This is a genomic window from Nakamurella leprariae (assembly GCF_016918035.1).
Classification (GTDB): Bacteria; Actinomycetota; Actinomycetes; order Mycobacteriales; family Nakamurellaceae; genus Nakamurella; species Nakamurella leprariae.
Genome location: NZ_JAERWK010000010.1, coordinates 171035 through 228705 on the forward strand (window position 1 = coordinate 171035; position 57671 = coordinate 228705).

Sequence of the window (57671 nt, forward strand, 5' to 3'; positions counted from 1 at the left end):
CGGCCGACCGAACGGTGGCTGGGCCACAATGGACCCATGGCCGACATCCCGCGGAACGCGCTGAGCCGGACGGCGCGGTTGGCCGGACTGCCGTTGTCGGCGGCCGGACGTGCGACGGTCGGGCTCGGACAACGCCTGGCCGGCGGCGACCGCGACGCGATCACCGCCCGGATGCAGCAGCGGACCGCTGAGCAACTGTTCCAGGTGCTCGGCACGCTCAAGGGTGGGGCGATGAAGTTCGGCCAGGCGCTGAGCGTCTACGAGGCCGGCATCCCCGAGGAGTACGCCGCTCCGTACCGCGAGGCGTTGACCAGGCTGCAGAACGCGGCCCCACCGATGGCGCCGCGGGTGGTCGACAAGGTGATGGTCGAGCAGCTGGGTCGCGGCTGGCGGAGCCGGTTCGCCGAGTTCGACGACACGGCCGCTGCCGCCGCCAGCATCGGGCAGGTCCACCGCGCGGTGTGGAAGGACGGTCGCGAGGTCGCCGTCAAGATCCAGTACCCGGGCGCCGGCGCCGCCCTCAAGGCCGACCTGGACCAGGTGGCGCGGATGGCCCCGCTGCTCGGGTTGGTCATGCCGGGCGTGGAGTTCCGGCCGCTGCTCACCGAGCTGCGGGCGCGGATCATGGAGGAGATCGACTACGTCGCCGAGGCCGACAACCAACGGGCGTTCGCGCTCGGCTACGCCGAGGATCCCGAGATCCTGGTGCCACGCGTGGTGGCCAGTGCGCCGAAGGTGATCGTCTCGGAATGGGTGTCGGGCACCCCGCTGTCCGCCGTCATCCGGTCCGGCAGCCGGGAGCAGCGTGATCTGGCAGGACGCCTGATGACCGAGCTGCACTTCTCAGCCCCGCAGCGGATCGGGCTGCTGCACGCCGATCCGCATCCGGGCAACTACCAGCTGACCGACGACGGTCGCCTGGCCGTCATCGACTTCGGTGCCGTGGCCCGCGTCGCCGACGGCACGCCCCGCATCCTCGGTCAGGCCAGCCGGTTGGCGTTGGCGGGCCGGCACGACGAGGTGCTGGCCGCCCTGCGGCACGAGGGGTTCATCCCGGCCGGATTCGATCCGGATCCCCGGATGCTGGTCGAGTACCTGATCCCGTTCATCGAGCCGTTGCGGACGCCGACGTTCCATTTCTCTCGCGAGTGGATGCAGCGGCAGGCGAACCGGATGGGCGACTTCTCCAGCGACGAGTTCAAGATCGCCCGCCGGCTCAACCTCCCGCCGTCGTACCTGATGATCCACCGGGTCACGTTCGGCTCGATCGGCGTGCTGTGCCAGTTGGACGCCACCGCTCCGTTCCGCGGCATCGTGGATCGATGGCTGCCCGGCTTCGCGACGGACGACGACGAGGTCGGGGACGGCCGTAGCGCCTGACCGGACCTGCCGCCCGGATTGCCACCCCACCGGGCCGGCGGAACGGATCGCTACCAGGAGCCGCCGGGCAGCCGGGACTCGATGTCCCGCAGGTGCGCTCGGGAGCAGGACGGGCACCACCGGTTCCCGGTGGCCGGCTCCATGGTCCAGCCGAGCACCGTCCCGGCCGGATCGCCGGCGCCGCACGCGGCGCACCGGGTCAGGAGTTCGTGTCGCGGCGCTGCACGCCCCTGCTCGGGCAGGGGGACCGGACCGTCGACGGGCGAGACGTGGCGCCGTTCGGAGGTCGTCATGTCAGGAGCGTAGGAGGCGGACCGGACGAACGGGGCTGCCACGCCGTGAACAATTGTTGCCGCTTCGTGACCGGCCCCCGCGGCGGAGCGGCCGGGCGTCTCCGGTCCCGGGACGGGACCGGAGACCGTTCAGGCGGCCACCTTGCGCGGCCGGCCGCGGGCGCGCTTGCGCGCGATGATCACACCCTGGTCGAAGATCTCGCCGCCCCACACGCCCCACGGCTCGCTCCGGTCCAACGCGGCGGCCAGGCAGGCGGCGCGGGCCGGGCACGGACCGCAGACCGCCTTGGCCCGCTCCAGGTCGTCCGGACGCTCGGCGAAGAACAGGTCGGGATCGGCCTGCGCACACGGCAGCGCCGATCCGACGTCGATCGACGAGTTCGAGACATGCTGCGGCGCACCAGCGATGAATTCCGTGGTCGGTGCCGCGGCGCCGGCCACGGACGGGACGGTGGACATCGACGCGGTGCGATGCGTCGAGACGGTCGACTGCATGAGGAGTTGCCTCCGATGTCGGGTCACCCGGACCTGCCGGCGACACGGGCGCCGACCTCGAAGCCCGACGGGGGCGGGCGCGGTCGACGGCGTCGGACTCAGCGGGAAGGGATGGGCGAGCGGGAGATCCGGTCACGTGACCGGGTCGGGGACGAGCGCTGCGGTGTGCGGCTGGGCCTCACGGCTGACCGGACGTCCGTCCGGTCGGAGCACGCCGTCCGAGCGGCGATCGTCCTGCTGGACCGATCGACCGCCGGTGACCTCCGGTGGGAGATCAGACGGTGGTGCCCTCGCCGTCGTGCCCGGCCGGTTCCTGTGGTCGCAACCGCCGCGCCGCCGGAATGGCGACGTCCGTGGCGGTGCCGACCGGGAACGCAGCGGTCCACAGGTGCCCCAGGACCAGCTGCCGGCCGCAGAATGCGTTCGCCGTCAGCTTCATCGGGCACCTCCCTGCACTCGGCACCCATCAGGGCGCCGTCCTCGACACACTCCGGATCCACCGGCACGAACGGCCCGGCGGCGCTGCCGGTGATCGGACCGACCACACAGACAGCTGAGCCACCGTACGACCCGGCGCGATCGGGTCGCAACGGAATATCCGAAGATGTTCCGACGGGTGGTTCCCGAGTCGTTCCGGCGCGCACCGCCGCGCGCCCGGTCAGCCGCTGGCGGGAGCTGCCCCGGACGGCACGGGCGCATCGGCGTCCGCCGCGCCCACGAGGTCGAACACGTCCTGGCCGTAGGTGTCCAACTTGCTCCGACCGATGCCCGGGATGGCCAGGAGCGCGGCCGCGTCGGTGGGCCGGCGCTCGGCGATGGCCAGCAGGGTGGCGTCGGAGAAGACCACGAACGCCGGGACCGACGCCGCCGTCGACCGCTCCTTGCGCCAGGCCCGCAGCGCCTCGACCAATCCCGGGTCGGCGGTGGTCGGGCAGGACGCGCAGCGTCCGGCCTTCTGCTCGGCCGGCTCCTGTAGACGGCCGCCGCAGATCCGGCACCGAGCGGCCGGAGCGGTGCGGGCCGCGCGCGGTGACTCGGGCGCCAGGCCGGTGAGGAACCGGCTGCGGCGGCGGGAACGCCGACCGTGCTCGGTCCGGGAGAGGGCCCAGGACAGGGTCAGCCGGCGGCGGGCCCGGGTGACGCCGACGTAGAACAGCCGCCGCTCCTCCTCGATCTCGTCGGCCGACTCCGCGTGCTGGATCGGCAGCGTGCCGTCGGCCAGCCCGACCAGGCACACGGCGTCCCACTCCAGACCCTTGGCGGCGTGCAGGGAGGCCAGGGTGACGCCCTCCGCGGTCGGCGCGTGCTGCTCCTCGGCGCGCCGCTCCAACTCGGCGACGAACGCCGGCAGGGTCGCGGGCGCGCCGCCGGTGGTGGCCGCAGCGGCCAGTTCCTCGGCCATCCCGACCAGCAGGAGCAGGGCGTCCCAGCGCTCGCGCAGCGCTCCGGCCGGCGGCGGCTCCGCCGACAGCCCCTGCGGAGCCAGCAGCGCCCGCACCGTCGGCACCAGGTCGGTGCTTCCCGCTGCGTCGCCGTCGCCATCTGGGTCGCCCCCGCGGTCGCCGTCGGACTGCCGACCGGCCGCAGTGCGCAGCGCCCCGATCGCGGCCCGGACCTCGGCGCGGGCGAAGAACCGTTCGCCGCCCCGGACCACGTACGGCACACCGGCCTTGGTGAGCGCCTGCTCGTAGGCCTCGGCCTGCGCGTTGATCCGGTAGAGCACGGCGATCTCGGAGACCGGATGCCCGGCGCCGACCCAGCCGGCGATCTGCTCGGCCACCGCCCGGGCCTCGGTCGGCTCGTCCGGGTACTCGGTGAAGGTGGCCGGCGGCCCGTCGGGCAGCACGGCCTGCAGGGTCAACCGCAGCCGGCTGGCCTCGCCCTGAGCGCCGGCCATGATGCGATTGGCCAGGGTGACCACCTGCGGGGTGGAGCGGTAGTCCCGCTGCAGCCGGACCACCTCGGCGTTCGGGAAGCGGTCGGTGAACTGCAACAGGTAGCGCGGCGAGGCGCCGGCGAAGGAGTAGATCGTCTGGTTGGCGTCGCCCACGACGGTGAGCTGGTCCCGTTCCCCCAGCCAGGCGTCGAGCAGCCGCTGCTGCAGCGGGGTGACGTCCTGGTACTCGTCGACCACGAAACAGCGGTACCGACTGCGGAACTCGCGGGCCACCGCGTCGTCGTCCTCGAGGATCGCGCTGGTGTGCAGCAGCAGGTCGTCGAAGTCGAGCTGCTCGGCCTGCCGCTTGCCCTGCTCGTAGGCGTCGAACACCTTGGCCACGGTCTCGGCCGCGGTGGGGGTGTCGCGCCGGGCCTTCGCCACCGCGGCGACGTAGTCGCCGGGAGCGATGAGGGAGCCCTTGGCCCACTCGATCTCGCTGGCCAGGTCACGGAGCATGGCCGTGTCGGTGAGCGAGGCGCCGGGCGCCCGGTCGTGGTTCCCGACGCGCCGGGCGGCCAGGGTGACCAGGCGCATCTTGTGCTCGACCAGGGGCCAGAGCTGACCGCCCACCGACCGCGGCCAGAAGTACCGCAGCTGCCGGAGCGCCGCGGAATGGAACGTCCTCGCCTGGATGGACGGCACTCCCAGGGCGCGCAGCCGCAGCCGCATCTCCCCGGCCGCACGGGTGGTGAAGGTGACGGCCAGGATCTCCGAGGCCGTGTGGCGGTCGGTGGCGACCAGGTGCGCGATGCGATGGGTGATGGTGCGGGTCTTGCCCGTCCCGGCGCCGGCCAGCACGCAGACCGGACCGCTGGGGGCCTCGACCGCCGCCCGCTGACCGTCGTCCAAGCCTGCCAGCAGATCCACGCCCATACCGGCCATGGTCGCACGTGTGTCCACGTGCTCGGGCCGATGTCCACAGCCGTGTCGTACCGCAGCGACACGGCTGTGGACAGCGGGCTACTCAGTCCAGGGCTGCCCAGCCCTCGATCAACTTGCGGGCGATGGAGACGGCGCCGGGCAGCATCTTGCGCTGGGTCGACCCGGCCGGCTGCGCGGTCATGTCCATGGCTTCCTCGCCGAGCATGCGCCGCACCTCCTCGCGCGTCACCCAGTGCGCCTGCTCGATCTCACCCTCGCGGGGGTGCAGCGGCTGGTCCGGATCAGCGCGGGCGGCGAAGCCGAGCATGAGCGACCGCGGCGCCGGCCACGGCTGGGAGGTCAGGTAGGTGATCTGGTCGACGTCGAGGCCGACCTCCTCCTTGATCTCCCGGGCCACCGTCATCTCCAGCGACTCACCGGCCTCGACGAAGCCGGCCAGCACCGACACCCACCCCGGCGGCCAGATCGGTTGCCGGGCCAGCACCATCCGGTCGGCACCGTCGTGGACCAGCACGATGACCGCGGGATCGGTGCGCGGGAACTCCTCGTGACCCTGCTCGCACACCCTCGCCCAACCGGCCGGGCTGGCCGTGCTCGGGGTGCCGCACCGTGGGCAGAAGGCACCGCGCTGATGCCAGTTGAGCAGCGCGGTCGCGGTGGCCAACAGCCCGGCGTCGTCGTCGGACAGCAGCGCACCGATCTGCAGCAGGTGCATGCGGGTGACACCGGAGGTCTCCCCCGGCACCAGCACGCCGTCCGGCGCGCCGCTCTGCTCCGGAGCGGGCACCGGAACCGCCCAGTGATCCACCCCGCCGACCGCGCCGAGCAGGATGGCGTCGGCCGGCGGCTCCGCCCCGAATCTGTCGGTGGGCACGGTGACCAGACGCGGCCGCGACCCGGTGGCGTCGTACTCGACGCGACCCATCGGGTCGACGGTGATCACCCGGGCGGTCGGCCAGCCGGCCCTCATCCGCTCGGGCGCCCGCAGGTCCTCGGACCGGTCGATCTCGCCGCGGGCGAGGGTCGGCCGTTCGACCGGGAACCAACCGGCCGGGGTGGGCGCCGGGACGGCCGACGGCGCCGGGTGCAGCGTCGGCGTGGTCGGCGCCGAGCCCGTGCTGGGGATGGTCATGGCAGCATCACACCACCCAGGCTCTGCATCCCTGCAGCCAGCACCTCCAGATCGCCGACCACCACGCCGGTGACGGCCGTGGGGGCGAACAGCGTCGCCGCCGCCTCGGCGACCTGATCGACCGTCACCTCGGCCAGACGTCGCGGGTGCTCGCGCAACCAGGACGGGTCCAGCCCGGACTCGGCGATCCAGGACAACGTCGAGGCGTACCCGCGCTGCGTGGCCAGCGAGTTGGCCAGCGTCCCCAGCGCGTAGTTGCGCGCCGACTCGACCTCGTTCGCAGCCGGAGCGACCAGACTGATCCGGCCGAGCTCGTACCGGGTCTCCAGCAGGGCCGCCGCGGTGACCGCGGTGGCCGTGTCGAACGCGATGGTGGTGGCCGCACGCCCGGGCCAGAACTCCAGCGACGAGTGGGCGCTGTACGTGTAGCCCTTGCTCTCCCGGATGTTCTCCACCAGCCGCGACGAGAAGTAGCCGCCGAACACCAGGTTGGCCAACTGGGCCGCCGGGTACCCGGGATCGGCCCGCTCCAGGGCCGCGGTGGACAACCGGACCTGCGACTGCACGGCCCCCGGGCGCTGGTGCGCGGTCAGGGCCGAGCCGATCACCGGCGGCGGCGGGGCGAGCAGCCGGCCGACCGGCCCACCCGGACTGCCCCAGCCGGACAGTGCATCGGTGACCGCGGCCAGCGCGCGCGCCGGGGACAGGTCGCCGACCAGGACGAGGGTGGCCCCGCCGGGGATCACCGCGCGTTGGTGCAGGGTGCGCACCGACGCCGGGGTGACGGCGGCGACCTCGCCGGCGTCGGGCATCTCGTGCGCCGCCGGGTGGTCGCCGAACCGCTGCTGCTGCAAGAGCATCCGGGCCACGGTGGACGGCTGCGCCGAGGAGATGGCCAGCAGTTCCACCAACCGGTCCCGTTCGCCGGTCACGTCCCGGGCGCGGTAGGCGGCGTCGGTCAGCGAGTCCGCCAGCACCTCCAGCAGCACCGGCAGTCCGGTCGAGAGCACCGACCCGGACACCGAGAGCCGCTGCGGATCGACCGCCGCGTCGAGTACGCCACCCACGGTGGCCAGATCGGCGTCGACGTCCTCGCGGGTTCGCCGCCCGGTGCCCAGCATGATGGTCGCGGCCAGCAACTCCGCCCGCGCCGCGAAGCGGGACCCGGCGGCGGCGAACGGGATCCGGAGCCGCAGCTCGATCACCGGGGCCCCGGGCTTGCGGGCAGCCAGCACCCGCAGTCCGTTGTCCAGCACGGCGGCGGAGACGGTGGGCTCGCGCAGTCGGCCGACCGGATGCAGCTCGGGCACCGGCCGCGGCCCACGCTGGGTGCGGCCGATCTGCTCCGCTGTGCGTCTGGCCGGGACGGCGCTGCGCCGGGACGCCGCCCGCGCCGACGTCGTGGCCGAAGCCTGGCGCGGCGCGGACCGCCGGGTCGCGGGCTTCCGGGACGCGGCCTGCTCGGTCGCAGGCTGCTCCGTCGCGGCCTTGCGAGGCGCGACCTTACCGGTCGCGGCCTGGCCGGTCGCCGATGTCCGGGTCGACCGACGCCGGCGCGGCGGCGCATCGGACGGGTCCTGCGTCACGGTCGCCGCCGTGTCCGCGTCCGACCGGTCGTCCTCGGCGACGCGGGGCGTCGCCGTCCTCCTGGTGCGGCCCGTCATCGGGTCCCCTCCCCGTCCTGCGCGCCCGGTGTCCGACCGTCCTGGCCCTCGTCGCCGCCCGGCACCACGCGCAGCACGGCGCACCGATCCGGATCGAGAGAGCGCGCCGCGGCGGCGATGTCGTCCGGCGTCACGGCAGCGAGCAGCGCGGGGAGCTCACCGAGCAGCTCGGCCCGCCCGTGCAGCAGCTCGAAGGCGCCGAGCGAGCGGGTGCGGGACGAGATGCTGTCGTTGTCGCGGTAGAGCCCGGCGATGTACCGGGCGACGGCGCGCTCCAGCTCCGCCGGCGCCGGCGGTCCGTCGACCAGCCGGGCGATCTGCTCCACCGAGGCGTCGATCACCGTGTCCGCGTCGACCTGGGCGTGGTGGATCGCGCCGAGCACGAACACGTCCGGGTCACGGGCGTCGAGCGGGCCGCCGACCAGGCCTGGCCCGGCCCAGATCTCGGTGGCCAGACCGGCGTCGGCGACGACCGTCGACTGCAGCCGGGACGCCTCGCCGTCGGAGAGCACGCTGCCCAGCAGCATCGAGGCGAGGTACCCGTGCAGGTCGTCCACCGGGTCCGGCACCCGCCAACCGACGGCCACGGCCGGGGTGGGCGCGTGCGCGTCGACGTGCTCCTGCTCGGCCCGGGCGGTCGGCCACGGCTCGGCGAACGACGGCCGGACCGGCGCGGGACGGCCGGGCACGTCACCGAAGTGGGCAGCGACGAGGTCGGCGGCGATGTCCGGATCGAAGCCGCCACACACGGTCAGCACGGCGTTGGCCGGCGTGTAGTAGGTCTCGAAGAAGTCGGCGCAGTCCTCCACCGTGGCCGCCTGCAGGTCGACGAAGTCGCCGTACCCGTTGTGCGCGTTGGCGAACGTCGAGAACAGCACCGGCGGCAACAGGATCCACGGGAACCCGCCGTACGGCCGGTTCAGCACGTTGAGCCGGATCTCCTCGCTCACCACATCGACCTGGTTGGCCAGGTTCTCGGCGGTGATCATGGGCGCGCGCATGCGGTCGGCCTCGAGGAACAGCCCGCGCTCGAGCGCAGCCGACGGCAGCACCTCGTAGTAGTCGGTGTAGTCGGTGTGCGTGGAGCCGTTGAACACCCCACCCGAGGACTGCACCAGGCGGAAGTGCTCCAGCTTGGGCAACGACTCGCTGCCCTGGAACATCAGGTGCTCGAACAGATGCGCGAACCCGGTCCGCCCCTTGGGTTCTGATCTGAAGCCGACGTCGTAGTGCACCGAGACGCCCACCACCGGGGTGCTGCGATCCGGGGCCAGCACCACCCGCAGGCCGTTGTCCAACGTCATCCGGGTGACCGGGTAGTCGGCGGTGGGCAGGGGCCGACGCCGACCGCGAGCCGGAGCTGTGCCCGGCGAGGAGGGTTCCGCGGTGGCCGGCGCTCGTCCGCGCCGACGCGCGGTGGCTCGTTCGCTCACCGGCCCACCCTATCCGCGCGCCGGAACCACCTCGGTCGACCCGCCGGACCGGCCCGGACGGGGGTGAGGACGGCGGTGAGGACGGGGACGCGTTCGGGCATGCGGACCGCGGGCACCCGGCACCACCGCGGCGCCGGCGGCGACGGCCAGGACGGCGGCGCCCGCGGCGGTCAACGGCAGCGCCATGCTCCACGCCGCGGTGCCGCCGACCGAGGTGCCGGCCACCCGGACCCGGGTCGGCTCGTCGCGGCGGTGTTCCACCGCCAGCCGGTCACCGACCTGGTGACCGCAGGCGCTCAACTCGGCACGGACCGGGCCGGACGCGGTGGTGACCTGCACGGTGGTCGACCCGCCGGCCTGGGTGCAGGGCGCGGACGCCAGCACGACCGCGAAGGCGGGGACCGGGTCGTCGCCGACCGGATCGGCCGAGGTCGACCACCGCCCGGTCACCAGCAGCAGTACACCGATCAGGACGACGACGCCGCCGAGTGCGCCGAGCACGGCCGGCCACGAGACCCGGCGCTGCGACGGCCGGCGGTGCTTGCCCACGGGCTGCACCCTGGCACGACGCCGTCACCGGGCCCGGCACGCCGCGCCGTCCGGGTCGGGTGATCAGCGTGGTCGGCACCTGGTCGGCACGCGTGATCGGTCGTGATGATCAGTCGAAGCCGAGACGGCGCAACTGTTTCGGGTCGCGTTGCCACTCCTTGGCCACCGTGACGTGCAGGTCGAGGTACACCTTGGTCCCGACGAGCGCCTCGATGCCCGGGCGGGCGCGGGTGCCGATCCGGGACAGCCGGGAGCCCTTGCTGCCGAGGATGATCGCCTTCTGCGAGTCCCGCTCGACGAAGATGGTGGCGTAGACGTCGGTGAGCGGTGGCCGGCCCGGTTCCCGCTCCCGCGGTCCCATCTCGTCGACGACCACGGCCACCGAATGGGGCAGCTCCTCGCGCACGCCGTCCAGCGCCGCCTCGCGGACGAGCTCGGCGATGAGCGTCTCGACGGGTTCGTCGGTGAGCTCGGCGTCGGGGTAGAACCGCGGACCCGGCGGCAGGCAGTCGATGAGCAGGTCGGTCACCACGTCGACCTGGGTGCCGGCGGTGGCCGACACCGGCACCACGTGGGCGAACTCGCGCAGCTGCGCGAGCGCCTGCAGCTGGGCGGCCACCTGCTCGGGGCGGGCCCGATCGGTCTTGGTCACGATGCCGACGACCGGGCTGCGCGGCGCCTCCTTGGTCAGGTCGGCCGCGATGCGCCGGTCCCCCGGGCCGATCGGCTCGTCCGCCGGGACGCAGAAGCCGACCACGTCGACGTCGCTCCACACCGAGCGGATCAGATCGCCGAGGCGCTCGCCGAGCAGGGTCCGCGGCTTGTGCATGCCCGGCGTGTCCACGATGACCAGCTGGGCGTCGGGGCGAGTGACGATGCCGCGGATGGCCCGCCGGGTGGTCTGCGGCTTGTCCGAGGTGATGGCGATCTTGCTGCCCACCACCGCGTTCAGCAGCGTCGACTTGCCCACGTTCGGCCGGCCGACGAAACACGCGAAGCCGGAGCGGTGCTCGGGGCCGGGCGGGGGCAGCGGCTGTCGCGGAGCCGGGCTCTCGGGGCCGGTGGTCACGGGGTCACCTGCCGCAGCACGGACCCGGACGGATCCACCGTGATCAGCAGCGCGGCGCCGAGTTCGGCCACCGCGGCCCGCCCGATCGGCACGTCCCCAGCCTGGGCACCACGGTCGGCGTCGGTGTCGTCCGACCCGTCGGTGACCACGACGGCCGCCTCCAACCGACGGGCGCCGGAGGACACGGCCGCGGCCACGGCCGCCTGCAGCGCGGACAGTCCCAGCGAAGCGAGCCGGACGTCGCCGGCGGCGTAGGTCCGGCCGTCGTCGTCGCGCACCGCCGCCCCGGTCGGGGTCCCGGCGCGGCCCCGGGCGCCACGGGCCAGCACGACCAGCTTGGCGTCCTCGGGATCGGTCACGGCCTCGTCGGACGGGCCGGCGGACGGCGTGGCTGGGTCGGTCATCGCTGCACCTGTTCCTCGGAGCTGGGTCGGGTCGTGCCAGGGCCGGTCGCGCCGGCTCGGGTCGCAGTGGGTCCGGTCGCAGTGGGTCCGGTCGCAGTGGGTCCGGTCGCAGTGGGTCCGGTCGCAGTGCCGTCCGGATCGGCCGAACGTGGCCGGTCGACACCGACGGTCGGGAGGACGGTCGGGGGGACGGTCAGGTTCGGCCGAACGGTTCCGTCCGGCCGATCGTCGGTCGACCCGCCGCCGGGCGCTGGGGCTGCCGCATCCACTGGTGCTGCCACATCCGCTGCAGCTGGCTCATCCGGAGCGGCGTCCGACGCGGCCGTCCGGTCGGTGGCGGCCCGTTCCGCCGCCCGGCGGGCGGCCTTGCGGGCGGCCTTGGCCGCCTTGCGGGCGCGGCGCCGTTCGTCGTCGTCGGACGAGGCACTGTCCGGGGCCGGGTCCGACCCGGTGGACTCCGGCCGGGCGGAGGCCTCGTCCACGGTGTCGACGGACCCGTCCGGCTCGTCGGTGGTGTCGGCCGTCCGGTCGGTGTCGGCCCGGTCGGCCGGCTCGTCACGGAGCAGCGCCTCCTCGCGCTCGCGGCGTTCGCGCTCCTGCCGTTCCCGGTCCTCGTCCTGCTGACGGCGCCGCTCCGCGAGTTCGGCCGGGGTGAGTCGGCGCACGGTCACGGCCAGAACCCGTGGGCGACCGCGTCGGTCCCGTCCGTCCTCGCCGACCAGCTGCAGGCCCTCGATCTCGGCCACCGATCCGGGCAGCGGCACCCGGCCCAGCAGCTGGGCGAGCAGGCCGCCGACGGTCTCGACCTCCTCGGCCGGCAGGTCGATGCCGAACAGGTCGCCGAGATCCTCGACGGCCAGTCGGGCGGACACCCGCACCCGGCCGTCGTCCAGGTGCTCGATCGGTGGCGGCGCGTCCGCGTCGTACTCGTCGGTGATCTCACCGACGATCTCCTCGAGCACGTCCTCGATGGTGACGATGCCGGCCACGCCGCCGTACTCGTCGATCACGACGGTGAAGTGGCTGTGGCTGAGCTGCATCTCGCGCAGCAACTCGTCCGCCCGCTTGGAGTCCGGCACGAAGACCGCCGGTCGCATCACGGCCGAGACCGACGGTCCGCTGACGTCGACCGGACCTCGCCCGGCGTCCGGGCCGTCCGGCGCCGGGTCGTCGATCTCGACCAGCAGCGCGGCGATCAGGTCCTTGACGTAGGCGACCCCGACCACATCGTCGATGTCCTCGCCGATCACCGGGATGCGGGACATGCCGGAGCGACTGGCCAACTGCAGCGCCTGACGGGTCGAGCGGTCCGCCTCGATCCAGATCATCTCGGTGCGCGGCACCATCACCTCGCGGGCGATGGTGTCGCCCAGCTCGAACACGCTCTGCAGCATCTCGCGCTCGGTCTCCTCGACCAGGCCGCGGCGGCCGGCGATGTCGACCAGCTCACGCAGCTCGATGTCGGAGGTGAACGGGCCCTCGCGGAACCCCTTGCCCGGGGTGATGGCGTTGCCCAGCAGGATGAGCAGGGACGCGACCGGCGAGAGCACCTTGGCCAGACCGCGGGTCGCGGTGGCCAGGGCCAGACCGACCCGGTACGGGTGCTGGCGACCGATGGTCCGCGGCAGCACGCCGACCACCACGTAACAGACGACGATCATGACCAGGACGGCGATGAGGCCGATCCACCACCGGAAGCCCCAGGTGCTGAAGACGACCGCGGACAGCACCACGGTCGCGGTCAGTTCGGTGCTGAGCCGGAGCAACAGCAACAGGTTCGTGTACCGCGGTCGGTCCGAGACGATCCGCAGCAGCGACGCCGCCCCGCGGCGTCCCTCGCGGTGCAACTCCTCGACCCGCGCCGGGGAGGCCATCGCGATGGCCGCGTCGGCGGCGGCCAGCAGCCCGGCCACCGGCAGCAGCACGGCCGCGGCCACGACCAGCAGGACGTCGAGGGCGTCGAAGGGGGTCATCGGCCGTCCCACCCGTCATCGACGCGGCCGGCGCCGGAGTGCAGGGACCCGCCCCGGCCGGCGCGCAGCGGGTCCACCGCCGGCGGGTGGGGCGGGCCGGGTCTGTCGCCGCCCGCGGTCACCGCGGGTTCCCGGCGCGCTGGTCCCACCAGCCGTCGAGCAGTTCGTTCTGCAGCCGGAACATCTCGCGTTCCTCGTCCGGTTCGGCGTGGTCGAAACCCAGCAGGTGCAGGATGCCGTGCACGGTCAGCAGTTGCAGCTCGTCGTCCAGCGAGTGCCCGCCGGTGCGGGCCTGCTCGGTGGCCACCTCCGGGCACAGGACGACGTCCCCGAGCAGGGCGGGACCGGGGCCGGTCTCGTTGGGCCGGCGCGCGGTGTCCAGCTCGTCCATCGGGAAGCTCATCACGTCGGTCGGACCGGGCTCGTCCATCCACTTGACGTGCAGCTCGGTCATCGCCTCGACGTCCACGAGCAGCACCGACAGCTCGGCGAGCTCGTCGATGCCCATCTGCCCGAGCACGAAGCGGGAGACCTCGACGAGCGCCGGCTCATCGACACCGACCCCGGACTCGTTGGCCACCTCAACGGTCATCGGTCCCGGTCCCATCGCTGCTCGCCGGCGGGCCGGCCGCCCTGCTCACGACCGTGCTGGGCGGGGCCGGTGTGCGCGCGTCCGGTGTGCCGGCTCCGCGCCGGGTTGCGGTCCTGCCGGTCGGGGGAAGGATCGGTGTTCGCCGCGTCCCACCGCTCGTAGGCGTCGACGATGTCGCCGACCAGGCGGTGCCGGACCACGTCCGACGAGGTCAGCGTGGGGAACTCGACGTCGTCGACGTGCCGCAGGATGTCCCGCACGACGGACAGGCCGGAGCGCTGCCCCCCGGGCAGGTCGACCTGGGTGACGTCGCCGGTGACCACGATCTTCGAGCCGAACCCGAGCCGGGTCAGGAACATCTTCATCTGCTCGGGCGTGGTGTTCTGCGCCTCGTCGAGGATGATGAACGCGTCGTTCAGCGTCCGTCCCCGCATGTACGCCAGCGGCGCCACCTCGATCGTCCCGGCCGCCATGAGGCGCGGGATCGACTCCGGGTCGAGCATGTCGTGCAGCGCGTCGTACAGCGGGCGCAGGTACGGGTCGATCTTGTCCGACAGGGTGCCGGGCAGGAAGCCGAGCCGTTCGCCGGCCTCCACCGCCGGCCGGGTCAGGATGATCCGGTTGACCTGCTTGGCCTGCAGCGCCTGCACCGCCTTGGCCATGGCCAGGTAGGTCTTGCCGGTCCCGGCCGGGCCGATGCCGAAGACGATGGTGTTGGCGTCGATGGCATCGACGTACCGCTTCTGGTTCAGCGTCTTGGGCCGGATGGTGCGGCCCCGGCGGGAGATGATGTTCAGCCCCAGCACCGCCGCGGGGCTCTCCGGACCGCCGGCGGCGGTCGGGCCCGCGTCCGGTGACGCGGCCGTCGCGGCGTCGGTCAGCATCCCCACCGTGCGGCGCACGGTGTCCGGAGTGATGACCGATCCCTGCTCCTGCAGCGTCAACAGTTCGCGGACGGACCGCTCGGCCAGGGCGACGTCCTCGGGCGCGCCGCGCAGGGTGATCCGGTTGCCCCGCACGTGGATGTCGGCTGCCAGGGACTGCTCGAGCTGGCGCAGCAGCACGTCACCCGAGCCGAGCAGGCCGACCATCGCCCGTTCGTCCGCGACCACCAGCACCGAGGTGGCGCTGCGGTCGGCATCCGGACCGGCCGCGGCCCGGGCCGACGCAACCGCCGAGGTCGGGACCGGATGGACCCGGTCCGGCTCGGCGCCTCGAAGGACCGGATCGGGGTCCGCGTCCCGCCCGGCTGACTGACCGGTGGTCCGTGCGGCGGGGTCGCTGGGGGGAACGCGCCGCCCGGTCGGAGGAGTGTTCCGATCGGAGGCCGAGGTGGGGTCCGGCACCGGCTGAGTTTCGCCTACTTCCGCTGAGTGGGGGACTGGCTGCCTGACGAGCTGCTGGTGGCGACGGGCGACGGCCGCACCTGGGTCTCGATGCTACCGTCGCCGACCCGGTTGATCGACGACCGACCGGACGCACCCGGCCTCCCGGCCGGGCCACCCGTTCCGGTCACCGGGCGGCCACCCGCTGGTACTTGCGGATGGAGAGCGGGACGAAGACCAGCAGCAGCCCGAGCATCCACAGCCCGCTGTAGAGCACGGGGTGCTGCAGCGGCCAGACGTCCGGCGGCGGCAGTTGCGGGCTGGTGTTGCCCCACAGCTCGCGGACCGCCTGGACCAGCGCGGAGATGGGGTTCCACTCCGCGACCACCTTGAGGACGGTCGGGAAGTTGTTGGTCGGCACGAAGGTGTTGGCGATGAAGGTGATCGGGAAGATGACGATGAACGAGGCGTTGTTGAACACCTCCGGCGACCGGACGCTGAGACCGATCAGCGCCATCAGCCAGGACACCGAGTAGGCGAACAGCAGCAGCAGCCCGAATCCGGCCAGGGCCTCCAGCACCGTGCCGTTGATCCGCCACCCGACCAGCAGCCCGGTGATGACCATGACCACCATGCTCACCACGTTGATGCCGACGTCGGCGAAGGTGCGCCCGACCAGGACCGCCGACCGGGCCATCGGCAGCGAGCGGAACCGGTCGATGAGGCCCTTGGTCATGTCCTCGGCCAGCGAGGTCCCGGTGAAGCTGCTGCCGAACACCACCGTCTGCGCGAAGATCCCGGCCATGAGGAAGTCGACGTAGTCGACGCCCGGCAGCGGGATCGCGCTGCCGAAGATGTACGTGAAGAGCAGCACGAACATGATCGGCGACAACGTCGAGAAGACCAGCACGTCCGGCACACGCCTGATCTTGAGCAGGTTGCGCTTGGTGACCACCAGGCCGTCCGCGACGGCCATGCCCACGGAGCTCATCGGGTGACCTCCGCCCGGTCCCGGGCCGGCCGCTCGTCGGGCTTCCCGTCCGGCTGGACCTCGGCGGCCCGGCCGGTCAGGGTCAGGAAGACATCGTCCAGATCCGGACGGCGCAGACCGACGTCGATCACGGTGACCCGGTCGGCCACCCGGTCCAGCGCCTCGCGCAGCACGCCGGCACCGCCGCTGACCGGCATGCTGAACGTGCGGTTGGCCTCGTCCAGGTTGGGCCGGTCGAGTCCGAGCCCGGAGAGTGCGTCGGCCAGCACCGGCAGGTCGGCGGCGTCGGTGACGGTGAACTCGAGCCGCTCCCCACCGACCTGGGCCTTGAGCTCGTCGGCGGTGCCCCGGGCGATGATCCGCCCGTGATCCACCACGGCGATGCCGTCGGCCAGCCGGTCGGCCTCCTCCAGGTACTGGGTGGTCAGCAGGATGGTGGTGCCCTCGCCGACCAGCGCGGCGATGAACTCCCACATCGTGATGCGGCTGCGCGGATCCAGCCCGGTCGTCGGCTCGTCCAGGAACAGCACCCGTGGCCGGGCGATGAGCGATGCGGCGATGTCCAGCCGCCGACGCATCCCGCCCGAGTAGGTCTTGCTGATCCGGTCGCCCGCGTCGGCCAGGTCGAACTGCTCGAGCAGGGAGCGGGCCCGGCTCCGGACCTCGGCGCGCGGCAGGTGGTAGAGCCGTCCGGCCATCTCCAGGTTCTCGAAGCCGGTGAGGTACTCGTCGACCGCCGCGTACTGCCCCGTCACACCGATCACCGCGCGGACCCGGTCGGCGTCCCGCAGCACGTCCAGACCCAGCACCGTGGCCCGCCCGGCGTCCGGCTTGAGCAGCGTGGTCATGATGCGCACCGCGGTGGTCTTGCCGGCGCCGTTCGGGCCGAGCAGGCCGAGCACGGTGCCCTCGGGGACCTCCAGATCGATGCCGTCCAGCGCGGTCGTCCGCTTGAACCGCTTGACCAGGCCGGACACCTCGATCGCGACGGTCATCGGGACCGTCCCGGGTGTCGTCGACCGCGCTCGACGGTCGAGTCCGGTGCTGTGCCGACTGCTGTGGTCATGTCGCTCCCGTCGCCGGTCCGGCCCGCCTGGTGGCGGAGTGCCGGCGGTGCCCGGCCGGGCCGGGACCGCCTCACCACCGACCGCAGCCGGAGCGCCGATTCATCGCGGACGCACCCGACCGTGCCCGGGCGCCGGACGCCCGCGGAGCACCGCCGGTGGATGCGGCCAGGAGTACCAGCCGACACCGACAACCGGATCCGGGGATCCCCCGGGGCCGGGAGATCAGACCATGCGCAGCAGCTGGTCCCGGCAGATCTGCCAGGCCGGCTGGTCGGGATCGATCAGCTCCATGTGTCCGACGCCGGGCAGCACGATGAGCCGGACCGGGTCGCCGGCCGAGGACGCCGCGGTCACGTAGCGCTCGGACTGGCTCAGCGGGACGACGTCGTCGGCGTCGCCGTGCACACAGACGATCCGCGCGCCGTCCCCGACGTGCGCGATCGGCGAGGCGTGGTGGTACCGCTGCGGCATGGACAGCGCCGGGCCCTCCATCAGGGCGTCGACCGCACCGTTGCCCAGCCGTTGCTGGCTGGCCAGCACCAGGTCCAGCAGGCCGGCCTGGGAGACCGCACCCAGCAGGTTGATGCCCGGCTCGCCCGGCTGCATCGAGCCGGCCGTGCCCGCGCGCAGCGAGTGCCGGTGGGCCAACCAGGCGGCCAGGTGACCGCCGGCCGAATGGCCGACGGCGGCCACCCGGCTCAACAGCAACCGGCCCTCCGCCGCCCGCTGACCGATGGTGACCAGGGAGTCCGCCGCCCGCGCCACGTCGGCCAGGGTGGTCGGCCAGCCGCCGCCGTCGCCGACCCGGCGGTACTCGACGGCCGCCGCGGCCACACCGAACCGGGCCAGGTCGCGGGCCAACGGCTCGGCCAGCTCGATGCCGTACCGCAACCGCCAGTAGCCGCCGTGCAGCACCAGGACGACGGGCAGGTTCGACCCGGCCGGCAGGTACAGCCGGACCATCTGACTGCTGTGCGGTCCGTACCGGTAGTCGACGGTGTCGATCTTCACGCGTAGTTCCTTCTCGGGCGGCCGGGTCCGGCCGGCGCGGGGCTCGGCTGAGCGCGGTGTGGGGGGGCGGCCCAGGAGGCCGGGTGGATCGATGGGCACGGCAGCGCCCGGGACAGCACTCGGGTCGGTCGTCGGACGACCGCGGCCACCGTACCGACCGCACGGCCGTCCCCCGGGCCGCCGTTGCCGCCTGACGGGTGTCGAGTCCGGATCGGCCGGCTCACCGATCCGACCAGCGGCCGGTGAGGGCGGCGACCGCACCGAGCGCGACGGCGGCCGCGGTGGACGAGCGGAGCACCTCCGGACCGAGTCGTGCCGGCGTCGCACCGGCCTGCTCGAACGCGGCCAGCTCCTCCGGCGCGACCCCGCCCTCGGGGCCGACGATCAGCACCAACCGGCCGGCCCGGGGCAGGGGCAGCTCGGTGAGCGGCGCCGTCGCGGCCTCGTGCAGCACGACCGCGGTCCCCTGACCGGCCGCCTCCGCGACCAGCCGGACCACCGTGGCCGTGTCGGCCAGCTCGCCGACCGTCGGCAGGTGCGGACGCCGGGCCTGCTTGGCCGCCGACCGCGCCGTGCTGCGCCACTTCTCCACGCCGCGCCGGGCTTTGTCGGTCCCGGTCCAGCGGGCCACGCAGCGGGCGGCCGCCCACGGCACGATCGCGTCCACGCCCGCCTCGGTGGCCAGGTCGACGGCGAGCTCGCCGCGCTCCCCCTTGGGCAGCGCCTGCACGACGGTGACCAACAGCGGCGCCAGCGGCACCGTCACCTGGTCCAGCACGTCGACCTCGACGCTGTCGCGGCCGGCGCCGACGACCCGTGCCGTCCAGCGGGATCCCCGGCCGTCGGCCAACAGCAGCAGCTCGCCGGCGCGCAACCGTTGCACGGTCGCCGCGTGCCGCCCCTCCGGACCGGTCAGCGTCCAGGACCGCCCGACCTCGGGCCGCGGAGCGGTCACGCTGCGGTCGTCGGCCGACGGGTCGATCAGGAACAGCGGCTCGCCGCTCACCGCCCGGCGAGCGAGTCGCGCAGCCGCGAGAAGAAGCCGCCGTGGCCGCGCGCGGCCAGCTCCGGCTGCTCCTCGCCGCGCAGCACGGCCAGCTCGCGCAACAGCTCGGTCTGCCGGCTGTCAAGCCGGGTCGGGGTGACCACCTCGATGTGCACGTGCAGGTTGCCGGAGCCACTGCCCCGCAGCCGGGGCATGCCCTGTCCGCGCAGGGTCAGCACGGTGCCGGACTGGGTCCCGGACTGGATGACCAGGTCCTGGGCGCCGTGCAGGGTCGCCAGCGACATGGTGGTGCCCAGCGCGGCCGTGGTCATCGGCACGTGGACCGTGCAGTGCAGGTCGATGCCGTCGCGGGTGAACCGCTCGTGCACGGCCTCGCGCACCTCGACGTACAGGTCGCCGGGGGCCCCACCGCCGGGTCCGACCTCGCCCTGGCCGGCCAGCCGGACCCGGATGCCGTCGCCCACGCCGGCCGGGATGTTGGCCCGGACCACCCGCCGGGCGCGCACCCGGCCCTCGCCGTGGCACTGCTGGCAGGGCTCGGGGACGACCTCACCGAAGCCGCGGCAGACCGGGCACGGCCGGGTGGTGATGACCTGGCCGAGCAGCGAGCGCTGCACCTGCTGCAGCTCGCCGCTGCCGCCACACGTGTCGCACGTGCTCGGCGACGTGCCCGGCGCACAGCCGTTCCCGTGACAGGTCGAGCACAGCGTCGCGGTGTCGACGGTGATGTCCTTGGCCACCCCGGTCGAGCACTCCTGGAGGGTCAGCTCGACCTGGATGAGCGCGTCCTCGCCCTGCCGGGTGCGTGACCGCGGACCGCGCCGCGGGCCACCCTGCCCGCCGCCGAAGAAGGCGTCCATGATGTCGCCGAGACCCATGCCGCCGAACGGGTCGCCGGCCGCACCGCCACCCCCGCCGGCCGGGGCCAGCGGATCCCCGCCGAGGTCGACGACCTGACGCTTGGCCGGGTCGGAGAGCACCTCGTAGGCCGCGGTCACGTCCTTGAACCGTTGCTGGGCGGCGGGATCCGGATTGACGTCCGGGTGCAGTTCCCGGGCGAGCTTGCGGTACGCCCGCTTGATCTCGTCGGCCGAGGCGCCCCGCCCCACACCCAGGAGCCCGTAGTAGTCGCGTGCCACCCTCTGCACCAGTCGCCCTTCCGGCGGGATCTCCCCGCGTCACCCTCGATCCCGGCACCGCTGCAGAGCGGCGCCGGACACTGTCCTACGGTTCGGCCGGCGGTCCGGCCTCCGGGGTCACCCCCGGCGGTGCTCCGGTCAGCGACCGGCCACGATCTCCCCGACGTACCGCGCCACGGCCCGCACGGCGGCCATGGTGCCGGGATAGTCCATCCGGGTCGGCCCGACCACGGCGACGCCGCCCATCACCATCGTCCCGGTCCCGTACCCGGCCGACACCAACGCCGAGCTGGCCAGGTTCTCGTCGGCGATCTCCTGGCCGATCGAGACGCGCACGGCGTCCGGCGACTCGAGCGCAGCCATCAGCTTGAGCAGGGTGACCTGCTCGTCCAGCGCCTCGAGCACGCCGCGGAGCGTCTCGGGCTGGTCCGCCCAGGCCCCGGTGATGTGCGAGGTGCCGGAGAGCACCAGCCGTTCCTCGTGCTGCTCGACCAGCGAGCCGAGCAGGGCGGCCACGGCCGGCTCGACGACCGGGCGCAGCGACGGGTCGGTGGTGCGGGCCAACTCGGCCACGGCGTCGGCGGCCTCGGGCAGCCGACGGCCGACGGCGTGGGCGGCGAACAGCGCGCGCAGCCGGGTGACCATCTCGTCGTCCACCTCGACGTCGTCACCCAGGTCGACGGTGCGCTGCTCGACCCGCCCGGTGTCGGTGATGACGACCAGCAGCAACCGGCGCCGGTCGAGGGTCACCACCTCGACGTGCCGGACGTGCGAGCGGGTCAGCGTCGGGTACTGCACGACCGCGACCTGATGGGTCAGCTGGGCCAGCGACCGCACCGCCCGCCGCAGCACGTCGTCGAGGTCGACCGCCTGGGACAGGAAGGCGTGGATGGCCCGTCGCTCGCCCACCGACATCGGCTTGACCTGCGAGAGGCGGTCGACGAAGAGCCGGTACCCCTTGTCGGTGGGGATGCGACCGGCCGAGGTGTGCGGCTGGGCGATGTAGCCCTCGTCCTCGAGCGCGGCCATGTCGTTGCGGATGGTGGCCGGGGACACGCCCAGCTGGTGTCGCTCCGCCAGGGACTTGGAGCCCACCGGCTCCCGGGTCGCGACGTAGTCGGACACGATGGCCCGGAGCACCTCGAAGCGGCGGTCGTCCGCTGACATGGGTGCACCTCCCGCCCGATCGTCCGCACTCCGCCCGGGGCCGCCGTCCCACCGGCGGCCCGCCGATCCCGACTGGCACTCTCCGGGTCCTTGTGCCAAGTGTAGTCGCGGCGCCCCCACCGACAGGCTGATCCGCACTCCGGGCCGCGCGCGGCGGCGTCTACCCTGCTCATGGCACCGGGTGGTCCACCGGCGGCACCCGCCGGGACCGGGACCGGGCGCGCTCGGGGATGGTTCGGGACGGTTCGGGGTGGTGCGGTCATGATCTTCAAGGACGTGCGGGGCGACCGCCCGTACCCGGAGCACGGCCTGTCCTCCCGCGAGTGGGCGCGCATCCCGCCGCGCCAGGTCCGGCTGGCCGAGCTGGTCACCACCAAGCGCGAGCTGATGCTGGACACCCTGCTCGACGAGACCTCGACGTTCTACGGCGACCTGTTCCCGCACGCCGTCCGCTGGCAGGGCGACCTCTACCTCGAGGACGGCCTGCACCGGGCGCTGCGCGCGGCACTGCGGCAGCGCACGATCATGCACGTCCGCATCCTCGACCTGGACGCCCCGGCCGGCCGGCCGCCCGGCGGCTGAGGCGCCGGGCACCGTTGCGGTGGCCCGATCAGTCGAGCAGGTCGATGGCGATGCCGTCGGCCAGCAACCGCCCGGACAGCGTGAGCACCGCCCGTCCGGCCGCGAAGGCAGCGGCGTCCAGGGTGCCGGCGTCCACCTGCCGCCGGGCCCGGTCCCGCCCCGCCCCGCTGAGCGCGGTCAGCGGCAACCCGTCGACCAGGCGCAGCCGCAGCAGCACGTCCTCGGTGCGCCGGGCCCGCTCGTCGAGCACCTCCCGGGCCTGACCGGGTGAGCGGCCGGCGGCCAGCGCCGCGGCGTACGCGGCCGGGTGCCGGACGTTCCACCAGCGCACCCCACCGACGTGCGAGTGCGCGCCGGGCCCCACGCCCCACCAGTCGCCGCCGGTCCAGTAGGCCAGGTTGTGCCGGCACCGGCCCTGCCGCGTGCGCGCCCAGTTGGACACCTCGTACCAGGCGAACCCGGCGTCGGACAGCGCCTGCTCGGCCAGCAGGTACCGATCGGCCAGCACGTCCTCGTCCGGCATCGGCAGCGCCCCGGTGCGCACCGCGCGGGCCATCCGGGTCCCGGGTTCCACGATGAGCGAGTAGGCCGAGACGTGGTCCACCCCGGACGCGATCGCGGCGGCCAGCGAGTCGGCGAAGTCCTGGTCGCGCTCCCCCGGCGTGCCGTAGATCAGGTCGAGGTTGACGTGCTCGAAGCCCGCCGCGCGGGCGTGGGCGACCACCTCCAGCGGCCGGCCTGGGGTGTGCCGGCGGTCCAGGACCTGCAGCACCCGGGACGAGGTGGACTGCATGCCCAGCGACAGCCGCGTGTAGCCGCCCGCCCGCAGCGCGTCCAGCAGGGCCGGGTCGGTCGACTCCGGGTTGGCCTCGGTGGTCACCTCGACGTCGGGCGCCAGCGGGAACCGGTCGGCGATGGCACGCAGCAGTCCGGTCAGCGGTCCCGCTCCGACCAGCGAGGGCGTCCCGCCGCCGACGAACACGGTGGACACCGGACGGGTGCCGCCGGTCGGGCCGGACCCGAGCACCTTGGCGGCCAGGTCGATCTCGGCCAGGCACGCGTCCAACCAGGACTGCGCGGAGGCGTCCGAGCCCAGCTCGCCGGCGGTGTAGGTGTTGAAGTCGCAGTAGCCGCACCGCGTCGCGCAGAACGGCACGTGCAGGTAGAACGACAGGCTGCGGTCGGCCTCGCCGACGGACGCCTGGTCGGGCAGGGATCCGTCGGCCGGGACCGGATCGCCCTCGGGCGGGGTGGACGGCACGGCGTCCAGTGTGCCCGGGTTCCGGCGTGGGAGCCGCCTCCTCAGCGGGTGAGCGCGACCACCACTGCCACCGCGACCAGGACCACCAGCGCGATGCTCATCCAGCGCCGGCTCACCGCGGGCAGCGGCCGGCGGCTCACCGCGGGTCCCCTGGCACGGACTCCCCCGGGGCACGCCGGGACCCGGCGCCCGCACCGGAGCGCCGCAGGCCCAGCACCCCGTCCACCAGTCGGTCGATCAGGCCGGCCAGCAGCCAGAGCACCGGGACCAGGACGGCCAGCAGGATCAGCACCTGCAGCCAGTAAGGCGACTCGACCAGCCACGACTCGACCGCGTCGACCGCGCGCCAGAGGTCCATCACCACGCTCCCGGACGATCGGGCCGGCTGGAGCGGATCACTTCTTGGCGTCCTTGCCGGCGGTGGCGGCGGGCGCGTCGGTGGACAGTGCGGCGATGAAGGCTTCCTGGGGCACCTCGACCCGGCCGACCATCTTCATCCGCTTCTTGCCCTCCTTCTGCTTCTCCAGCAGCTTGCGCTTGCGGGTGATGTCGCCGCCGTAGCACTTGGCCAGCACGTCCTTGCGCATGGCGCGGATGGTCTCGCGGGCGATGACCCGGGAGCCGACCGCGGCCTGGATCGGCACCTCGAACTGCTGCCGCGGGATCAGCTCGCGCAGCTTGGCCGTCATCGAGACCCCGTACGAGTAGGCCGCTTCCCGATGCACGATGGCCGAGAACGCATCGACCGCCTCGCCCTGCAGCAGGATGTCGACCTTGACCAGGTCGGCGTCCTCCATGCCGATCTCCTCGTAGTCCAGCGACGCGTACCCGCGGGTGCGGGACTTCAACGCGTCGAAGAAGTCGAAGATGATCTCGGCGAGCGGCATGGTGTACCGCATCTCGACCCGGGACTCACTGAGGTAGTCCATCCCGCCGAGGGTTCCGCGGCGCGACTGGCACAGTTCCATGATGGCGCCGATGTACTCGCTCGGCGCGATGACGGTGCAGCGCACCATCGGCTCCTGGATCTGCTTGATCTTGCCGGCCGGCCAGTCCGACGGGTTGGTGACGACGTGCTCGGTGCCATCCTCCATCGTCACCTGGTAGACGACCGTCGGCGCCGTGGAGATCAGGTCCAGCCCGAACTCGCGCTCCAGCCGGTCCCGGGTGATCTCCAGGTGCAGCAGCCCGAGATAGCCGCAGCGGTATCCGAACCCGAGGGCGGCGGAGGACTCCGGCTCGTAGGTCAGCGCGGCGTCGTTGAGCCGCAGCTTGTCCAGCGCGTCGCGCAGCAGCGGGTAGTCGCTGCCGTCGAGCGGGAACAGCCCGGAGTAGACCATCGGCCGCGGGTCGCGGTACCCGCCGAGCGCCTGGGTGGCCCCCTTGACCTGGGAGGTGACGGTGTCGCCGACCTTGGACTGCCGGACGTCCTTGACCCCGGTGATCAGGTAGCCGACCTCGCCGACGCCGAGCCCCTTGGTCGGCACCGGCTCGGGCGAGATGATGCCGACCTCGAGCAGCTCGTGGGTGGCCTTGGACGACATCATCTGGATGCGTTCACGCGGGGTGATCTTCCCGTCCACCACCCGGATGTAGGTGATGACGCCGCGGTAGATGTCGTAGACCGAGTCGAAGATCATCGCCCGGGCCGGTGCGTCCGGATCGCCGACCGGGGCCGGGATCTGGTCCACCACCAGGTCGAGCAGCTCGGCCACCCCGGCACCGGTCTTGCCGGACACCCGCAGCACGTCCTCCGGCGACCCGCCCAGGATGTGCGCGATCTCCTCGGCGTACCGCTCCGGCTGGGCGGCCGGCAGGTCGATCTTGTTCAGCACCGGGATGACCGTCAGGTCGTTCTCCAGGGCCAGGTACAGGTTGGCCAGGGTCTGCGCCTCGATGCCCTGGGCGGCGTCGACCAGCAGCACCGCCCCCTCGCACGCGGCCAACGACCGGGACACCTCGTAGGTGAAGTCCACGTGCCCCGGGGTGTCGATCATCTGCAGCACGTGCTCGGTGCCGGCGCGGCTCCCGCTGCGCGGAGTCCACGGCAGCCGCACGTTCTGGGCCTTGATGGTGATGCCGCGTTCCCGCTCGATGTCCATCCGGTCCAGGTACTGCGCGCGCATGGAGCGGTCGTCGACGACGCCGGTGAGCTGCAGCATGCGGTCGGCCAGCGTCGACTTGCCGTGGTCGATGTGCGCGATGATGCAGAAGTTGCGGATCAGCTCGGGCGCCGTGAACGTCGTCCGGTGCGCGATCGATGCATTGGGGGCCAAGGCGGGACTTTCGGCTGGTCGGGCAGCTGGTCGGGAACTCGGGTCCATCACTGTCGGGATCCATCGTCCCACGTGACGTCGCCGGCCCCGCCCGTCAGCTCACCGGTCCCGGGTCCGCTCGGCCAGCAGCTCGATGGCTCGCAGGATCCGGCCCAGCTGCGCCTCGAAGGTGGCCGCGGGGTCCTGCCGGAACGCCCCGCCGTACCAGAGGGCCTTGGTGGCGGGCAGGTCCGCGGTCGGCAGGTGCTCGGCCCAGAACGACCGCTCACCGGCCTCCCCCGGTGCCGCCGATCCGCGACCGAGTTCCTCCGCGTTCGGCACCCGGCCCAGCCGCCGGGCCCGCAGCGGCGCCGTGGCCGCCCGCCCGGCGGCACCGAAGACGAAGGACTCCAGCAGTTCCCGGGTGGTGGTGACGTCGAAGGTGTCGAGGCCGGCGTCGAGCAGGGCCTGCAGCATCTCCTCGGTGGCCGCCAGCACGTTCGGGCCGAACGGCCGGGCCCACAGGTCGGTGGTGAGCAGCCACGGATCGTCGAGATACGTCTGCCGGGTCTGCTGCACGTGCGACCGGATCCGTTCCTGCCACGGCGCCTCCCGGTCGACCCGCTGCCGGCGGCCGTAGGCCGCGTCGATCATCAGCTCGACCAGGTCGCCGCGTCCGGGCACGTACGTGTAGAGCGTCATCGCCCCGACGCCCAGCCGCTTGGCCACGGCCCGCATGGTCAGGTCCTGCAGGCCGTGCAGGCCGCCGTCCCGAGCCAGGTCGGTACCGGCGCCGACGATGTCGTCGAGAGTGAGCCGCGGCTTGGGGCCGCGGCGGCCACTGCGCACGTCCCGCCAGAGCAGGGCGAGCAGCCGCTCGGGGTCGGTGACCTGGTCGGGGTCGGCGGCCTCGACCGGACCCGTGTCACCGGGCGGCTCCGTGTCACCGGCCGGTTCGGCGGCGGGGACGTCGCTCGCGGACAGGTCGGCGTCCGACTCGTCCGCCCCGGCGTCGCCGCCGGGCTCCCTCGATCCAGTCACCGCGTCACTCCCTCGTCCGCTCGGGTCTGCCGGTCCATCGTCACCCCGGCGCCGGCACGCGCCGCGGACCGGCTCACGTGATCAGGTCCAGCCGGTCGGGCGCCGGTCGTTCCACGGTCAACCCGGCCCGCCGGGCCACCCGCACCATGGTCGCCACGTCGCCCACCTCGGCCCGGGTGGCCAGCAACGCGCGAGCCAGCCGTCCCTTGGCCGCCTTGCTGAAGTGGCTCACCACGGTGCGCGATCCGTCGGGCCGTTCGCTGAGCACCCGGACCCCCACCGCGCCCGGGACGGGCGCGAAGGCGGCGTACGCGCCGGAGCGCAGATCGAGCACGAGGCCGTGCGTGTCGGCTGCCGCAGCCAGGACCGGCGTCAGCACCGGACGCCAGCCGGCCGGGACGGCCGGACCGCCGGGCAGCACGGAGCCGGCCGACAGCCGGTAGGCCGGGATCCTGTCGGCCCCCGCGACCACGCCGAACAGCGCCGAGCTGATCAGCAGCAACCGTCCGGCCCGTTCACGCGCCGCCGGTGGCAGCGACGGCACGTCCAGGTGGTCGAACAGCACGCCGGTGTAGCGGGCGACGGCCGGCAGCGTGGGTGCGGTGCGGACCGCGGCGGTGGCCAGCACCTCGTCGTCCTTCCCGGCGGAGACGCCCAGCGCCGCCCGCGCTGCGGGCAGGTCGGCGCACAGGGCCACGACCCGGTCGAGCTGTCGTTCCCGGGCGGCCGTCAGACCGGGTGCATCGGCCCACACCAGTCCGGCCGGATCGACGGGTGCCCCGTCGCCGCCGGTGGCCTTGGTCTCCGAGGGCGGGAGCAGGATGAGCACGACGGCGGACCTTAGTCGCCGGACCGATGCACCATGGTCCCGCGGGCATCCCCGTCGCCTGTGCGCCCGTCCCGCCGGTCCTGGAGGCTGCCGTGTCGTTCTCCGTCGGGACTCCCCCGTCGTCTGGGTCCGCTCCCTCGACTCCGGTCGCACCGTCCGGCCTGTGGATGCCCGGCCGCGCCGCCGCTGTGGGCCTGGGGCTGGCCGCGGTCGCCCTCACCCTCGGCGTGGCCGAGCTGGTCGCGGCCGGCGGCCAGGCGGTCGGGCTGTTCGGTCCGGCGGCCGCGCCGCTGTCCGCGCTGGGCGCCGGATTCATCGACCTCACCCCGGGCTGGCTCAAGGACCTGGCCGTCTCGTGGTTCGGAGTGCACGACAAGACGGCGCTGCGGGTCGGCATGGGCGTGGTGCTGGTGCTGGCGGCCGCGGTGATCGGGCTCATCGGGCGGCGATCGCCCAGGATCGCCGCCGCGGTCGCCGCCGGGCTGCTGGTCGTGGCCGCCGTCGCCGTGCTGACCCGGGCGGACGCCGCGGCGTTCGACCTGGCGCCGCTCATCGTCGGGGGCACGGCCGGGCTCTGGCTGCTGCTCAGCGCGTGGCGCCGGACGGCGCTGCCGCCGGACGTGTTGGCCGCGGCCCGGAGACGGTCGGCGGACGACGGACCGGTCTGGTCCGACGATCCCGACGGCAGCACCGCGGCCGGGCCGCCCGCCGGGCCGGGCCCTCGCGACCGCGGCGGTCGGGTCGTGCTGACCGGCGACCGGCACCCGATGGGTCCGGTCGCGGGCGCGGGCGGCGGCACCGGTGTCGACCGGCGCCAATTCCTGCGGCTGGCCGGCAGTGGCGCGGTGGTGGCGGTGCTGGCCGGCGCGGTGTCGCGGCTCATCCCCAGCGGCGCCGACGTCGCCGCCAGCCGGGCCGCGTTCGGCCTCCCGGTCGCGGGTGACCTGCTCCCGGTGCCCGGCACTCCGCTCGACGTCCCGGGACTGGCCTCGTTCATCACCCCGAACGCCGACTTCTACCGCATCGACACCGCATTCACCGTCCCCCGGATGACCACCGCGGACTGGCGGCTGAACGTGCACGGGCTGGTCGACAGCCCGTTCGAGCTGACCTTCGACGAGCTGGTGGTCATGCCGTCGGTGGAACGAACCATCACCCTGACCTGTGTCTCGAACGAGGTCGGCGGCGACCTGATCGGCACCGCCCGCTGGCAGGGTGTGCGGATCGCCGACGTGCTGGCCCGGGCCGGGGTGCGGACCGCGGACGGACCCCAGGGCGGCCCGGACTGCGTGCTGTCCACCAGTGTCGACGGGTTCACCGTCACCACCCCCCTGCAGGCGCTGACCGACGGACGGGACGCGTTGCTGGCCTACGGCATGAACGGCGAGCCGCTGCCCCAGGAGCACGGCTTCCCGGTCCGCATGGTGGTCCCCGGCCTGTACGGCTACGTCTCGGCGACCAAGTGGGTGGTCGACCTCGCGGTGACCCGCTTCGAGCGGGTGTCGGCGTTCTGGTCCGATCGGGGTTGGGCCGAGGAAGGACCCATCAAGCTGTCGTCCCGGATCGACGTCCCACGTCCGCTGGAACCGGTGCCGGCCGGCGAGGTGACCATCGCCGGGGTGGCCTGGGCCCAGCACATCGGAGTCGCCGCCGTCCAGGTGCAGATCGACGGGGGCGACTGGCAGGACGCCGAGCTGTCCGACGCCGGCACCGCGGACACCTGGCGGCAGTGGGTGTACCGCTGGGTGGACGCTCCGGCGGGTGAGCACTGGCTGCGATGCCGGGCGACCGACGCCGCCGGGACGGTGCAGACCGCCGACGTCGCCCCGCCGGCCCCGGACGGGTCGACCGGGTTGGACGCGGTCAAGCTCATCGTCTCGCCGTGAGCCCTCCCGGGTGACCGGACCCGGGTGATCGGCTTCGGCGCCCATCCAGGACGAGCACGGCGACGAAGCCCGGGCATGACCCAGCGCTCCGCGCCCGCCGCCACCGCCGTGCCGCCGCCCCCCGCCGTCCGCGTCTGGCGGCCCGGGGTGGGCGTGTCCGCGCTGCTGGGCGTGGTCGCGGTCGGCCTGACCCTGGGCCTGGCCGAGCTGCTCGCCGCGCTGGGTTGGTGGTCCGGACTGCTCGATCCGGCCGCGTCGCCGGTGGCCTCGCTGGGCGCGGGCTTCATCGAGCTGACCCCGGAGTGGCTCAAGCGGTTCGCCATCGACACCTTCGGGGAGCACGACAAGACGGCGCTGCGCATCGGCATGGGCGTCACCCTGGTCGTGGTGGCCGTGGCGGTCGGGCTGCTCGGCCGCCGCAGCCCCCGCAGCGCCGCGACGGTCGCCGGTGCGCTCACCGCGGTGGCCGTCGCCGCCGTGGTGACCCGGCCGTCGGCGTCAGCGGTCGACGCGGTGCCCACCGTGGCCGGCGGACTGGCCGGGATCGCGCTGCTGATCGGCGCGCTGCGCCGGACCGTGCTGACCCGCGACCAGGTGACGGAGATCGAGCGGACTCGTCGCGGGGTCCCGCCCACCGGGACGACCCCTGAGCCGGCGGCGGGACGGTCGCCGGACCCCGCCGACCGGGCCGTGTTCACCGGGGCGCGGCACCCGATGTCGCGGGCCGGATCGGGCGCCGCGCAGGTCCGGCCCGGCGTGGACCGGCGGAGGTTCCTGCTGCTGGCCGGGACGGGTGCGCTGGTGGCCACGGCCGCGGGCGGACTGGCGCGATGGGTTCCCAGTGGCGCCGACGTGATGGCCAGCCGGGCGGCGCTGGCCCTGCCACCCGTGGTCGACGCTCTCCCGGTGCCGGGCACGCCGGTGGTGGTGGACGGCGTGACGCCGTTCGTGACGCCGGCCGACGCGTTCTACCGGGTCGACACCGCCTTCACGGTGCCCCAGCTCACCGCCGAGGACTGGCGGCTGCGGGTGCACGGCCGGGTCGGCCGCACCGTGGAGCTCTCCTTCGCCGACCTGCTGGCCATGCCCGCGGTGGAACGCACCATCACGCTGACGTGTGTCTCGAACGAGGTCGGCGGCAACCTGGTCGGCACCGCCCGCTGGCAGGGCGTCCGGCTCGCCGACGTGCTGGCCCTGGCCGGCGTCGGCGGCGGCCCGGGCGGGGAACCGGACGCGCCCGATTGCGTGCTGTCCACCAGCGTCGACGGCTTCACTGTCACCACGCCGCTGGACGCCCTGCTCGACGGACGGGACGCGTTGCTGGCCTACGGCATGAACGGCGACCCGCTGCCCCAGGAGCACGGCTTCCCGGTCCGCATGGTGGTCCCCGGCCTGTACGGCTACGTCTCGGCCACCAAGTGGGTGGTCGACCTGGAACTGACCCGGTTCCAGGACGTCTCGGCCTACTGGACCGACCGCGGTTGGGCCGCGCAGGCACCGATCAAGACCTCCTCGCGGATCGACGTGCCCCGCGGGTTCGCCCAGCTGCCCCCGGGTGAGGTGGTGGTGGCCGGAGTGGCCTGGGCCCAGCACCGCGGCATCACGGCCGTGCAGGTGCAGATCGACGACGGCGACTGGCAGGACGCCGAGCTCTCCGACGCGTTCACGGTCGACACCTGGCGGCAGTGGGTGTTCCGCTGGGACGCCCGGCCGGGTCCCCACGTGGTCCGGTGCCGCGCCGTCGACGGATCCGGCGTGGTGCAGACGGCGGACCGGGTCGGCACGCTGCCCGACGGCTCCACGGGTCTGGACTCGCGCCAGGTCACCGTCACCGCCTGAGACCACCCGATCCGGTGATGGTCGCATCGACACCCATCCGCACCGGACGAGGCACCGAACCACTGTCACACAACGGAAGTCGGCGGGATGTCACCGAGAATGCTGCGGTGACAAGCGCTTCCGGACGGCGGGCCGGTCGCCCGCCGACAGCACGGTCGAACCGCACCGTCCACGACAGGAGAGCATCATGATCGTCAAGCGCACCGCCACCCTGCTGGCCGGCCTCGGCCTGGCCGCCACCCTGGCCGCCTGCGGCTCCGGCTCGGACGCCGGCTCCGGCAGCATGACGACCTCGCCGTCGTCGAGCATGTCGAGCTCGTCCGACATGTCGAGCCCCATGTCGAGCCCGATGTCGAGCCCGATGTCGTCGTCCGCCCCGATGTCGAGCTCGGGCGGCGCCATGGCCGAGGGTGACCTGGTCGGCCCGGGCTGCGCGGACTACGCGGCGGCGGTGCCGTCCGGCGCCGGTTCGGTCGAGGGCATGGCCGCCGATCCCGTCGCCGTGGCCGCCTCGAACAATCCGCTGCTGACCCAGCTGACCGCGGCGGTGTCCGGCCAGCTGAACCCGCAGGTGAACCTGGTCGACACCCTGAACAACGGCGAATTCACCGTCTTCGCCCCGGTCGACGACGCCTTCGCGGCCCTGCCGGCGACCACCGTCGACACGCTGAAGACCGACAGCACCCTGCTCACCGGCATCCTGACCTACCACGTGGTGCCGGGGCAGCTGTCCCCTGATGCGGTGGTCGGCACCCACACCACGGCCAACGGCGCCACGCTGGAGGTCACCGGCTCCGGCGATGCGCTCATGGTCAACGGCGCCTCGGTCATCTGCGGCGGCGTCACCACCGCGAACGCGACCGTCTACCTGATCGACCAGGTGCTCACCCCGCCGGCGAGCTGACGGGCAGATCGCTCGATCCCAGCCGTCCGGGCCGTCCCGATCAGGGGCGGCCCGGACCCACGCCCGCCGCCTTGAGTGACCACCAGATCAACGGCAGTTGCAGCGGCAACCGAGCCAGCGTGAGGGCCTGGGCCTGGGCCGGCACCCGGTGCCGCACCGCAGTGACGGCCATGTCGATGTTCGCCGGGAACACGCCGACCATGAGCGCGGCCGACGCCCAGCCGCCCACCCGTCGGGTGGCGGGCATCGCGAGCAGCCCGGCACAGCCGATCTCGGCCACCCCGCTGACCGCGACCACCGTCGGCGCCGCCGGGAACCACGACGGCACGAACGCCTGGTAGGTGTCGGGCTTCACGAAGTGGGCGACGCCGGCCCCGCCGAGCAGGGCCACCATGAACCAGGTGGTGGCGGTGGCCTTCGGCGGGCCGTCGGCCCGGGACACGGCCGAGCGGACACGGGACGTCAGGGAGCGGAGCGGCATCGCAGCAGTGTGCGGGATGCGATCAGCGGGACGACGACCCGGACCGGTCGCTGTTGTATGCTGTTCTGTCGGTGCGTCTGCTGATGCACCTGATGGTCTGCCTCAGCGGTGGTGCGCGCTGTGCCGGCGCCCGGGACTCCCGGGTCCGATGCGGTGCACCCCCGGTCCACGGCGGACCCGACCAGGCGTGCAGAGCATCCACCAGCAACGAGAGAGATTGAAGGCAGATCCCGCGTGGCCAACATCAAGTCGCAGATCAAGCGCATCCGGACCAACGAGCTCGCCCGGCAGCGCAACAAGTCGGTGAAGTCGGCTCTGAAGACGGCCGTCCGCAAGGTGCGCACCGCGGTCGACGCCGGTGACAAGGACGCGGCGCAGGTCGAGCTGCGCGCCGCCGGCCGCAGCCTGGACAAGGCCGTCTCCAAGGGCGTCATCCACGCCAACCAGGCCGCCAACCGCAAGTCCGCGCTGGCCCAGCAGGTCAACGCGCTCTGACGCGGCGGTCGGGCCGAGCAGCCCGGCACCTGAGCATCCGACGAACGCCACGGCCCCACCACGGGCCGTGGCGTTCGTCGTCGCCGGGTGGTCAGGCGCCGCGCAGCTCGGCGATCCGCCGCACCGCCGACTCCAGGGCGTACTCGACGTCCGTGGCGGCGCCTTTCACGTCGGCGTTCACGGTCGCGACCACCGACAGCGCGGTGAGCAGCGCGGGCGGCGACCAGTGCCGGGCCACGCCGCGGGCCTTGTCGATCTTCCACGGCGGCATGCCCAGCTCCCCGGCCAGCGACACCCCGCTGCCCGGGCGGGCACCGCGCACCTTGGCCACGGTGCGCACCCCGTCCGCCAGGGCGTCGGCGACCAGCACCGGCGCCACCCCGATGGCCATCGCCCAGCGCAGCGCCTCCAGCGCCGCGGGCAGGTCCCCGGCCACGGCCAGATCGGCCACCGCGAACCCGCTGACCTCGGCCCGGCCGCTGTAGTACCGGTGCACGGCGGTCTCGTCCACCCGTCCCCCGCTGTCGGCGACCAGCTGCGACGCGGCTGCGGCCAGCTCACGCAGGTCGGACCCGACCGCCTCGACCAGCGCCGCCACCGCATCCGGCGAGGCCCGCCCACCGGCCTCCCGGATCTCGGCCCTGACGAAATCCAGCCGCTCCGCGGGCCGGGTGATCCTCGCGCAGGTCAGCACGGTGGCGCCGGCCTTGCGCAGCCCGTCGGCCAGTGGCTTGTTCCGGGCCGCGCCCGAGTGGTGGACGACCAGGGTGGTCGACTCGTCCGGGGCCGCCGCGTACCGCAGCAGTTCCGCGGTCAGGTCCTTGTTCGCGTCCTGGGCGTCGCGCAGCACGACCACCCGGGGCTCGGCGAACAGGCTGGGTGCGGTCAGATCGGCGAACTCGGCCGCCGTCAGCCCGGAGACCGTCGCGTCCCGGCGCTCGGCCTCCGGCGTGACCGCACGGATCGCCAGGACGACCCGTCGGGCGGCCCGATCGACGAGCAGTTCCTCGTCCCCGGAGAGCAGGACCAGCGGACCCGGGGACGCGACGGCCCCGGACGACCGGCCGGCGGCCCGGGGACCAGACGAGGCGGGGGACACGCCGCCCATGCTGCCAGCCGGGGCCGACACCCGACCGCGCGGCGCGTCCGCGGTGCCGGACCGGGCTGCGGTCCGGCGTCTACGGTGCTCCGGTGCCGACCCGCCTGCTCGTCGTCCCCGATCCGTCCCCGAGCGGTGCAGCCGCCGCACCGACCGCGCCGGCCGCCGCTCACCGGCGGCGGACGGGCCGGCGCCGGCTGGCTCCCGTCGCCGCCGTGCTCGCGGTGCTGTCGGTGAGCGCCTGCGGCAGTGATGCGCCGACCACGGACCCGGCCGGATCCGCCCCGGGTGACGCGGCCGCGGGAGCCCGCAGCACCGACGCGTCCGGCACCGTCACCGCGACCTGCGAGTGGACACCCAGCGGCCGGGAGGCCGCGCGGCCGGTGGATCCACCGGCCACCTCCCAGCCGGCGTCCGGCACGGTCACGACCACGCTCGACTTCGCCGGCGGACCGGTCGAGGTCACCCTGGACCGCGCGGCGGCGCCGTGCACGGTCGGCAACTTCGTCAGCCTGGCCGAGCAGGGCTGGTTCGACGCCGCCAGCTGCCACCGGCTCACCGCCCACCCCGGCCTCACCGTGCTGCAGTGCGGCGACCCGACACGCACCGGTCGCGGCGGCCCGCCCTGGGTGTTCGACGACGAGGTGCCGGCCGACGCCGGGACCGAGGCGGTTCCCTATCCGCGCGGCACGGTGGCCATGGCCAACGCTGGCCCGGACACCAACGGCTCCCAGTTCTTCCTGGTCATCGGCGACTCCCGGCTGCCCCCGGCCTACACCGTGTTCGGCAGCGTCACCGGAGGCCTGGAGGTGCTCGACGGGATCGCCGCGGCGGGCATCAACGGTGGCGGCCGGGACGGGCTGCCCGCCGGTGACGCCACCATCGACGCGGTCAGCGTCGCCGGCGCACCGTCCCCCTGACCGGACGCACCCCACCGGACGCTCCCGATCGGCCGCCCGGTCGAGCGGTCGGGCCGCCCCCGGCGGTCGGCTAAGCTGATCGCCGGACATCCGGCTCCCACCGCGGCGGTCCGGGCACCGACCACAACTGAACACACCTCATCCAGAGGGGCAGAGGGACACGGCCCGATGAAGCCCCGGCAACCACTGATGATGTTCCGACCAGCGGCCCACGGGTCCGCGCGGCGGGGCCGATCATCGGCAGGTGCCACTTCCGTCCCGGAGCAGGCGCCCCGGGGAAGATGAGCCAGAAGGGCCTCGCCATGACCAGCACCATCACCACCGCCGCCGGAACCACCGACAATGTGGGCGGTCTCGACCTCGGACCCGCTGTCGCGTTGTCCTGTCGCGAGTGCGGCAACCGGGTCGACCTCGGTCCGTACTACGCCTGTTCCGAGTGTTTCGGTCCGCTCGAGGTCTCCTACGAGTTCACCCTGGCCCGCGAGGAGCTGCGCCGGGCGATCGAGCGCGGCCCGCAGAACATCTGGCGCTACGCCCCGCTGCTGCCGGTGCCGGCCGGGATCGCTGACACCCCCAACATCAACCCGGGCTGCACCAAGCTCGTCCGCGCCGACAACCTGGCCCGTGAGCTCGGTCTCAAGCGGCTGTGGGTCAAGGACGACTCGGGCAACCCGACGCACTCGTTCAAGGACCGGGTCGTGGCCGTCGCCCTGGCCGCCGCCCGCGAGCTGGGCTTCTCGGTGCTGGCCTGCCCGTCGACCGGCAACCTGGCCAACGCGGTGGCCGCCGCGGCCGCCCGGGCCGGCATCCGCTCCGTGGTGCTGATCCCGTCCAACCTGGAGCAGCAGAAGATCCTGACCACCGCCGCCTACGGCGGGACGCTGGTCGCGGTCGAGGGCAACTACGACGACATCAACCGGCTGGCCGGCGAGATCGCCGCCGAGCAGGACGACTGGGCGTTCGTGAACGTCAACGTCCGGCCGTACTACGCCGAGGGTTCCAAGACGCTCGCGTACGAGGTGGCCGAGCAGCTGGGCTGGCGGCTGCCGCAGCAGGTCGTGGTCCCGATCGCCTCCGGCGCTCAGCTGGTGAAGATCGACAAGGGCTTCACCGAGCTCGGCAACCTGGGCCTGGTCGAGCCGACGCCCTACCGGGTGTTCGGCGCGCAGGCCACCGGGTGCGCCCCGGTGGCGCACGCCTTCAAGGACGGGCACGACACGGTCCGGCCGGTCCGGCCGGACACCATCGCCAAGTCGCTGGCCATCGGCAACCCGGCCGACGGACCGTACGTGCTGGACACGGTGCGGCGCACCGGCGGGGCCATCGAGGACGTCAGCGACGACGAGGTCATCGAGGGCATCAAGCTGCTGGCCCGCACCGAGGGCATCTTCGCCGAGACCGCCGGTGGGGTGACTGTCGCGACCCTGCGCAAGCTCCTGGCCACCGGCCAGCTCGACCCCGAGGCCGAGACCGTCATCTTCAACACCGGCGACGGCCTCAAGACCCTGGACGCGATCGCGGACGTGGTCGGCCCGACCGCGACGATCGCCCCGACGCTGAAGGCCTTCGACGCCGCCGGCCTGGCCTGATCCCACGGCGCTGTCGACAGGCCCCGATCACCACGTGCCGGTGATCGGGGCCCGTCGGCGTCTGCGGGTCCGGACGGTGGCCGCCGGCCACGCCGGGGCGATGACCGAGCGCCGCGGTCGCGGGGCCGGCACCGCCCGAACGGGTGGAAGGGGGATGACCGTTCGTCGGAGCGTAGCCAGGAGACGCCTGGATGAGGGATGGTTGCGCGCCTGCTCTCCCGTTCGAGTCCGATGGGTCCCCGCGTGCGCGCTCTCCGGTTGTTCCTCGCCCTGGCCCTGACGGTCGGGATCGTTTCGCCCGTCACCCTGTCCGCCACCGCCCCACCCGCTGTGGCGGCGGTGCCGCCGACCTACACCGATGCCCTGGTCGGATCGCTGGACTACGCCCTCGATCTGGCCGTGCTGTCCGACCGGACCGTGCTGGTGGCGACCAAGGCCGGCGTGGTGCGCAGCGTGCGCAACGGCGCCCTGCAGCCGGCCCCGGTGCTGGACCTGTCCGCTCGGCTGTGCGGCAACTACGAGCGTGGCCTGCTCGGCATCGCCACCGACCCCGCCGCCGCGACCGGCTCGACGCAGTACCTCTGGGCGTTCTGGACGGCCCGGGACGCGGGCGGCACCTGCGCCGCCCGCACCGACGGCGCCGGGCCGAACCCGGCCACCGCTCCGCGCAACCGGGTCTCGCGGTTCACGCTCCGCCCCGACGGCACCGCCGACCCGGCCAGCGAACGGGTGCTGCTCGACGGCATCTACTCCAGCTCCGGCTACCACAACGCCGGCGACATCGACCTGGGCCGGGACGGCCTGCTCTACATCGCCACCGGCGACGGGATGTGCGACTACCGCGGCGATGTCCGCTTCCCGGGCGGCAGCGGCTGCGGCCCGGCCAACGACACCGCCCGTGACCGGAACGTGCTGAACGCCAAGATCCTGCGGATCACCCAGGACGGCGGCATCCCCGCCGACAATCCGTTCCAGGGGCCCGGGACCGCGAGCTGCGCCACCGCTCCGGCCGCGGACGGCGTGACCTGCCAGGAGACGTTCGCGACCGGGCTGCGCAACCCGTTCCGGCTGGCGTTCGACCCGGACGCGGGAGGCACCTCGTTCCGGATCAACGACGTCGGCCAGGACACCTGGGACGAGATCGACCAGGGCGTCCGGGGCGCCGACTACGGCTGGAACCTCCGGGAGGGGCACTGCCAGCTGACCAACTCCGAGACGAACTGCGGCGCAGCGACACCGGCCGGGCTGACCGACCCGGTCTTCGACTACGGGCAGAGCACCGGGTGCACCTCGATCACCGGCGGGGCGTACGTGCCCAGCGGGACCTGGCCGGCGTACGCGGGCAGCTACCTGTTCGCCGACTACACCTGCGGCACGATCTTCGCCCTCTCGCCGGACAACGTGCGGACGGAGTTCGCCACCGGCCTGGATGCCCCGCTGACCATCGAGTTCGGGCCGGACGGCGCCGGGCAGGCCCTGTACTACGCCACCCCGACCGAGCTGCGCAGGATCACCGCCACCGGCAGCGCGAACCGGGCCCCGACCGCCGTCGTCACCACCGCGACCGGCCCCGGCGCCACCGAGATCTCGTTCGACGGCACCGGCAGCACCGACCCCGACGGTGACGCGCTGAGCTATCGCTGGACCTTCGGCGACGGCACCCCCACGGTCACCACCACCACGCCGAGCACGACGCACACCTACGCGAGCGTCGGCGCGTACACCGTCACCCTGCAGGTCACCGATCCCGGCGGGCTGAGCAGCCAGGCCACCGCGTCGGTGCAGGCCGGCAACGCCGCCCCGGTGCCGACGATCCTCTCGCCCACCGCGACCGACCTGTTCTCGGTCGGCACCACGTACACGCTCCGCGGCAGCGCCACCGACGCGGAGGACGGCACCCTGCCCGCGTCGTCGTTGAGCTGGACGGTGATCAAGCACCACGCCACGCACACCCACCCGGTGATCGGACCGGTCAGCGGCGCCACCACCACGATCACCGGCCCGGCGCCCGAGGACCCGGCGTCGACGACGGACAGCTGGCTCGAGATCCAGCTCACCGCCACCGATTCCCGGGGCGTGAGCACCACGGTCCGACAGGACTTCCGCCCGCGCACGGTCCCGGTCACCGTGGCGAGCGACCCGGCCGGCCTGAAGGTCACGCTGAACGGCACGGTGGTGTCCACCCCGACCACGATCACCTCGTGGGCGAACTGGGCGGTGCCGGTGAACGCCGCGCCGCAGACCGACGGCAGCGGCCGGGCCTGGACGTTCACCCGGTGGTCCGACGGCGGCGCGGCGTCACACGCCTTCATCACACCGGCCACCCCGACCACGCTGACCGCCACGTTCACCGCGGCCGGCCCGACCGCCCCGCCGGCGCCGTCCAGGGTCACCGCGACCCAGACCGGGAACGGCGCCGCCACGCTCACCTGGTCGCCGTCGAGCCTGCCCGCCGGGCAGACGGTGACCGGGTACCGGGTCGCCCGGGACGGCGTCGACAGCACCGGGTACGGGGCCTTCAGCACCGTCGTGCCGGCCACCAGCCGGTCGTTCGGCTTCGGCCGGCTGGTGGTGGGTCGTACCTACACGCTGACCGTGCAGGCGGTGACCGCGGCCGGAACCGGCACCCCGGCGACCGCGACGGTGGCGGTCCGGGCGTGGACGCTCCCGGCCGGCCCGACCGCCGTCACCGTCGTTCCCACCGGCGGCAGCGCAGCCACGATCTCCTGGTCACCGCCGACCGACAGCGGCGGGCAGCCGATCACCGGCTACCGCGTGACCCGGGACGGGACCGACAGTTCGGGGACGGGGCCGTGGTCCACGGTGCTGCCGGCGTCGGCGACCCGCTTCGTGGTCAGCAAGCTGGTCGCCTGGCGCACCTACACGCTGACGGTCTCGGCGATCACCGCCGTGGGTTCCTCCCCCGCGCACGGTGCGCAGGTGCTGGTGGGATCGCAGCAGGGTGTCCCGGCGCCGACGAAGGTGACGGTGGTGCAGGCCACGGGCACGACGCAGCGGATCAGCTGGGAGCCACCGACGGTCCCGGCCGGGATCACCCTGATCGGCTGGACCGTCACCCGGGACGGCAAGGACTCCAACGCGTTCGGGCCGTGGTCGACGACCGTCGGACCGTCCGCCCGGAGTGTGACCGTGCGCAACCTGGTGCCCGGCCGGACGTACACGATGACGGTGCAGGCCAGGACCACCAGCTGGTTCTCGGCGATCGCGCATGGCAGCGCGGTCATCCGCTGACCGTCGGCACGACCGAGGCCCGAGGCCCGAGCCCCGCACGGGGACTCGGGCCTCGGTCGGCGATCAGGTGGTCAGCGGGCGGCGTGCGGATCGCTGCCGTCGAGGCTGACCTCGATGCCGAACAGCGTGTGCAGCGCCTGCACGTAGCCGGCACCGTCCCCGGTGCGGGCCAGCTCGCGGGCGCGCAGGGTCGGCGTGTGCAGCAGCGTCTGGGTGATCCGGTGCATCGACAGCTCGACGTCGGCGGCCACGTCGTCGTCGTACTTGGCCCGCAGCCGGTCCATCTCCTTGCGGACGGTGCGGGTCACGTGCTGCCGCAGCGCCACCACGGCCGGATCCAGCTGGCGCATGACCAGCTGCTCCTCGAACGCGGCGACCGCGGCGATGACGATGTCCTGCGCCGCCATCACCTCGACGGCCGGGGCGCCGGCGACGGTCCGGTCGGACACCGAGTTCAGGTCGACGACGAACACCCCGGGGACCTCGCGGGCCGGCCGGCCGACGTCCGGACGCAGGGCCAGATCGACGACCGGCAGGTCACGGTCCCGGCGTGCGGTGGCCGCCGCCATGACGTCGGCGTTCAGGCTCTCGGTGGCGCCGCCACTGCAGGTGACGACCAGGTCGACCTTGGCCAGCACGTCGACCAGGTCCGCGTGACCGACCGGGGCGGCGGCGTGCCGGACGGCGAACGACTCGGCCCGCCCGGACGGCGAGTGCACCGACAGGTCGATCTGGCCGCGCCGGCGCAGCTCGGCGGCGACCACCCGGGCGTACGCACCGGTGCCGACGATCAGGGCGCTGGCCGGGGCGCCGAAGCGGTCGGCGGCGATGTCGAGGGCGACGGAGGCCACCGAGCGACCGGCCGCACCCAGCGAGGTGCTGGAGGTGACCTGCTTGGCCGTACGGGCCGAGGCCTGGAACAGCGCGTTCAGCGTGGGGGTGGTGGTCCCGGCCAGCTGGGCCTGCCGGAACGCGCGGGTGGCCTGGCCGGCGATCTCGGCCTCGCCGACCACCATCGAGTCCAGCCCACTGACCACGGTGAACAGGTGGGCGGCCACCGGGGCGCCCACGCGGACCTTGAGCAGGGAGCCGACCTCCTCCGCCTCGACCCCGCACGCGGCGGCCACGGCGGCGGTGACCGCGTCGATGGCGTCGTGGAAGCGGTTCGCGTCGAGGTAGATCTCCACCCGGTTGCAGGTGGACAGCAGCACGAAGCCGCGGACGGCTGGCGCGTGGTCGTCGAGCACGGGAGCGGTGCCGGACTCGGAGGGAGCGTCTGAGCGGACCATGTCGACCAGATCGCGGTGCAACCGGTCGACACCGACGGTCAGCCGCTCGAGATGCGTCAGCTCCAGGTCGTGGTGGCTGGCACCGAGAACCATGAGCATGACATGGATGTTACGGACGGCGACGCTCCGAATTCCACGAAGGCGACCCTTACCCGCGCGCCGTCCGATCGTCCCGCCCGGCCGCCGGATCACCGCGTTGAGCTGCGACGACGCCCCGAGACCGGCCGGCCGTGGCGATCATGACGGACCGGGACGCGATCTGCATCACCCGGGCGCGCCCGGCCCGGCCCATCCCGGAACCGACCGGCTCCTCACCCGTTCGGCAGGTCGGCTCGGCCGGCTCTGCCACCATGGACCCACCATGAGCGAGCGCAGCACGACCGACACCGACCTTGATCCGAACGCCGACCCCGCCCCCGCTCCGGCGGACGGCCGGTCGGTCCTGGCACTCCCGGCCGATCACCCGTTGCGGGACGGACGGACGTCGGGCAGCCCGCTGGTGGCCGCCTTCACCGGTGGCGCCCCGACCCGCCGCCCGGTGTGGTTCATGCGGCAGGCCGGGCGGTCGCTGCCGGAGTACCGGGCCGCCCGCGCCGGCGTGGGCATGCTGGAGTCCTGTCTGCGGCCGGAGCTCGCCGCGGAGATCACCCTGCAGCCGGTGCGCCGGCACGACGTGGACGCCGCCGTGCTGTTCAGCGACATCGTGGTGCCGCTGAAGCTGGCCGGGGTCGACGTCGACATCGTCGCCGGGGTCGGCCCGGTCATGGGGAGCCCGGTGCGCACCGCTGCCGACGTGGCGGCGCTGCCCGAACTGGACCCGGCCGCGCTGGCCCCCGTCGCCGCGGCGGCCGCCCTCACGGTGGCCGAACTGGGCGGCGTGCCGCTGGTCGGGTTCGCCGGGGCACCGTTCACCCTGGCCTCCTACCTGGTCGAAGGGGGCCCCAGCCGGGAGCACCTGCACACCCGGGCGCTCATGCACGCCGACCCGGACACCTGGCACCGGCTCGCCGCCTGGACCGCGCAGGTCACGGGGGCGTTCCTGCAGGCCCAGGTGCAGGCCGGCGCGTCCGCCGTCCAGCTGTTCGACTCCTGGGCGGGCGCGTTGTCCCTGCCCGACTACGAGCGCTTCGTGCGACCCCACTCCGCCGCGGTGCTGGCCGCGATCGGCCGAACCGGCGTGCCGCGCGTGCACTTCGGGGTGAACACCGGCGAACTGCTGGTGGCCATGCGGGACGCCGGCGCCGACGTCATCGGCGTCGACCACCGGGTGCCGCTCGACGTGGCCAGCGCCCGCCTCGGCCACCGGACGCCGGTGCAGGGCAACATCGATCCGGCCCTGCTGTTCGCGGGCGACACCGCGCTGCACGAGCACACCCGGGACGTGCTGCGGCGCGGGCGCTCGGCGCCGGGTCACGTGGTCAACCTCGGGCACGGCGTGCCGCCGGAGACCGATCCCGAGGTGCTGACCCGGCTGGTCGCCTTCGTGCACGACCAGCCGTGACCGACCCGACCGCCGCGCCTCGCCCCGTCGACGTGCCCGTGGACGTGCCCGTGGCCGTGGACGTGGCCGTGGTCGGCGGCGGCATCTCCGGGTTGCTGAGCGGTTGGGACCTGGCCCGGGCCGGCTTGCGCGTGGTGGTGCTGGAACGCTCCGATCACCCGGGCGGCGCGGTGTCCTCCCACGTGCTGGCCGGCCTGACCCTGGACGCCGGGGCCGACTCGTTCGCCACCGCCCGACCGGCGGTCCGCGAGCTGATCGACGAGCTCGGCATGGGCGACCGGGTCGTCTCCCCCGATCCGCGGGGCGCGTGGGTGCAGCACACCGCCGGCCCGGCCCCGCTGCCCCGGGCCGGACTGCTCGGCATCCCCGGCCGGCCGTGGGCGGCCGACGTCCGCCGCGCGGTCGGCTGGGTCGGGGCCGCACGGGCGACGCTGGACCGGGTGCTGCCGGCGTCGGTCGGCACGTCCGACCACACCCCGACGGTGGGTTCGCTGGTCCGGGCCCGGATGGGTCGCCGGGTGCTGGACCGCCTGGTCGGTCCGGTGGCCGGGGGCGTCTACGCCGCGGACCCGGACGTGCTCGAGGTCCGCACCGTCGCGCCGACCCTGCTCGAGCAGGTTCGGTCGACGGGCTCGCTGGCCGCGGCCGTCCGCGAGGTCCGCGGCGTCCGACCCGGTGCGGTCAAGGCCGGCTCGGCGGCCGACGGCCTGACCGGCGGGATGCACACCCTGGCCACCGGCCTGGCCGCGGCGGCCGGTGCGGCCGGGGTCGAGATCCGCTGCGATGTCGACGTGCTCGGCCTGACACCGTCCGATGCCGGCGGGTGGCGGGTGCGCCTGCAGCCCGGCGGGACGCTGGACGTGCGGGCGGTGGTGCTGGCCGCGCCGGGTCCGGTGACCGCCGGCCTGGTGCAGGCGCTCGCCACCGACGGAGCCCTGCCGCGGGAGGCCGTCGACGCGGTCCGCACACCGAGCAGCGAGGTGCTGCTCGCCTCGCTCGTCATCCGTTCCGCGGCGCTGGACGGCGCGCCGCGCGGCACCGGCGTGCTGGTCGCCGAGGGGGTCCGCACCGTGCGGGCCAAGGCGCTGACCCACGCGACGGCCAAGTGGCGGTGGCTGGCCGAGGCGGCCGGCCCGGGTCGGCACGTGCTGCGCCTGTCCTACGGCCGCACCGCCGACGGTTCGGACCTCCCGGACGAGGCCGATCTGCCGGAGATCGCCCGCCGCGACGCCGAGGTGCTGCTCGGCGTCCCGTTGCCGGCCGCGGACGTCGAGGCGACGGACGTGATCCGATGGACCTCGGCGCTGCCCACTCCCGTCCCCGGGCACCGGGCGGCCGTCGCCGCCCTGCGGGAACGGCTCGCCGACCGGGACGTGGCCGTGGTGGGCGCCTTCGCCGGTGGGACCGGGCTGGCCGCCGTGGTGGCCGACACCCGCACCGCGGCCGCCGCGCTGGCCGTCCGCCTGCAGCCCTGACGCACGTCCGCCGACACGGGCGGTGACCGCAGGGCTCGATCAGGAGCACCCACGTGGCGCGCGGCACACCCATCGGACACACCTCGGTGGCCCGGACTGTCGAGCGGGAGAGACACAATGGAGACCGGGGTCCACCACCCCGGACGCTCCGGGGCGCGCGCGGCCGCCCCGGACGAGCTTCCGTGGCCGCGCGACGAGAGGACCTCGGCGATGAGCTCGGCGACCGGCACCCCTGACCAGGCTCCCAACGGCGACGCCGCGGGCCACACCTACGGCGCCGCCGCGTCCGGCCCGAGCGCCGAGGAGATCAACGCGGGCATCCGGTACACCGGGTTCGCCGTGTACGCCCGGGCCACCGAGCTGGACGCCCCGGCCGACAAGGCGACCGCCGAACTGGCCGAGCTCACCGCGCAGCTGGCCGAGCAGGACGTCGTCGTGCGCGGGTACTACGACGTCTCGGCCCTGCGCGCCGACAGCGACGTGATGATCTGGTGGCACGGCCCGACCGCCGAGTCCCTGCAGATGGCCGGCCGGGGGTTCCGCCGGACCGCGGTGGGTCGCACGCTGCGGCCGTTCTGGTCGGCCTTCGGCCTGCACCGCCCGGCGGAGTTCAACCGCGGGCACGTGCCCGCCTTCCTGGCCGGGCTGGAGGCCCGGCAGTGGGCCACCGTCTACCCGTTCGTCCGGTCGTACGAGTGGTACCTGCTGCCCGACGAGGAGCGGCGCCAGATGCTCGCCGAGCATGGCCGGATGGGCCGCGAGTACCCGCAGGTGCTGGGCAACACCGTCGCGGCGTTCGCGCTGGGCGACTACGAGTGGCTGCTGGCCCTGGAGTCCGACGAGCTGCACGACACCGTGGACCTGATGCGGCACCTGCGGGCCTCCGGCGCGCGCCGCCACGTCCGCGAAGAGGTCCCGTTCTTCTCCGGTCGGCGGATCGACGAGGCAGGCGTGGTCGAGGTCGTGCAGTGACGTCCGGGCAGGCCGCCGCGGCGGCGACCGACACGGCCGGCGATGGTCACCGGCCCGTCGACCTCGGGTACGACGCCGTGCTGCTGGCCGGGTTCGGCGGTCCGGAGGGCCCCGACGACGTGATGCCGTTCCTGCGCAACGTCACTCGCGGGCGGGGCATCCCGGACGAGCGCCTGGTCGAGGTCTCGCACCACTACCGGGCCCTCGGTGGCGTCTCCCCGATCAACGAGCAGAACCGCCGGCTGCGCCGTGCCCTCGAGCAGGAACTGCAGCGGCGCGGCGTCGAGCTGCCGGTGCTCTGGGGCAACCGCAACTGGGCGCCGTACCTGCCGGACGTGCTCACCGACGCGGCAGCCGCCGGTCACCGGCGGCTGCTCGGACTGGCCACGTCGGCGTACTCCAGCTACTCGTCCTGCCGGCAGTACCGCGAGGACTTCGGGATGGCGCTGGCCAGCACCGGTCTCGTCGGCCGGGTCGGCATCGACAAGATCCGGCCGTACTACGACCAGCCGGGGTTCCTGGCCCCGTTCGTCGACGGCACCGCAGCCGCGCTGCGGGACGCGCTGAGCGAGGGCCTGACCCCCGCGGACGTCGAGATCGTCTTCACCACCCACTCCATCCCGGACGCGATGGCCGACGTCTCGGGTTCGGCCACCCTGGGCGACCACCGACCCGGCGGCGCCTACGTGACGCAGCATCTGGCCGCGGCCGAGTCCGTCATCGGTCAGGTCACCGCCGAGCTGGCCGATCTCGGTGGCACCTCGCTGTCCTGGCAGCTGGCCTACCAGTCGCGGTCCGGGCCGCCGAGCCAGCCGTGGCTCGAGCCGGACATCAACGACGTCCTGACCAGCGTGCACGGCGCCGGGCGGCGCGGGGTCGTGGTCGTCCCGATCGGCTTCGTCTCCGACCACGTCGAGGTCGTGTGGGACCTGGACCACGAGGCGGCCGAGACGGCCGAGGAGCTCGGGTTGTTCTTCCGCCGGGTGACCACCCCGGGCACCGATCCCCGGTTCCTGGCTGCGCTCGCCGACCTGGTCCAGGAGCGGCTGACCGGAGACCCGCAGCCGGCCGGGGTCCGGTCCACCGGGCTGCCGCTGCCCGCCCGTCCCGACTTCTGCGCCCCGGAGTGCTGTGTCAACCTGCGCGCGGTGAGACCGACGACCGCCGCGGTGGACTCGGCCGCGGACTGGCCCCGGACCGAGTTCCCCGGCTGCGACGTCGATCCCGCGCGGCTGGCCGCCTCCGGGATCGGAACGTGACCGTGTCCCAGGCTCCCGACGCCGGGGGGCCACTGCTGGTCGGCACCCGCGGGAGTGCCCTGGCGCTGGCCCAGTCCGGCCAGGTGGCGGCCGCGCTGGCCGCCACCGCCGGGCGCGGCCACGAGCTGGTGCGGATCCGCACCGAGGGTGACGTCAACCTGGGTCCGCTGGCCAGCATCGGCGGCACCGGGGTGTTCGTCACCGCGGTCCGCGACGCGCTGGCCGCCGGGTCGGTGGACGTGGTGGTGCACTCGCTCAAGGATCTGCCCACCGCACCGGCCCCCGGACTCACGCTGGGAGCGGTCCCGACCCGGGAGGACCCACGCGACGCGGTGTGCGCGCGCAACGGCTGGACCCTGGCCACCCTGCCGCGCGGCGCCTCGGTCGGCACCGGGTCGCCACGGCGGGCCGCCCAGCTGCTGCGGCACCGTCCCGACCTGCAGATCCACGCCATCCGGGGCAACGTCGACACCCGGCTCGGCCACGTCGGCGACGGTCGACTGGACGCGGTGGTGCTGGCCGCCGCCGGTCTGGCCCGGCTGGGGCGGTCCGCCGCGGTCACCGACCTGCTCGACCCGGAGGTCATGCTGCCGGCCCCGGCCCAGGGCGCGCTGGCCGTCGAGGCCCGCACCGACGCGGTGACGGGTGGGTCGCCCTCCTGGTACGCCACGGCACTGGCCACGGTCGACTGCGGGGACACGCGCGCCGCCGCGGTCGCCGAACGCTCCCTGCTGGCCGCGCTGGAGGCGGGCTGCACCGCACCGGTCGGTGCGTACGCGACGGTCCAGCCGGCGCCCGGATCGGACACGCCGGAGCTGGTGCTCACCGGGACGGCCATCGCGCTCGACGGCAGCCGCGAGTTCCGCGGCACCGTTCGCGGTCCGATGGACCGGGCGGCCGCCCTCGGCCGGGACCTGGCCGCCCGACTGCTCGACGACGGCGCCGCGGTGGTGCTGGCTCCCCCTCCGGACTCGGGTCCGGCGGGCCGGCCGTGACCGACCCGGCCGGCCGCGGCCGGTCGGGTCCCGGCCGGCCGCTCGCCGGGTGGCGGGTGCTGGTCACCCGACCGGCCGACCGGGCCACCGGCCTGGTCGCCCTGCTCGAGGCGGCCGGCGCCACCACCGAGGTCGTCCCGTTGATCGGGATCGAGCCGCCCGACGACCCGGCCCCGCTGGACCGGGCCGCCGCGCAGGTGCAGGCCGGCCGGTTCGACTGGATCGGTCTCACCTCGGTGCACGCCGTCGCCGCCCTGGTCGCGGCGCTGGACCGGGCCGGCGGCCGAACGGTGCCGGCCACCCGGATCGCGGTGGTCGGCGCCGGCACGGCCGCCGCCGCCCGGGCCGCGGGACTCCGCGTCGACGTGATGCCCGACCGCGGCGGGTCGGCGGCCGAACTGGCCGCCTGCTGGCCGGCCGAGCCGGGTCGGACCGTGCTGCTGCCGCGCTCCGACCAGGCCGCGCCGACCCTCCCGGATGCGTTGCGCAGCAAGGGGTTCATCGTGACCGAGGTGCTCGCCTACCGGACCGTCGGCCGACCGGTCCCACCGAGGACGGTCCGCGCCCTGCGGACCGGGCGGGTCGGGGCGGTGCTGCTGGCGTCACCCAGCGCGGCCCAGGCGCTGGCCGCTGCGGTGGTCCCGGGCGGCGGGGCCGACGAGCTGGTCGTCGGGACGATCGGCAGCCCCACCCGGGCCGCTGCCGAGGCCGCCGGCCTGACCGTCACCTTCACCGCCGCTGCACCGTCCGACGCGGCACTGGTGGCTGGGCTGTGCGCGGCCGTCCGGGACCTGGCCCCCCGACCGGTGCGAGGGTCCTCGGTCGCGGGGACCACACTGGAGCCCGCGGCCCGCCGCCGCCCACCGGCCCTGGACCAGGACAGCGCCGGTCCGCCCGTGATCCACCCGACCGCACGGACGCGTCAGGAAGCCGAACCCATGCCCTATCCCACCGAACGCCCCCGCCGACTCCGCCGCACCCCGGCCATCCGCCGGCTGGTCGCCGAGACCCGACTGCACCCGCGCGATCTGGTCCTGCCGATGTTCGTGAAGGAGTCGCTCACCGAGCCGGTGCCGCTGCAGTCGATGCCGGGCGTCCTGCAGCACACCCGCGAGTCCCTCCGGCGGGCCGCGGTCGAGGCCGTGGAGGCCGGCATCGGCGGGCTCATGCTCTTCGGCATCCCCACGCACCGGGACGCGGTGGGCAGCGCGGCCACCGATCCGGACGGCATCCTCAACGTGGCCATGGCCGACCTGCGCGCCGAGGTGGGCGCCGAGACCGTGCTCATGGCCGACCTGTGCCTGGACGAGTTCACCGACCACGGGCACTGCGGCGTGCTCACCGCCTCGGGTGCCGTGGACAACGACGCCACCCTGGTCCGCTACCAGGACATGGGTCTGGCGCTCAGCGCAGCCGGGGCTGACCTGGTGGGCACCTCCGGGATGATGGACGGCCAGGTGGCCGCGGTGCGCTCCGCGCTGGACGGGGCCGGTGCGCTCGACACCGGCATCTTCGCCTACGGGGCCAAGTACGCCTCGGCGTTCTACGGCCCGTTCCGCGAGGCGGTCGACTCGGCCCTGCAGGGCGACCGCCGCACGTACCAGCAGCAGCCCGGCAACCGTCGCGAGGCGGCCCGCGAGGTGGCCCTGGACATCGCCGAGGGCGCCGACCTGATCATGGTCAAGCCGGCCATGAGCTACCTGGACGTGCTGGCGGACGTGGCCCGCGACCCGGCGGTGACCGTGCCGGTGGCGGCGTACCAGATCTCCGGCGAGTACGCGATGATCGAAGCGGCCGCCGCCAACGGCTGGATCGACCGGGACCGCGCCGTCATGGAGTCGCTGGTGTCGATCAAACGGGCCGGCGCGCAGATCGTGCTCACCTACTGGGCCGTCTCCGTGGCCCGGCGGCTGACCGCCGGGGAGGACCTGGGATGAGCCCCGCCGACGAACCCACCACCGACAGGAGCCCCGAACTGGACGCCATGGGACCCGACTCGTCCACCGATCCGTCCGGGAGCGACACCGGGCTGGGCGATCTCGTGGACGATGCCACGGCGGGCGAGGACCTCGCCGCGGGCGCGGGCGACGTCCCGCCGCCCGCCGACGATCTGGCGGCCGGCGGCGACGACCGGATCGAGCCCGTCGACGATCTCGCCGCCGGGGCCGATGCCGGTGCCGAGGACGCGGTGGACGACACCGACGCCCACGTGGCGCCGGCCTCCAGCGCTCCGGTGGAGGACACCCCACTCGACCCGCAGGACGTCCCGGAGGCGGCCGTCGCCGCCGAGATGGCCGACGCCCCGGCCAGTCAGGCGTTGTTCGACCGGGCGCTGGCCGTCATCCCGGGCGGGGTCAACTCGCCGGTGCGGGCGTTCCGCTCGGTGGGCGGCACGCCCCGGTTCATGGTCTCCGGCACCGGCCCGCGGATCACCGATGCCGACGGCCGCGAGTACGTCGACCTGGTCGGCTCCTGGGGTCCGATGATCCTGGGCCACGCCCACCCGGACGTCCGGGCGGCCGTGGACACTGCCGTGTCCCGCGGACTCTCGTTCGGCACCCCGGGTGAGGGCGAGGTCGCGCTGGCCGAGGAGATCGTCCGCCGGGTCGACCCGGTGGAGCGGGTCCGGCTGGTGTCCTCCGGCACCGAGGCGACCATGTCGGCCATGCGACTGGCCCGCGGCTTCACCGGCCGGTCCAAGGTGGTCAAGTTCGCCGGCTGCTACCACGGCCACGTCGACGCGCTGCTGGCCTCGGCCGGATCGGGCATCGCCACCTTCGCGCTGCCCGACTCGGCCGGCGTCACCGCGGCCACCACCGCGGAGGTGATCGTGCTGCCCTACAACGATCTCGACGCGGTGCGTGCGGCGTTCGCCGCCCACCCGGGCGAGATCGCCGCGGTCATCACCGAGGCCGCCGCGGCCAACATGGGCGTGGTGCCGCCGCTGCCCGGCTTCAACGCCGGCCTGGCCGAGATCACCCACGCCGACGGCGCGCTGCTCATCACCGACGAGGTGATGACCGGGTTCCGGGCGAGCCGGGCGGGCATGTGGGGACTGGACGGCGCGCAGGAAGGCTGGCGTCCCGACCTGATGACATTCGGCAAGGTGATCGGCGGCGGACTGCCCGTGGGGGCGTTCGGCGGCCGGGCCGACATCATGGCCCACCTGGCTCCCGAGGGGCCCGTCTACCAGGCCGGCACGCTGTCCGGGAACCCGATCGCCACCGCAGCCGGCCTGGCCACGCTGCGCGGCTGCACCGACGAGATCTACGCCCACCTGGACGCCACGGCCCGCACGGTGGGCGAGCTGGTCGCCGCGGCCCTCACCCAGGCCGGAGTGCCGAACCGGTTGCAGCGGGCCGGGACCCTGTTCTCGGTGTTCTTCACCGACGCGGCGGTCACCGACTACGACCTGGCCCGCACCCAGTCCACCGCAGCCTTCGCCGCGTTCTTCCACAGCATGCTGCGGGACGGGGTGTACCTACCGCCGTCCGCGTTCGAGGCCTGGTTCGTCTCGGCCGCGCACGACGACGCCGCGCTGGAGCGGATCGAGGCTGCGCTGCCGGCCGCCGCCCGGGCCGCCGCGGCGGTCCTGGGCTGAGTCACCGCCGGAGCTCGGACGGGTCGGTCCCGGGTCGACCTCCGGCCGGGCGCCGGTCCCGGCCGTCAGGTGACCGGCCGGTGACCGCCAGATGACCGCCGGGACGGCCGCACCGGCCGCCAGGTGGCGAGCCGTAATGTCCCGTCGATGGGAACTCCCTTCGACGAGGCAGCCGGTGCTCCCTTCGACCTGGCCGTCACCGACCGTCTCCTGTCCACCACCCGAGCGGTGCGCAAGCGCCTCGATCTGGATCGTCCCGTCGAGGAGTCGGTGATCCTGGAGTGCCTGCAGTTGGCCACCCAGGCGCCGACGGCCAGCAACAACCAGGGCTGGCGCTTCGTGGTGGTGCTGGATCCCGAGCAGCGCAAGGCACTCTCGGCGATCTTCCGCAAGGGTGGCGCCTTCTACAAGGAGATGCCGCAGCCGGACGACCCGCAGGACCGTCGGGTCCGCGCGTCGGCCGAGTACCTCATCGACATCATCGACCAGGTGCCCGCCCTGGTCATCCCCTGTCACGAGGGCCGGCCCACCGACGCCAAGTCGGCGGCCATCTACTACGCCTCGATCCACCCGGCGATCTGGAGCTTCCAGCTGGCCCTGCGCTCCCGCGGTCTGGGCTCGGCCTGGACCACCTTCACGCTCGCGCTGGAGGAGGAGGTCGGTGAGCTGCTCGGCATCCCGAACACGGTGACCCAGGCGGCGCTGCTGCCGGTGGCGTACACGGTCGGGACCGACTTCAAGCCGGCCAAGCGGCGGGACGTCCGGGAGATCACCTTCATCGACCACTGGGGCGCCACCCCGACCGACTGACGTCCCGTCGACGGGGTTGCCGGCTGCCCCGGCGACCATGATGACGCCGTGCGTCCTGGTGTCGCGGCCCGGTGTCGCGGGCCCGCTGTCGGTGTCGTGCGCCACGATGAGGGCATGTCTGCACCGACTCCGGCCCGATCCACCCGACGGTCCCGCGCCCAGCCCGAACTGCCCTTGGACGTCGACGCCGCCCGCGCGGCGGTCGAGGCGGGCAAGTCCGTGCGAGTGCGGCTGGCGCCGTCGGCGGCGTTCCCGGCCGACACCGTCGGCCGGGTGCGGTCGGTCGGGGATCCGGCGGTCGACGGACCGGAGTTCGTCGCCGTGGAGGTGACGGTGAACGGCAGCAAGGACGTGCTGCCGTTCGCGCCGGCCGACCTGCGGCCGGCGGTCCGGGGACGCGCGGGCGCTCCGGCCCCGGACGAGCTCCCGTCCGCGCGACGGGGGCGCAGTGCGGATCCCGCGGCCACCCGGAGCGCCTCCAGGCCCAGCGCGCCGACCGCCGGGACCGCCGCGCCGACTCCCCCGCGGCAGCCCGGCCCCGTGCCGTCCACACCGGCAACCGCACCGGCAGCTGCGCGGCCGACGGCACCGCCCGGACCGCCGTCCGCACCGGCCCCGTCGGCCGCCCGCACCGGGACGTCGTCCGGCGCAGCCGGATCCGGGGCCGGCGGGTCGGCCGCGGCGGCGGGGCCGGACGGTCCCACCGGCGGCACCCGCACGCCCGCGCGTCGTGCCGCGCGGTCCGGGCACCGACCCACCCCCGTGCGGATCACCGTGGCCACCGATCCGGACGACGCCACCCGGTGGACGGTGGACGCCACCATCGGCCCCCGCCGGGTCATCCGCACCGAACCGGCCGTGCCGGCCCGGGTGTGGGAACTGGTCACCGCGCTCGGCCATCCGGCACTGTCGGAGGCCGTCGCCGCGGTGCTGGACGAACACCGCCGGGCCACTCAGGCCCGGGCCGCTGCCCTGGAGGCCGAACTCCAGGCGGTCCGCGCCGAGCTCGACCAGCTCCCCCGCCCGGACGAGCGCTGAGCGGGACCCGACGGCGCACTCGGCGGATCAGTGGCGCTCGCGCGTCCAGGCGTCCGTGACCCCGGCGGTGCGGGCGCAGACCCGCTCCCACGGCGTCGGGGCCAGATCGAGCTCCCGCTGCGCCAGCGAGGAGTCCAGGACGTACCCCCGGGTGCGTTGGTACCGCAGCTCGCGCACCTCCCGCATCATCGGGTTGATCCGTCCGATCGCCGCGACGATCGGGTCCGGGACGGAACGGATCCGTCCCGGCGGCCGGCCGGCGGCGGCCAGCACGTCCGTGACGGCCTGCCGCAGGGTGCGCGGCTCGTTGGTCGGCACGTGCCAGATCCGGCCCCAGGTGTCCGGGCGGTCGGCCACCGCGGCCAGGGTGCGCGCGACGTCTAGCACGTCGGTCCACGAGTGCGGCAGGTCCGCCGAGTCGACGGCCCAGCCGGTCCGCCCACGCAGCAGCGCGGGCAGCAGCCGCGTCACGTGCCCGTTGGGCCCGACACCGGGGCCGACGTAGTCCGACCCGCGCACCTCGACCGCCCGCAGCCGGCCGGCCCGGTGCGCCTGCGCCAGGTCCGCCCACATCCGCGCCCGCAGCCGGCCCTTGTGGTCGGTCGCCGCGTCGGGCATGCCCTCGACCATCGGGCGGTCGACCGGGCCGTACGGATACAGGTTGCCGGTCACCGCCAGCACCGTGCCCGTGCGCTCGGCGGCCGTCATCAGCGCCGCGTGCACCGGCGGCCACAGCCGTTCCCACTGCGGATAGGCAGCCGGGTTGATGCAGTTGTAGAACGCGGTGGCGCCGTCGACCAGCCGGGTGAGCGCCTCCGCGTCGGATGCGTCGAGCGCCACCGCCGTGATCGATCCGCCAGCCGGAGCGGCCGTCGGCATCGGCACCGCCGTCGCCCGCCGAGTCGCGACCTGGACCTCGTGGCCGCGCGCGGCGAGCACCTGGGCCAGGTGGGTGCCCACCGGCCCGGCGCCGAGGACGACGTGTCGATCGGTCATGTCCTTCGCTCCTCCTGATCAACGAGAGCACCGCTCTCGATCCGCCTCCACTGTGGCCCGATCCGTCCGGCCCGTCAAGAGCAGTGCTCTCGCATCGGAGCAGAGACCCGGGATGCGATCGACGCCCGCGACGGTTGTCACCGCTCCGGCCGGCAGGCAGGCTGAGGGCATGACCGCTGCGTCCGCCGCTCCTGGGCCCGCCCGCTCGGCACGGGAGCGCGCCCGGGCCGAGATCACGGCCGAGATCCTGGCGTCCGCGCGCGCACAGCTCGCCGAGGTCGGCCCGGCCGCGCTGTCGCTCCGGGCCGTCGCCCGGGACATCGGCATGGTGTCGTCGGCGGTGTACCGCTACTACCCGAGCCGGGACGATCTGCTCACCGACCTGCTGGTCACCGCCTTCGACGAGCTCGGACAGGCTGCGGAGGACGCCGCCCACCGCGCCCGGGCCCGGCCAGTGGCCGCGCGCTGGCTGGCCACCGGCCGCGCCGTCCGGGCGTGGGCGCTGGCCCATCCGCACGAGTGGGCGCTGCTGTACGGGTCGCCGGTCCCCGGCTACCGGGCGCCCCGGACGACCGTCGGGCCGGCGACGCGGGTGATCGCGGTCCTGGTCCGGATGGCCAGGGGCGGCGCGCTCGACGCGACCCCGGCGTGGGTGGACCGCCGGACGGTGCGGGCGGTGGCCTCGGCCCGCGAGCACGCCCGGAACTGGCGACCCGACGGAGGAACGACCGGCTCATCGTCCGACCGACCGGAGTCAACGACGGCGGAGCCGGCCGACGACGGATCGCACGAGACCGCTGTGACGGTGCGGGTGATGGCGGCGTGGGCCACCCTGTTCGGCACCATCTCCTTCGAGCTGTTCGGGCACCTGGTGGGATCCATCGACGACCTGGACCAGTACTTCGACGCGGTCTGCCGGATGACCGCGTCGGACCTCGGGCTGACCTGACCCCGTCACCAGCGCCGTCCCTCGGACGGCACCCGTTCGCGGTCGATCGGATCGGCCACGCCGTGGTCATGGCGTCCTCGCCGTGGCGCCTCGCACCGCCGTGACCAGGCTCCCGCCGCGCAGTCCGACGGCCACGTCGCCGTCCAGATCGGTGCGCAGCACCGCCCTGGCCCCGGCCCGGTGCACGGCGGCGAGCATGTCGGGATCGGGATGGCCGTAGTCGTTGTCGCGACCGACGCCGATGAGCACCACCGGCGCGGCGACGGCGCGGACGAAGGTCGGCAGCAGGTTGCCGGAGCCGTGGTGCGGCGCCTTGAGCACGTCCGCGGTGAGGTCCACGCCCGCGTCGAGCAGCGCCTGCTGCGCCTCCCGTTCGATGTCGCCGGTCAGCAGGACCCGCAGCCCGTCCACCGTGGCCGTCAGCACCACCGACTCGTTGTTCACCGCGCCCTCCGATCCGCCCCAGCTCCCGCGCGGCCCCAGCACCTCCAGGACGACACCGCCGGTCCACCAGCGGGTCCCGGTGGGCAGTGGCACCACCGGGACGCCGGCCGCGTCGGCGTCGTGCAGCACCGCCTGCCACGCGCCGGCCGGCTCCCGGCCCGGACCGACCCCGACGGCGCCCACCGTGCGGCCGTCCAGCACACCGGGCAGTCCGTCGACGTGGTCGGCGTGCAGGTGGGTCAGCACCACCAGCGGCACCACGGTGATCCCGAACCGGTCCAGGCACGCGTCCATCAGATGGGGGTCGGGACCGGTGTCGACCACGACCGCGGCGTCCGGCGCCTCGGTCCGCAGCAGGATCGCGTCGCCCTGGCCGACCTCGCACAGCGCCACCCGCCACGACGGCAGCGGCCACCCGGGCGACATCCACTGCGCGGGCAGCAGGACGACCACGGCGCCGAGCCCGGTGGCCGCCACCAGCGCCCGCACCCGTCGGGCCCGCAGCACCAGCAGGCCGACCCCGGTGCTCCCCACCAGCAGGACGATCCCGGCCGGCGTCGCCGGCCACGGCAGGTGGGCCAGGGGCCAGCGGGCCAGGGTCCGGGCCACCCAGGCGGTCCACTCCAGCAGGGGCGCACAGGCCGTCGCGAACACCGACGCTGCGTCGGGCCACCACGGTGCGGTGACCGCACAGCCGACGCCCGCCAGCAGGGCGACCGCGGTCACCGGGGCGACCAACAGGTTGGCCAGCACGCCGACCAGCGACACCCCTCCACCGATCCCGGCGATCAACGGCATCGTGGCCAGTTGCGCCGCCACCGGCACCACGACCAGCGCGGCCCATCCGGGCGGCCAGCCGCGCCGCTGCAGCGCGTGCGTCCACGGCGGAACGAGCAGGACGAGCGCCGCCGTGGCCGCCACCGACAGGGAGAACGCGACCGACACCGCGAACCGGGGCTCGAGGAGCAGCAGCACCGTCACCGCCGCGAGCAGCGCCGGCACTCCGGCCCGCTCCCGTCCGGACAGCAGCGCCAGCAGGGTGACCAGGCCCATGGCGAACGCCCGCACCACCGACGGTTCCGGGCCGACGACGACCACCATGGCCGCCATCACCGTGCCCGCGCCCACCGCCGCCACGCGCAGCCCGACCGGGCGGAGCAACAGCAGGACCGCCCCGCCGACCAGGGTGAAGTGGGATCCGGACACGGCCAGCAGGTGCGCCAGTCCGGTGACCCGGGCGTCCTGCAGCAGGGCTTCGTCGATCCCCGCGGTGTCGCCCACCACCAGCCCCGGCAACAGGCCCCGGGCGTCGGGCGACAGGGCCGCCGCCTGGTCGACGACGCCGGCCCGCACCGTGCCGGCGATGCTCGACCACACCGGCGCGTCGCCGAGCACCACCGGGGCGCTGCGCGATCGCAGCACCAGCCCGTCCAGCCCGGCCCAGGTCTCGACGGTCACGGTGCCGCTCACCCGCAGCCGCTCCCCGGGCTGCACGTCGCCGAGCCGCGGTGCGCTGCCGGACAACTCGACCGAGGCGTGCGAACTCCACCGTCGCCCGTCCACCGTCACCTCCGCGGCCCGGGCCGGCACCAGCCAGCGCACCTCCGATCCGCCGGTCGGGCTCGCCTCCTCGCCCTCGGTGGCGAACGCCGCCCGGCGCTCCGGCCAACCGCTCACCTGCACCACGGCCGACACCCAGCGACCATCGACGCCCGCCCGCGTCATCGGATCGGCGGCCTCGGCCGCCAGCCGCGCCGCCGCGGCCAGTCCGGCAGCCAGTGCACAGGCGGCCAGCACGGTGAGCACCCGGACGACCACCCGTCGGCGTCCCACGGCCTCGGCAGCCGTCCCACCGGTCCGGCGACGGGCGCGCAGGCAGGTCGCCAGGACCACCAGCGTGACGAGACCTGCCGCCAGCAACGAGGTCCCGCGCACCAGCACGGCGGCCAGGCTCCCCGACCACACCCCGGCTGCGGCGCCCAGCAACCGGAGATCGACCGGTGGCCGCGGGCGTTCGTCGTCCTGCAGCCCGCCGCCGGGCGGGGCCGGATCGACACCACCGGTCCCCCGGCGGGTCACGTGCGCACCAGCGGGGCCAGCGTCGCGTACCGCGCCGGGCCGATGCCTGGCACCTCCTGCAGCTGGTCGACCGAGGTGAACGGTCCGTTGGTCTCGCGGAAGGCGAGGATGTTGCCGGCCATCACCGGCCCGACGCCGGGCAGCGCCTCCAGAGCGGCCTGGTCGGCGGCATTGAGATCCAGCACCGCCGCACCGTCCGGCGTGCCCGGCCCGGCGGGAGCACCGCCCGGCACCGGTCCGCCGGCCGGACCCGCCACGTCACCGGCGCCGGCCACCGCACCCACCACCACGGAGCTCTCGTCGGTGAGCCGGGCGGCCA

General features: G+C 74.3%; 48 protein-coding genes, 2 pseudogenes and 1 riboswitch (1 of these 51 cut by a window edge). Of the genes and pseudogenes, 20 read left to right on the plus strand and 30 right to left on the minus strand.

What is annotated here, in order from left to right; genetic code table 11:
• Positions 1-36: 36 nt before the first annotated feature.
• The gene (locus JL106_RS08440) at positions 37-1380 is read left to right on the plus strand and encodes an ABC1 kinase family protein (RefSeq protein WP_205260259.1); all 1344 of its coding nucleotides are present in this window, start codon (positions 37-39) and stop codon (positions 1378-1380) included.
• 50 nt (positions 1381-1430) lie between these two features.
• Here the strand turns inward: JL106_RS08440 and JL106_RS08445 are convergent, their stop codons facing one another.
• The 19 genes and pseudogenes from JL106_RS08445 to hrcA all read right to left on the minus strand — a co-directional run bounded on the left by JL106_RS08445 (position 1431) and on the right by hrcA (position 21511).
• Complete coding sequence (locus tag JL106_RS08445) at positions 1431-1673, minus strand: hypothetical protein (protein WP_205260260.1); 243 nt, start codon at positions 1671-1673, stop codon at positions 1431-1433.
• A gap of 129 nt (positions 1674-1802) precedes the next feature.
• The gene (locus tag JL106_RS21985; RefSeq protein ID WP_328841794.1) at positions 1803-2168 is read right to left on the minus strand and encodes a WhiB family transcriptional regulator; all 366 of its coding nucleotides are present in this window, start codon (positions 2166-2168) and stop codon (positions 1803-1805) included.
• Positions 2169-2442: 274 nt separating this feature from the next.
• Positions 2443-2607, minus strand: coding sequence for a hypothetical protein (locus JL106_RS08455; protein WP_205260261.1), 165 nt, complete (start codon positions 2605-2607; stop codon positions 2443-2445).
• Positions 2608-2826: 219 nt separating this feature from the next.
• Positions 2827-4980, minus strand: coding sequence for an ATP-dependent DNA helicase UvrD2 (locus JL106_RS08460; protein WP_236007102.1), 2154 nt, complete (start codon positions 4978-4980; stop codon positions 2827-2829).
• A 91-nt stretch (positions 4981-5071) separates the two neighbouring features.
• Positions 5072-6121 (minus strand): NAD(+) diphosphatase, encoded by a 1050-nt coding sequence (gene nudC, locus JL106_RS08465; RefSeq protein ID WP_205260262.1) that lies wholly within the window; start codon positions 6119-6121, stop codon positions 5072-5074.
• A complete protein-coding gene (locus tag JL106_RS08470) occupies positions 6118-7431 on the minus strand; it encodes a M16 family metallopeptidase (RefSeq protein ID WP_328841798.1) in 1314 nt (437 codons plus the stop codon). Before JL106_RS08470 ends, nudC begins: the two co-directional genes overlap by 4 nt.
• Positions 7432-7781: 350 nt before the next feature.
• Positions 7782-9089 (minus strand): M16 family metallopeptidase, encoded by a 1308-nt coding sequence (locus JL106_RS08475; protein ID WP_205260264.1) that lies wholly within the window; start codon positions 9087-9089, stop codon positions 7782-7784.
• A 138-nt stretch (positions 9090-9227) separates the two neighbouring features.
• Positions 9228-9767 (minus strand): hypothetical protein, encoded by a 540-nt coding sequence (locus JL106_RS08480; RefSeq protein WP_205260265.1) that lies wholly within the window; start codon positions 9765-9767, stop codon positions 9228-9230.
• A gap of 109 nt (positions 9768-9876) precedes the next feature.
• Entirely contained in the window at positions 9877-10836 is a 960-nt protein-coding gene (gene era, locus JL106_RS08485; RefSeq protein WP_328841800.1) for a GTPase Era, read from the minus strand.
• Positions 10833-11240: a cytidine deaminase gene (locus tag JL106_RS08490; RefSeq protein ID WP_205260266.1), complete on the minus strand. Its 408-nt coding sequence runs from the start codon at positions 11238-11240 to the stop codon at positions 10833-10835. Before JL106_RS08490 ends, era begins: the two co-directional genes overlap by 4 nt.
• Before the next feature lie 584 nt (positions 11241-11824).
• Positions 11825-13213, minus strand: a pseudogene (locus tag JL106_RS08495) (hemolysin family protein); the annotation flags it as partial.
• Between the two features lie 118 nt (positions 13214-13331).
• Positions 13332-13805 (minus strand): rRNA maturation RNase YbeY, encoded by a 474-nt coding sequence (ybeY, locus tag JL106_RS08500; protein ID WP_205260268.1) that lies wholly within the window; start codon positions 13803-13805, stop codon positions 13332-13334.
• On the minus strand, positions 13802-14896 hold the full coding sequence (locus JL106_RS08505) for a PhoH family protein (protein WP_205260445.1): 1095 nt from the start codon (positions 14894-14896) through the stop codon (positions 13802-13804). The genes ybeY and JL106_RS08505 overlap by 4 nt, the downstream gene beginning before the upstream one ends.
• Positions 14897-15317: 421 nt before the next feature.
• Positions 15318-16121: an ABC transporter permease gene (locus JL106_RS08510; RefSeq protein ID WP_205260269.1), complete on the minus strand. Its 804-nt coding sequence runs from the start codon at positions 16119-16121 to the stop codon at positions 15318-15320.
• Positions 16118-17116, minus strand: coding sequence for an ATP-binding cassette domain-containing protein (locus tag JL106_RS08515; protein WP_205260270.1), 999 nt, complete (start codon positions 17114-17116; stop codon positions 16118-16120). Before JL106_RS08515 ends, JL106_RS08510 begins: the two co-directional genes overlap by 4 nt.
• A 294-nt stretch (positions 17117-17410) precedes the next feature.
• Positions 17411-18199 carry an alpha/beta hydrolase gene (locus JL106_RS08520; protein WP_205260271.1) on the minus strand — a complete coding sequence of 263 codons (789 nt, stop codon included), beginning with the start codon at positions 18197-18199 and terminating at the stop codon, positions 17411-17413.
• 220 nt (positions 18200-18419) lie between these two features.
• Positions 18420-19205: a 16S rRNA (uracil(1498)-N(3))-methyltransferase gene (locus JL106_RS08525; RefSeq protein ID WP_328841805.1), complete on the minus strand. Its 786-nt coding sequence runs from the start codon at positions 19203-19205 to the stop codon at positions 18420-18422.
• On the minus strand, positions 19202-20344 hold the full coding sequence (gene dnaJ, locus JL106_RS08530) for a molecular chaperone DnaJ (RefSeq protein ID WP_205260447.1): 1143 nt from the start codon (positions 20342-20344) through the stop codon (positions 19202-19204). Before dnaJ ends, JL106_RS08525 begins: the two co-directional genes overlap by 4 nt.
• A gap of 138 nt (positions 20345-20482) precedes the next feature.
• Positions 20483-21511 (minus strand): heat-inducible transcriptional repressor HrcA, encoded by a 1029-nt coding sequence (gene hrcA / locus JL106_RS08535; RefSeq protein ID WP_205260272.1) that lies wholly within the window; start codon positions 21509-21511, stop codon positions 20483-20485.
• 261 nt (positions 21512-21772) lie between these two features.
• On the opposite strand from hrcA, the gene JL106_RS08540 reads away from it, so the two are divergent.
• On the plus strand, positions 21773-22093 hold the full coding sequence (locus JL106_RS08540) for a type II toxin-antitoxin system VapB family antitoxin (protein WP_205260273.1): 321 nt from the start codon (positions 21773-21775) through the stop codon (positions 22091-22093).
• 28 nt (positions 22094-22121) lie between these two features.
• On the opposite strand, the gene hemW is transcribed toward JL106_RS08540, so the two are convergent.
• From hemW to JL106_RS08565, 5 genes are all read right to left on the minus strand, one after another.
• Complete coding sequence (hemW, locus tag JL106_RS08545) at positions 22122-23354, minus strand: radical SAM family heme chaperone HemW (protein WP_328841808.1); 1233 nt, start codon at positions 23352-23354, stop codon at positions 22122-22124.
• Between the two features lie 136 nt (positions 23355-23490).
• Complete coding sequence (locus JL106_RS08550) at positions 23491-23712, minus strand: hypothetical protein (protein ID WP_205260274.1); 222 nt, start codon at positions 23710-23712, stop codon at positions 23491-23493.
• A gap of 37 nt (positions 23713-23749) precedes the next feature.
• Positions 23750-25678 (minus strand): translation elongation factor 4, encoded by a 1929-nt coding sequence (gene lepA, locus JL106_RS08555; RefSeq protein WP_205260275.1) that lies wholly within the window; start codon positions 25676-25678, stop codon positions 23750-23752.
• Between the two features lie 51 nt (positions 25679-25729).
• A complete protein-coding gene (locus JL106_RS20850; RefSeq protein ID WP_205260276.1) occupies positions 25730-26650 on the minus strand; it encodes a TetR/AcrR family transcriptional regulator in 921 nt (306 codons plus the stop codon).
• A gap of 73 nt (positions 26651-26723) precedes the next feature.
• Positions 26724-27479 (minus strand): YaaA family protein, encoded by a 756-nt coding sequence (locus JL106_RS08565; protein ID WP_205260277.1) that lies wholly within the window; start codon positions 27477-27479, stop codon positions 26724-26726.
• Between the two features lie 167 nt (positions 27480-27646).
• On the opposite strand from JL106_RS08565, the gene JL106_RS08570 reads away from it, so the two are divergent.
• From JL106_RS08570 to JL106_RS08580, 3 genes are all read left to right on the plus strand, one after another.
• Positions 27647-29365, plus strand: a complete 1719-nt coding sequence (locus JL106_RS08570; RefSeq protein ID WP_236007104.1) for a molybdopterin-dependent oxidoreductase — start codon at positions 27647-27649, stop codon at positions 29363-29365.
• A gap of 75 nt (positions 29366-29440) precedes the next feature.
• A complete protein-coding gene (locus JL106_RS08575) occupies positions 29441-31204 on the plus strand; it encodes a molybdopterin-dependent oxidoreductase (protein WP_205260279.1) in 1764 nt (587 codons plus the stop codon).
• Between the two features lie 184 nt (positions 31205-31388).
• Positions 31389-32108, plus strand: coding sequence for a fasciclin domain-containing protein (locus JL106_RS08580; protein ID WP_407940129.1), 720 nt, complete (start codon positions 31389-31391; stop codon positions 32106-32108).
• 40 nt (positions 32109-32148) lie between these two features.
• On the opposite strand, the gene JL106_RS08585 is transcribed toward JL106_RS08580, so the two are convergent.
• Positions 32149-32589 carry a DoxX family protein gene (locus JL106_RS08585; protein ID WP_205260281.1) on the minus strand — a complete coding sequence of 147 codons (441 nt, stop codon included), beginning with the start codon at positions 32587-32589 and terminating at the stop codon, positions 32149-32151.
• A 234-nt stretch (positions 32590-32823) separates the two neighbouring features.
• Between JL106_RS08585 and rpsT the strand changes: the two genes are divergently transcribed.
• Positions 32824-33084: a 30S ribosomal protein S20 gene (gene rpsT / locus JL106_RS08590; protein WP_205260282.1), complete on the plus strand. Its 261-nt coding sequence runs from the start codon at positions 32824-32826 to the stop codon at positions 33082-33084.
• 91 nt (positions 33085-33175) lie between these two features.
• Here the strand turns inward: rpsT and holA are convergent, their stop codons facing one another.
• Positions 33176-34192 carry a DNA polymerase III subunit delta gene (gene holA / locus JL106_RS08595; protein ID WP_205260283.1) on the minus strand — a complete coding sequence of 339 codons (1017 nt, stop codon included), beginning with the start codon at positions 34190-34192 and terminating at the stop codon, positions 33176-33178.
• Between the two features lie 83 nt (positions 34193-34275).
• On the opposite strand from holA, the gene JL106_RS20855 reads away from it, so the two are divergent.
• From JL106_RS20855 to JL106_RS08610, 3 genes are all read left to right on the plus strand, one after another.
• A complete protein-coding gene (locus tag JL106_RS20855; RefSeq protein ID WP_205260284.1) occupies positions 34276-35103 on the plus strand; it encodes a peptidylprolyl isomerase in 828 nt (275 codons plus the stop codon).
• Positions 35104-35238: 135 nt separating this feature from the next.
• Positions 35239-35391, plus strand: a riboswitch (SAM riboswitch).
• 14 nt (positions 35392-35405) lie between these two features.
• Complete coding sequence (gene thrC, locus JL106_RS08605; RefSeq protein WP_205260449.1) at positions 35406-36692, plus strand: threonine synthase; 1287 nt, start codon at positions 35406-35408, stop codon at positions 36690-36692.
• 243 nt (positions 36693-36935) lie between these two features.
• Complete coding sequence (locus JL106_RS08610; protein WP_205260285.1) at positions 36936-39944, plus strand: fibronectin type III domain-containing protein; 3009 nt, start codon at positions 36936-36938, stop codon at positions 39942-39944.
• 71 nt (positions 39945-40015) lie between these two features.
• Here the strand turns inward: JL106_RS08610 and JL106_RS08615 are convergent, their stop codons facing one another.
• The gene (locus JL106_RS08615) at positions 40016-41332 is read right to left on the minus strand and encodes a glutamyl-tRNA reductase (RefSeq protein ID WP_205260286.1); all 1317 of its coding nucleotides are present in this window, start codon (positions 41330-41332) and stop codon (positions 40016-40018) included.
• A 262-nt stretch (positions 41333-41594) separates the two neighbouring features.
• Between JL106_RS08615 and hemE the strand changes: the two genes are divergently transcribed.
• The 10 genes and pseudogenes from hemE to JL106_RS08660 all read left to right on the plus strand — a co-directional run bounded on the left by hemE (position 41595) and on the right by JL106_RS08660 (position 52884).
• A complete protein-coding gene (hemE, locus tag JL106_RS08620; RefSeq protein ID WP_205260287.1) occupies positions 41595-42734 on the plus strand; it encodes a uroporphyrinogen decarboxylase in 1140 nt (379 codons plus the stop codon).
• Positions 42731-44209, plus strand: a complete 1479-nt coding sequence (gene hemG / locus JL106_RS08625) for a protoporphyrinogen oxidase (protein WP_205260288.1) — start codon at positions 42731-42733, stop codon at positions 44207-44209. Before hemE ends, hemG begins: the two co-directional genes overlap by 4 nt.
• A 210-nt stretch (positions 44210-44419) precedes the next feature.
• Entirely contained in the window at positions 44420-45181 is a 762-nt protein-coding gene (gene hemQ / locus JL106_RS08630) for a hydrogen peroxide-dependent heme synthase (RefSeq protein ID WP_205260289.1), read from the plus strand.
• Positions 45178-46440, plus strand: coding sequence for a ferrochelatase (locus JL106_RS08635; protein ID WP_205260290.1), 1263 nt, complete (start codon positions 45178-45180; stop codon positions 46438-46440). The genes hemQ and JL106_RS08635 overlap by 4 nt, the downstream gene beginning before the upstream one ends.
• Complete coding sequence (gene hemC, locus JL106_RS08640) at positions 46437-47435, plus strand: hydroxymethylbilane synthase (protein WP_328841815.1); 999 nt, start codon at positions 46437-46439, stop codon at positions 47433-47435. Before JL106_RS08635 ends, hemC begins: the two co-directional genes overlap by 4 nt.
• Before the next feature lie 56 nt (positions 47436-47491).
• A pseudogene (locus JL106_RS22480) lies at positions 47492-48187 on the plus strand (uroporphyrinogen-III synthase); the annotation flags it as partial.
• A 186-nt stretch (positions 48188-48373) separates the two neighbouring features.
• Positions 48374-49372 carry a porphobilinogen synthase gene (hemB, locus tag JL106_RS22485; protein ID WP_407940130.1) on the plus strand — a complete coding sequence of 333 codons (999 nt, stop codon included), beginning with the start codon at positions 48374-48376 and terminating at the stop codon, positions 49370-49372.
• A gap of 353 nt (positions 49373-49725) precedes the next feature.
• The gene (hemL, locus tag JL106_RS08650) at positions 49726-51036 is read left to right on the plus strand and encodes a glutamate-1-semialdehyde 2,1-aminomutase (RefSeq protein ID WP_205260451.1); all 1311 of its coding nucleotides are present in this window, start codon (positions 49726-49728) and stop codon (positions 51034-51036) included.
• 147 nt (positions 51037-51183) lie between these two features.
• Positions 51184-51846 (plus strand): nitroreductase family protein, encoded by a 663-nt coding sequence (locus tag JL106_RS08655; RefSeq protein WP_205260292.1) that lies wholly within the window; start codon positions 51184-51186, stop codon positions 51844-51846.
• 114 nt (positions 51847-51960) lie between these two features.
• Entirely contained in the window at positions 51961-52884 is a 924-nt protein-coding gene (locus JL106_RS08660; RefSeq protein ID WP_205260293.1) for a hypothetical protein, read from the plus strand.
• Between the two features lie 27 nt (positions 52885-52911).
• Here the strand turns inward: JL106_RS08660 and JL106_RS08665 are convergent, their stop codons facing one another.
• Positions 52912-53880: an NAD-dependent epimerase/dehydratase family protein gene (locus JL106_RS08665; protein ID WP_205260294.1), complete on the minus strand. Its 969-nt coding sequence runs from the start codon at positions 53878-53880 to the stop codon at positions 52912-52914.
• Between the two features lie 169 nt (positions 53881-54049).
• Between JL106_RS08665 and JL106_RS08670 the strand changes: the two genes are divergently transcribed.
• Positions 54050-54829, plus strand: coding sequence for a TetR/AcrR family transcriptional regulator (locus JL106_RS08670; RefSeq protein WP_205260295.1), 780 nt, complete (start codon positions 54050-54052; stop codon positions 54827-54829).
• A 66-nt stretch (positions 54830-54895) separates the two neighbouring features.
• Here JL106_RS08670 and JL106_RS08675 read toward each other — a convergent pair whose 3' ends face one another.
• Both JL106_RS08675 and JL106_RS08680 read right to left on the minus strand, forming a co-directional pair.
• Positions 54896-57352: a ComEC/Rec2 family competence protein gene (locus JL106_RS08675; protein ID WP_205260296.1), complete on the minus strand. Its 2457-nt coding sequence runs from the start codon at positions 57350-57352 to the stop codon at positions 54896-54898.
• A protein-coding gene (locus JL106_RS08680; protein ID WP_205260297.1) for a ComEA family DNA-binding protein crosses the window boundary here: on the minus strand, positions 57349-57671 show its final stretch. Its footprint extends 775 nt past the window's final position; 323 of the gene's 1098 nt are visible here — the last part of the coding sequence; the start codon falls outside the window, past its right edge — the gene reads right to left on this strand; the stop codon is at positions 57349-57351. The genes JL106_RS08675 and JL106_RS08680 overlap by 4 nt, the downstream gene beginning before the upstream one ends.

Coding starts and splice junctions, on each gene's coding strand:
- JL106_RS08550 (WP_205260274.1), bottom strand. CDS start 23,712: ATGGACCTCTGGCGCGCGGTCGACGCGGTCGAGTCGTGGCTGGTCGAG.
- JL106_RS08510 (WP_205260269.1), bottom strand. CDS start 16,121: ATGAGCTCCGTGGGCATGGCCGTCGCGGACGGCCTGGTGGTCACCAAG.
- hrcA (WP_205260272.1), bottom strand. CDS start 21,511: ATGTCAGCGGACGACCGCCGCTTCGAGGTGCTCCGGGCCATCGTGTCC.
- hemB (WP_407940130.1), top strand. CDS start 48,374: ATGCCCTATCCCACCGAACGCCCCCGCCGACTCCGCCGCACCCCGGCC.
- JL106_RS08655 (WP_205260292.1), top strand. CDS start 51,184: ATGGGAACTCCCTTCGACGAGGCAGCCGGTGCTCCCTTCGACCTGGCC.
- JL106_RS08665 (WP_205260294.1), bottom strand. CDS start 53,880: ATGACCGATCGACACGTCGTCCTCGGCGCCGGGCCGGTGGGCACCCAC.
- JL106_RS08570 (WP_236007104.1), top strand. CDS start 27,647: ATGCCCGGCCGCGCCGCCGCTGTGGGCCTGGGGCTGGCCGCGGTCGCC.
- JL106_RS08585 (WP_205260281.1), bottom strand. CDS start 32,589: ATGCCGCTCCGCTCCCTGACGTCCCGTGTCCGCTCGGCCGTGTCCCGG.
- JL106_RS08445 (WP_205260260.1), bottom strand. CDS start 1,673: ATGACGACCTCCGAACGGCGCCACGTCTCGCCCGTCGACGGTCCGGTC.
- JL106_RS08475 (WP_205260264.1), bottom strand. CDS start 9,089: ATGACGTTGGACAACGGCCTGCGGGTGGTGCTGGCCCCGGATCGCAGC.
- JL106_RS08615 (WP_205260286.1), bottom strand. CDS start 41,332: ATGCTCATGGTTCTCGGTGCCAGCCACCACGACCTGGAGCTGACGCAT.
- JL106_RS08670 (WP_205260295.1), top strand. CDS start 54,050: ATGACCGCTGCGTCCGCCGCTCCTGGGCCCGCCCGCTCGGCACGGGAG.
- hemL (WP_205260451.1), top strand. CDS start 49,726: ATGGCCGACGCCCCGGCCAGTCAGGCGTTGTTCGACCGGGCGCTGGCC.
- JL106_RS08540 (WP_205260273.1), top strand. CDS start 21,773: ATGATCTTCAAGGACGTGCGGGGCGACCGCCCGTACCCGGAGCACGGC.
- hemE (WP_205260287.1), top strand. CDS start 41,595: ATGAGCGAGCGCAGCACGACCGACACCGACCTTGATCCGAACGCCGAC.
- hemQ (WP_205260289.1), top strand. CDS start 44,420: ATGAGCTCGGCGACCGGCACCCCTGACCAGGCTCCCAACGGCGACGCC.
- JL106_RS08460 (WP_236007102.1), bottom strand. CDS start 4,980: ATGGGCGTGGATCTGCTGGCAGGCTTGGACGACGGTCAGCGGGCGGCG.
- lepA (WP_205260275.1), bottom strand. CDS start 25,678: ATGGACCCGAGTTCCCGACCAGCTGCCCGACCAGCCGAAAGTCCCGCC.
- JL106_RS08440 (WP_205260259.1), top strand. CDS start 37: ATGGCCGACATCCCGCGGAACGCGCTGAGCCGGACGGCGCGGTTGGCC.
- JL106_RS08455 (WP_205260261.1), bottom strand. CDS start 2,607: ATGAAGCTGACGGCGAACGCATTCTGCGGCCGGCAGCTGGTCCTGGGG.
- thrC (WP_205260449.1), top strand. CDS start 35,406: ATGACCAGCACCATCACCACCGCCGCCGGAACCACCGACAATGTGGGC.
- JL106_RS08575 (WP_205260279.1), top strand. CDS start 29,441: ATGACCCAGCGCTCCGCGCCCGCCGCCACCGCCGTGCCGCCGCCCCCC.
- JL106_RS08505 (WP_205260445.1), bottom strand. CDS start 14,896: ATGGTCGGCCTGCTCGGCTCGGGTGACGTGCTGCTGCGCCAGCTCGAG.
- JL106_RS08490 (WP_205260266.1), bottom strand. CDS start 11,240: ATGACCGACCCAGCCACGCCGTCCGCCGGCCCGTCCGACGAGGCCGTG.
- JL106_RS08515 (WP_205260270.1), bottom strand. CDS start 17,116: ATGACCGTCGCGATCGAGGTGTCCGGCCTGGTCAAGCGGTTCAAGCGG.
- holA (WP_205260283.1), bottom strand. CDS start 34,192: ATGGGCGGCGTGTCCCCCGCCTCGTCTGGTCCCCGGGCCGCCGGCCGG.
- JL106_RS21985 (WP_328841794.1), bottom strand. CDS start 2,168: ATGCAGTCGACCGTCTCGACGCATCGCACCGCGTCGATGTCCACCGTC.
- nudC (WP_205260262.1), bottom strand. CDS start 6,121: ATGACCATCCCCAGCACGGGCTCGGCGCCGACCACGCCGACGCTGCAC.
- ybeY (WP_205260268.1), bottom strand. CDS start 13,805: ATGACCGTTGAGGTGGCCAACGAGTCCGGGGTCGGTGTCGATGAGCCG.
- JL106_RS08660 (WP_205260293.1), top strand. CDS start 51,961: ATGTCTGCACCGACTCCGGCCCGATCCACCCGACGGTCCCGCGCCCAG.